Source organism: Occultella glacieicola, assembly GCF_004353825.1.
GTDB classification, from domain to species: domain Bacteria; phylum Actinomycetota; class Actinomycetes; order Actinomycetales; family Beutenbergiaceae; genus Occultella; species Occultella glacieicola.
The window spans coordinates 115344-171054 of the sequence record NZ_SMNA01000007.1 but is presented as its reverse complement, the minus strand read 5'-3'; the positions used below and the strand labels follow the sequence as shown (position 1 = coordinate 171054).

The window sequence follows — 55711 nt, the reverse complement described above, 5'->3', positions numbered from 1 at the left end:
TGTCCCCAGAGGGGAACCGGAACTCGACGGATGCCACGAGGTGGCGTTCCTGCGGGCCTGTGGGCAACTGGATGGTCACGGTGTGACCGGGGCGCACCCAGTACGCGGCCGGGACGCTGACATTGAACTGACGCCCTCGGCTGATGGTGCGGCGGACCTTCGCGGCGGCCGCGGCGTCGGCGGCGGATTGGCTGGTCGGCGTGGTGCGGTCGATGGTCAGGACGTGACGGCCGACACTGACGGCCCCATGGGCACCGGAGTTGATGACCGCGATGCCGCGCACCTCGTGATCGGTGCCGCCGGTGTCCTTCCACCGGTGCCGGACGAGAACCGCGTTGTGCCAGTCCTCGCGGGACAGGTCGGCCTCGGACTCGAACACGTTCCCACCGGGACCCGTGGTGAACTGGGCTGCCGAGCGGCCCGCCAGAGTGGGCCGGTATCGGATCACCCAGTGCCCGGCGACCGCACCCGGGCAGTAGGCCCACGTCTCGGTGGAGTCCTGAATGGTGGTGAACAGCGACCCGTAGGAGTCGCCGTACCCGATCGCGAGTTCGGTGAGCTGGTCGGCCGCGACCTCGGTTCCGATCTGCGTGTCGATGCTGCCCGCGTTGATCGGGTCAAGGCCGGCGTTGATCGTCCAGACGAGGGCCTCGGCGGCACCCGTCTTGGGCGGTTGGGCACCACCCAACCAGGCGTTCGAGAGTAGGCGTATCTCGTCCGACATCGCCGACAGGTCCATGGTGTTTTGCGGCCGGTTCACGGTCCGGGCGAACAGTCCGAGGTCGGCGATGAGGTGCACGTCCTCGGTGCCGCGCTGGTAGACGTACCCGAGGTAGATATGGATGCGGCAGTTGGTTCGGGGGTCGAGGGCGTCGAGGGTGGCCTGGTCGGTCGGGACCTGGCATTGCAGGGACGCCTGCACGTGCGGGGCCCACGCCTCGTCGTAGGTGAGGGTGCCGTTGTTCACGGCCAACGGGATGCCCTCGGTCGCGCCGGGAGGCCACGCCTCGATCCGCCACACGTGCGTGATCGGTTCGTTGATCGCGGTGGCGGCCTGCTCCATGAACGGGGCGGTCATGTGAGTGGTCCGACTAGGAGGGCGTTGTAGTCCGCGTAGGTGAACGCGACTTCGAAGTAGGACGTGTGCGCGGCGGCCAGCTCGGAGTAGTTCCACCCGAGGGAACCGGCGAGGTCGGCCGTGGGACGGTTGACCTCGACGTAGTCGACCGCGACCCGCCACCGGGTGCGGGCACCCTGAGGGGCGAACGGGTCGACGGTGACGGCCCGGGCGAAGTGGTACATGTCCAGGCCGGCGTGCTCGACCTGGCGGAGCATCACGGCGTGCCCGAGGCTGTAGACGTTCTGGACGGTGAGCGCGTCGGCGTGGGAGGCGCACCAAATCTCCAGGGTCCCGGCCCTGGTCTGGAGGCGACCGATCGTGACGAGCGGGTCCGGGCGGCCGATCACCTGGTGCACGGTGGTCTGGGTGGCCCGGTCCGAGGTGTACCCGGTGACGGACTCCACGGCGGCGGAGAACTGCGGATAGACGGGCACGAACAGCCACGGGTGATCCGACCCGAGGGACGTCGTCACCTGGGAACCACCGGCACCGGTCAGGGTATACGTGACCGGGCCGGTCAGGGCGGCCTCGTAGTCGCGCACGATGAGCTGCGACGGGGTCGGCAGCTGGTTCGGCAGTAGCCGGACCGGGTGCGTTCCGTTGGCGTCGGTGCGGGTGATCGCGTCCACGGTCGAGCTGGTGCCCGGGGTGATGTCCAGGAGGATGTTCCCGTTGGCCGGGTCCGGTGTTGCGGTGAACAGGGTAGGCCCGATCCAGTCCATGGTGGACTCGGAGTTGTGCGGGGTGCCGGACCAGTTGAAGGCGTACTCCAGGGTGTCGAGGGTGTCCCCGTCGAAGTACTCCCCGGACTCGGTACCGAGTTCGGCCTGGAGCCCATCGAAGTAAACAACGTCGGCGGCGGCCCAAGGCCCATCACTGTCGTTCGTGACCACGACGGCGTAGCCGTCGATCATGTAGACCTCGGAGGTCATCGTCCTGTCGTGGGTTATCCAGGTGTTCACCTGCATATCCCCGTCACTGCCGGCATAGACCCATCCCTCACTGTGTGTCTCAGTGGCGGGATGGTGGTGGTACCAGAACACATACCTCGGACCGTGCTGGTTGGTGCCGGGAACGTAGATGCGCGCCTTGACATTGACCGTGGTTCCGGGTGCAACCGGGTCAACCCAGGCAGCCATACCGAGCTGCTTCTTGTGCTCTAGTTGCCCAATACCGGTAGAGGTGACCTTGAACGAGGCGATGCCGGTCCACGCCCGGTCCGTGGAACGCGCAAGCGTGCTTGAGAACTCGCCCTTCTGCGACGCGTTCGCGGTGTCGATCTCGGCTGAGGGGTTCCGGATGAGGTTGGTCCTGGTCGCCATTACGCCACCCTCGTCCCGATGCGTAGGGGTGCCTGAATCGCGTTGACGCGGAGGCGGCGGAGCTGCTCGTCCAGTTGGCCCTGGAGGCCGGCCCCGTCCACGTTCACGGGCACGCGGAGGCTGGACGGGATGTTGTTGATCCGCTGCTCGGTCGCGGCGGCGGTGCCGTTGTCGGTCACGTTGAACGTGGTGTTGATGTTGCTCGGGGTGCCGAGGATGGTGTCGATGTAGGTCTGCGCCTGCGTCTCGGTCATGCCCATCTGTGTGGCTTGCTCTCGGAGCGCGGCACGGTGCTGGTCGACGGCGGTGGTCACGTCGTCCTCGGCGGCACCGGAGTCGATCAGGGCTTGGATGTAGTCGTAGGACGCCTGCGCCTGCGCGTCGAGCGCGGCCTGGTTCTCGCGGCCCCGCTCAGTGGCGAGGTTCAGCCCGGCACCATTCTCGGACAGGGCCTCGTTCGCGGCCTGGAGCGCTTCGTAGTACCCGGCGGTGGCGTCGTTCAACCCGAACAGCACGTCGCGGGAAGTCTCCCGCTCCTCGCGTAGCTCCTCCTCCGCCTCCCGGGCCTTGATCGCCTCGACCGTGGTTCCCTCGATCGCGGCCTGGTAGGTCTGCTGGAGTTCGGTGGCGTCCTCCAGGGACAGGTTCCCGTCGCGGATCGCGTCGCGCATGTGCACGAGCGCGTTCGTGGTCTCGTCGGACATGCCGCCTGTGTTCGCGAGGGTGTCGATGATCTGCTCAAGGATGCGTTGCCCCTCGGGCCCGTTGGGGTCGGTGAGTGCGGCATACATGTCGGTGGCCGACACCCCGAGCGCGTCCATCGCAGTCGCCATTTGCTCAACGTTCGTGATCGGGGCGTTCTGCCAGACCTCCCAGAACTCCTTGGTGTCGCCGATCGCGAACGCCCAGTCATCGAAGATCGCGCCGAGGTCGAGCCGGTTCAGGTCCCCGCCGACCTCCTGAATCTGCTTCGCGAGGTCGATGGTGTGGTCCTTCAGTTCCTCGGCCTTCTCGGCGGCACCCTGGAGGTAGGCGACGCCGAGGCCGATGCCGGCGGCGACGAGGGTGCCGCCGATCAGGCCGGCGGGGCCGAGGTCGGCGGCGACCCCGCCGAACACGTCCTGGACGAGCTGCGGGATGTCCTCGACGTCGCCACGGAACGATGACACGGACTCGGACAGGTTCTGCCGGGCTTCGTTCTTGAAGGTCTCGGTGGAGTCGGCGGCGTCGTCCATGCCGCGCTTGGTGTTCCGGGAGACGTCGTCACCGGCACCCTTGGACTCACGCTTGACCGTGTCGAACGTGTCCTTGAACGTGCGCTCCAGGCGGGTGGCCTCGTCGGCGGCTGCGTCGGTGCCGTCCTCCAGGCCGCGCTCGAGGTCGCGGCCGGCGTCCTTCGCGTCGTCGCCGACCTGCTCCAGGGAGTCGCTGACCTTGTCGCCGGCCCGGTCGGCGTCGCGGGCCATGGTGTCGAGCGAGTCGGAGACCTCGTCAAGGCTGCGTTCGATGTCGTCCGTGCCGGCGATGAAGCGGCGGACGTCGGCGACGAACTCAAGGTTGAGGCCCTTAGCCACGGTTCCCCTCCAGTGCGTCGGCGTAAATCTTCACGATGGTCTGCACCCACAGGGAGACCATGCGGGGTGCGAGTTCAGCGAACGCCGGGTAGAACACTCGGCCCGCCTTGACCAGGCGCGGCTTGCCCCGGTTCGTGCGGCGACGCACCTGGTGGGTGCCGCCGTTCTTGGACTTGCGGGTGTAGGTCGAGACCTTCTCCGGGTTCCCGACACCGAACTCCCACAGGAAGTAGTGCTCGTTCGGGACGAGCCGCTTGCCCTCGCCGATCCCCCGGCGGGACTGCGCGGCCTGCGCGACCGGAGGGTTACCGGCCTTGATCTTCGCCCCGGACGTGAGCACCCGGCTCCCGGGGTTCCGGAGGCCGGATGCGTTCGCCGAGACGAGGGCCTTCCACTCCGGGTTCATCGTCTCCCGGGTGGTCTTGTTGATCGCCGTCCTGAGCGCACGCGGGGCAGCCTTCAACGCGAGCACAGCAGCTTGCAGCTCGCGGTGGTCCTCCACGCTCAACATGACGTCAACCCTCAGTTGACGGTCAGGTCGGGTCGACGAACTCGGGCTTGCCGATGACCGCGCACGTCGCGGTCGCGGTCGTCACGTCCGCTCCGGCGGTGCCACCGATGGTCGCCGCGCTGATGACCAGGGTCGCCTCGATCGTGAGGTCGTTCCCGCCCTCGGTCTCGACGGGGGTGAACACGACGTCCTTCTGCTCGCCGTCGTGGTCGAGGAGGTAGCGGAGCAGACCACTGGGGGCGAGATCCTGCGCGAGGCCGAGCTGGCAGTCCCACTCGGCCACGGCCTGGTCGCGGATGGTGTTCCCGCTGATGCCGCGCCAGGTCGAGGACTGGGTGCGCGGGTTGAACTGGACCTGGGAGACAGCGGCGGTGAAGTCGTCCACGTCGATGGTGAGGGCGGCGTTCTTGAGGGAGTACGGGCTGGTGATGGGCACGACGGCCATGGTCATTCTCCGATCTTGGCGAGGGCTTGACAGTTGATGTTGTAGGCGTGGTGAGCGTCCTCACGGACGACACGGTCGGCCCCGGTCCAGTCCACGAGACTGATCCGCTGGAGTGCGTCCAGGACGTCCAGTAGTGCGACGTCGAGGGCGCGGTCTGCGGCGGCCATGTCCTCCTCCCCGACGATCACCTGGACGGTGATTTCGAACTGGAGGACGTTGTGCCCGAGGAGCGGGGCCTTCACGACTCGGGTCTGCCAGACCGCGACGGTCGGGTGGGGGACTGCGTCGACCGTGGGCAGGAACCCCCTCACTACGTAGGGCTTGCCGAGGCGCACCCGGAGGTCGTCGGCGACGTCGGTCGCGAGGCTCATCGGACCACGAACTTTCCGCGCTTGGGCCGCAGGAGGTTCTTCACGGTCCAGTCCATCGGGAACACGGTGACGGCCAGCCCGTCCTCCCCGAGCCGGTCCTGAGACCCGGCCCGGGCCGACCGGTACAGGGCCCGGGCTTGGAATGCTTGCGCGAGCCGCCAGTTCTCCGGGACGTCGGCACCCTCGGCGAGGGTGGGCGCGAACTCCTCGCACTGGATCCGGGCGGAGGTGAGCAGGCGGTCCAGCGCCTTGGCATCGACCTCGTCGGCGGGCACCAACGGGCACGACGGCCAGTACGCATCCGTGACTACCTCCACGGGTGTCAACCAGTCCACCACCTGTTCACCTCCTCCCGGTTCGCTCATCGGTCGGTCACGCGGCGGCGGCGACGAGGGCGAACGCGCTGTCGGAGCCGGTGTTCGCGGCGTAGTACCCGAACAGGCCCTCCACCACGCCACCCTTGGCGATGTCGACCGTGGAGGCCCGGACGGTCTTGGGGCCGTAGAAGGTGTGCGAGTCGGACGCTCCGACGAGCACGGACCCGGCCACGCTGGCGTGGCTGGACGGGATGAACTTGAACGTGTCGAACCGGCCCTCGGCGGGGTCGAGTCCGAGCATCGCGCTCAGGTACTCCAGGGCGTCGTCCTTGCGGGTCAGGGCGAACTCACGCCACAGGTCCACACCGATGACCGCGAAGTCCGGGACGGCCACGTCCTGGATCGCGAGGACCCCGTCCACGATGTAGGCCGCGGCGGTCGAGACCCCGGACGGGACGGTCCCGCCGTCGACCTCGACGTAGTTGCCCGAGGTGAACAGGTGCGTCTCGGCCGCCGTGTCGAGCTTGCGGGACAGGTCGTTCGCGGACTCACGAAAGAACCCGGCCCAGAACTCCGGGGTGTCGAAGTCCACGAACGCCCGGTCGAACTCGTTCGCCCCGGCGAGCCGGGACGCGGTGATCGTGACCGGCCCGGTCTTGACCTCGGTCGAGTTCGGCTCGGCCGGGTAGCCGGCGTAGGTCGCCACGGTCGGCGTGGCCGGCGGCTGCGGCGCCGTGCCCGACCGGGGCGCGAACTTCCACCCGGTGATCTTGAGGGCGTTCAGCGGCCCGGAGGTGAACAGCGGGATGAACCGCTGACGGTGCGTGCGGCGGGCCCACACCTCACCGGCCCACTGCGGCTGCTGCGCCGACGCGAGGTCGGCGGCGATGCCCTGGTCCAGGGCGGCGAGCATCTGCCGGTCGTCGGCCGCGAACGCCTTCGCGAGGGTCGCGAACAGCGACTCGGCCGAATCGATCTTCGGGCCGGACTTGCCGCGCATCGCGGCGGGGCCGCCGGCCGGGGCCGACGCGGCGAGGGTGGTGTCACCCATGGTGTTGTCTCCTTCATCGTCGCCCTCGGTGGGGTCGTCGGCCGAGGCCACGGGCGTGGTCTCGGAGGTGTACTTGGACGTGGTCTTGCGGACGTACTCCTTGCCGTCGATCGTGATCGTCTCGGTGGAGACGGTCTCGGAGTCGGTGTCGGCCATGTGGTCCGGCAGTTCCCCGGCGTCGGCGGCGACGAGCTGCGCGGAGGTGAACGCCGGGGTGACGCACAGGCCGGCCCCGGAGAGCAGGCCGGCGAGCATCTTCCCGTCGCGGATCACCGGCTGGTCTACCTCCACGCTGATGCCCTTGCGGACACCCTCGCGGGCCTCGGTCAGGGCGTCGTCACCGGCCCTCGTGGCGAGGAACCGGACGTCGGCCTCATAGCCGGCGTCGGTCGCCTCGACCCGGGCGAACTTCGCGACCGGCGTCGTGCGTTCGTGTTCGACGTTGATGCCGAGGTCGGTCACGTCCTCGGGGACCGTGAAGGACGACGCGGTCAGGGTGACCTTCCCGAGGTTCGTGCGGCCCGGCTCGCCGAACGGGGCCAGGAGGTAGGTCAGGGTGCGGTCGCCCGCGTCGGTTGCGAGGAGTGTCCCCGCGATCTTCATGGTGGTCATGGTCAGTCCTCTCGGGCCGGCGACTGGGTCGGCTGGGTCGGGGATGCGAGATATTCGAGGTCGAACGCGGTTCGGGTGCCGGAGGGGACGACGTCGTCCTGGGACAGGCGCGCCTCGATCGGGGTCGCCCAGTAGGCGAGGGACAAATCCACGAGTTCGTTCCGGGAGTCCTGCTTCGTGGAGTACGTGAGCGACGCGGTCGCGGTGGACCCGTCGAGCAGGGACGCCGGCAACGCGAGGTAGTTCGCCCAGTCCAGGCGGGCAGCGTTGCGACCGTTGACGTACAGGTCGGTGGGCGTCTCGCCGTGAACGTCCATGCCGAGGCCGTAGGGCAGGAGCGCAGTGCCGCCCTTACGGCGCGCAGTCTCCCAACTCTCGATCAGTTGGTCAGCCTCGTCGTCCGTGGGTTCGTGGTTCGCGTCCTCGATCTTGAGTGCGACGAGCGGGACCGGGGAGTCGACCCGCTGCGCCCACGAGCGGCCCATCGCGATCGAGGCGCGAATGTCGGCGGCGGCGATTTCGAGCAGGCCAAGCTGCGGACCCTCGAACAGGATCACTTCATCGGCGTCGACCTTCTGGCCTCGGACCTTGATCCGGAGGTCGTCGTCCAGTTCCCACTCATCGGGCAGGACCCGGATCGCATCCGTGATCTGCTCCTTGCTGCCACGCTGGACAGCCCACAGGGACGAGCCGTACATGATGCAGTCATCGATGGTCCAGAGCATCCGTGCCTGCGGGTTCTGTGCGGTCGAGGTCCGGTACATCCACGGGTCGGACTTGACCTTTTCGGAGCCTCGGAACTTCGCGAGCGGCTGCCGGGAGAGGGTGCCGACGATCAGTGCTCGGCCCTTGACGATCGCCGGGACGCGCATCGCGTCGAGGTAGGTCGCGAACAGCGGACCGTCCTCGCCCCACATGTCCGCGACCGCGACCTTGGTCAGGGTGTTCGCCCCGGCGTAGGGCGACGCGAGCCGGGTGGTCTTGGGCAGGGCAGTCCCGGACGCGACCCGACTAGCGAGGTCGAACACACTCCGGATGCCCATGGGCAGGAGCATAGCGCCGCTTCTGTGCATTGCCCACTATTTGCGCATTGCGGCTCAGCGTGTCGCGGTGGTACGGATCTTCATGGGTTGGCGGTCGGGGACCTGGTCGTACTGCCAGAGCGCCAGGGCGGCGGCGACGATCGGGGACACGTCGGACGCGGATGCCTTCCTCCCGAACAGGCGACCGCCCTCGTTCACGTTGCGCCAGTTCGCACCCTCGGCCGCGAGGTTGAGGTCGGTCTGGTCGTAGTGGGTCAGGTTCTCGCGGTCGAGCTCGTCGACGAACCGCTGCTGTGCGCCTTGCTGGTGGCGGATGTTGTAGCCGGTGACCTGGACGCGGGACCGGTGCATGGTGTCGGCCGGGTTCGTGTTCGCACCGATCACGTCGTAGGCGACCGCGCACCGGTGCTTGATCGCCGCGGCCTTGCCCGCGCCGGGGAGCCACGCGACGCCGGACCGGTAGCCGATCACCTCGATATGGGCGCGGCCGTCCTCGTCTCGCCACGCCGCGACCAGGGCGGCGGCGGATGAGTCCGGGGCGACGTCGAACGCCAGGCCGACGCGGTCGGGCCGGACCGGGAGGACCTCGGCGCGGGCGGTGTCCCACTTCGCTGGGTTGATCGCGGTCACGGTGTGGTCGGTCGGGAACCGGCAGAAGTACTCGGCCTCGAACTTGACCAGGGTCATCTTCGCGAACCGGGCGCGCATCTTCTTGATGGTGGTCAGGGTGCCGATGCCGGGGTGCACCCGGTAGAGCAGCTTCTCGTTCAGGACCGGTTCGGAGTCCTCACCATCGGGGTAGAGCACGGACGGTTCGTCGTCACGGAGCGAGTAGTCCACGATCCCGACGTCACGCTTCTTGCGGTCGCGGCCCTCCTGGAGGGTGTCCCACAGGAGGGCGGCCCGGCGCGGTGACGGGGTGCCGGTGATGATGACCTGACCCATCGGGCGGGTGTCCATGAGCGGCAGAGCACCCGCGACGAGGTCCTCGGACGTCGCCTCGTCCAGTTCGCCGGCCTCATCGAAGAGCATGCAGTCAGCAGCTTCGGACCGGAACGCGGCGGCGTCGGGTGGGACCACCCACATCCTCGACCCGTTCGCCCACTCGATCGCTTCGAACCCGTTGCCCCAGTAGAGCTTGCCCAGTCCGCGCTCCTTGAACCCGAACGCGTCGAGAGCACGCTGGACCTCGCGGAACTTGTTCCGGGCGCGAATCCCGTCCTGCGCCGTCGTGACCACCTTGTAGCCAGGGTGGGCGTAGCAGCGGCCGAGGAGAACATTCCAGATCGAGGTGGTCTTGGTCGAACGTCTAGGCATGAGGATCGCGACCGTTGGATACAACGGGGTCCCGTCCGGGGCGAGCGACTCCAGGACCCCGGCGACCTGCTCGCCCTGCGTCGTGATCGGCAACTTGAACAGGTCGGCACCCTTGACCGCTGTCGCTATGTTCGTGTCGCGCGGTATGCGTGAGATGAATGTTGGCTTGGCCCGACGTCGCCCACCTCGCGTGATGGGGTAGGGAGAGAACGGGAGGGGACGCCATGCGAGGACTTCCGTGCCGAACTCAAAAAGTGTCGCCGGTTTGGTGTCGGTCAGATGCTTCATATCCCTCTGATCCCTCGGTCTCGCTCGGGTCGCATCGCGGCCGACGCGGTCGGTTGTCGTCGTGCGTTCGTGATCGCCGCGCCGCGCTTGCCACCCTCGCTGGTGTTGCAGTGCTCGTGGGCCGGGTGAGTCTCGGTGCCGCCGAACTCACGCGGGATCGGGTAGTGGTCCACGTGCCACTTCTGCCCGGGCAGCACCGGCTTGCCACACCGACAGCACGGCGCGGGTAGCCGCTTCGCCAGGCGGGCACGCTCGTTCATCACCACCCGTCCAGACCATGCCCCGGTCACCACGCACCTCCATCGAGGAGGTCGGGATGCTCGGGCTTGGGCTCGGTCATCTGAGTGAGCTGCTGCTTGAACCAGTCGGGCATCGGGGTGCCGGCGCGGTTCCGCCTGCGCCATGCCTTGACCTTCGCATCGCTCGGGGCGTGGAGGTCGAGGACGATCCGGCGGCAGAGTGGGCACTTGGGCGCACCACCTGGAGTCTCGTGGTCGCACACCATCCGACCGAGGTGGTCCCTCGTGATGTCGTCCATGCTGCTCACCTCCACTGATCGATGGACCTCGCTGCGCGAGGGCTGTCCCCGGAGCGGCTCCCCTTCCCCAGTTCCCGGTAACCATCAGCCGATATACCCTCTCGGCCAACACGAATGGCCCGCTCTCGATTTGAGAGCGAGCTGTGCTGACGAGTGACCAGACGGTGAGTTTGCGCGCGGTGTCTGAGCACCCGGCCCGGGCCGTTCCCGGGTCAACCTGTATGCCGGACCTCTCTGGTGTGCTTCTGCGGCGGGAGAGGCAGGAACGCCGTACTGCGTGTTCGTGTGCTGCTACCACCCGGCCTTCGCCATGGCGGCGTCGAGCTGCTTGCCCTCGGCCTCGGTGATCGGCTCGAACGGCTCGTCCTCGACGGGATCGCGGTAGCCGTCCCACCTCCAGGCGTTCAGGTGCTTGGGGAGCCACCTGAGGTTCGCTGGGCGGTTGTTCTCGCGGTCGAAGTCCTTGTGGTCGGCATCGTGGACGTGCTGACTCGGCGGCTCGCCGTGGAACGCCTCACAGACGATCCTGTGGACGTAGTCGTAGCGAGCGCGACCCAACTTGACCTTGAGGTAGCCCTTGTCGTGCCTGAGCGGCTTCAGGACGTGCAGCGTGCGCGCGTTCCGCACCCGGCCGAGGCTCGATGCCTCGTAGCCGGGTGCGGTGGGCACTGTGCGCCATTCCTCCGGCGTCACGACGCTGACACCCTCACGACGCCGACACGCACGCCTAGGAACGTCTTGCCGGCGACCTCGGACGTCTCCCACTCGGGGTTGCCCACGAGGACCAGGTGCAGCTTGGCCGTCATGGTGACCAGGTCGGTGAGGGCCTCCACCTTGAGCGCGCTGAGTAGCGCGTCATCGTCCAGGACGGGCCATTGCGCGACGTAGGTCATCATCGGGGCGGCTCCTCGTTGCGGAGGAATCCGGCGGCACGCGGGAACGGGTTACGTGCGTTCACACGCTGCCCGGGGCCGTGCCCCACGGACGAGGTCAAGCCACCCACCGGGTGCGTGCCCACGGCTGGAGCTGCGGGCGGCGGGGCGGCGGGCTTGGGCACGGGGCCGATGGTGAGGTCAGCGACCCACCCGAACGCGCGGAGCGTCGCCTTCATGACGGCTCCCGATCGGGCGATCCGTAGACGAGCATGTCCACGATGGGCGTGGACACGACCCCGTACCGGATGCGGATGACGGACTCAGGGACGCCCGTGAGTAGGGCGAGGTCGAGGACCAGGCGGTCGACCATCGCGAGCGCGGTGGGGAGGTCGGTCGGGACGTAGGGGACGGGCTCGTCGACGTCGACGTCGAGTGCCTCGGTGTGGTGATGCCTCATCTTGCGTACCGCCGTTCACGGGCCTGCAGCTCCATGACGAGGGTCCGGCCCTCGTCCTCGGTGAGGCTCGACCGGGACTCGACCGGGCGACCGAGGACCTTCGTCATGCCCCGACGCTGGACGTCGGGGTCGGTGATGCCCTGCTTGTTCAGCAGGGCGAACACGTGCTTGCGGGTCTTGTCGGTGATCCCACCCGGCTCGATCCCCGGGGGAGGAGGATCGAGCCGGGCTCCGGGGTCAGATGAGTTCGTCACCCCAGCCGAAGAGGCCGAAGAAGAAGCCGAACATGGGATCACCTCCTTACGTGACTTGCAACCTCGGCCGACGCTCACGCTGCCCACCACCCGGCGAGCAGCACAGCGGCGAGCGGAACCGAGACGAGCGCGACCCGGGCGACGAGGTCGGCGGCGCGCTTCACGACGCACGCTCCTCGGCGAGCGCGGCGATGTCGGCGCGAGCGAACACGTATGCGCCGTTCTTCCCCGGCATCTTCGTTACCGGGGTGAGCGTGCCGTCCCACACTCGACGGACCAGGGTTGCCCGGTCGACGTCGAGGAGCCGGCATGCTTCCTTGCTGCCGATCAACTCTGCTGCAGTCGTGGTCATGTCGGCGAGTATGGGCATTGCACAATCACATTGTCAATACCCGCTAGACCTTGCGCGTGTCGCGAGTAGGTGCAATGCTCCATGCATGAGTGAGATGACAGCCGGCCGAGTGCCGGTCCCGGACCTGGCAGATCGGATGCTGCTGTCGCTGCGCCACGCCGACGTCGGGGTGCAGGAGATGGGCGACTACCTGGAGGTCAGCCGCAACGCGGTTGGTAACTGGATCAACGGTCGATCGAAGCCGAACGGCGCGACCATGCGCCTGTGGGCACTGCGGACCGGCGTCCCCTACGTGTGGCTCCGAGACGGGATAGACCCCCGTCAGGGCGATCCTGACGGGGGTCTATCGGTGAAGCGCGCCCGGAGGGACTCGAACCCCCAACCTTCTGATCCGTAGTCAGATGCTCTATCCATTAAGCTACGGGCGCTCACGGTCACGTGGACCGACGGTCACTCTACCCGTTGTTCGCTCCTGGTTTCCAATCGGGGCATCAGACTGTGGGCGGACTCACCCTGACGACCACCGGTGGACGCGCACCCGCCCAGGACACCTCCGGGGACCGATGCCGTGGCCCGGCAGGGCGGCGAGGCTGGGTGGCATGACCTCACGTACCCCTCTCACCGCACGCGCCCTGGTGAAGACCTACGGCTCCGCCGGCACCGGGACCACCGCGCTTGCCGGCGTCGACCTGAGCATCGCGCCGGGCGAGTCGGTGGCCATCATGGGCCCCTCCGGCTCCGGCAAGACGACCCTGCTGCACTGCCTCGCCGGGGTGCTGCCGGCGACGTCCGGGCAGGTCGTCTCAGCCGGGCAGGACCTCTCGTCGATGTCGGAGCGCGCCCGTACCGGGCTGCGCCGCACCGACTTCGGCTTCGTGTTCCAGTCCGGGCAGCTGCTGCCCGAACTGCCCGCGGACGAGAACGCTGCCCTGCCGCTGATGCTCGCCGGGACACCGCGCGCGCAGGCGACCGACACCGCCCGACGCTGGCTCGCCTACCTGGGCCTGGGTGGCATGGAGTCCCGCCGGCCCGGCGAGCTCTCCGGCGGGCAGGCCCAGCGGGTCGCGATCGCCCGCGCCCTGGTCGGCTCCCCCGGCGTCGTCTTCGCCGACGAGCCGACGGGCGCCCTCGACCAGCACACCGGCCACGAGGTGCTCGGCGTCCTGACCGAGGCAACCCGCGCGACCGGCGCCGCCCTCGTGATCGTGACCCACGACCCGGGCGTCGCCCGCTGGTGCTCGCGCACCGTCCACATGCGCGATGGTCTCGTGGTGGCCCAGGACCACGCACGCGGCACCGGGGTGCCGAGTGAGCGCACCGGAGTACCTCAACCCGCCGAGAGCCGGACCACCGACTCCGCCACCGCCGTCGGGCCTGGTTCCGCGCCGCAGCAGGCGGCACCCTTCGCTGCGGCCGCCAGCCCGGGCGGACCCGCTCCGGTCAGCCCGTACGGCAGGCCCGACGGCGTCACCGCGGTGTCCCGATGAGGGCGGCACTCGACCTGTGGTTGCTGCTGCGCGGCCGCAGCGCGGGCCGGTCCGACCCGCAGCGGTTGACGAGCGTGCTCGCCGTCCTGGCCTTCGCGGTGACCACCGCCGTCGTCCTGTTGGTGGTCGGCGGCTTCGCCGCGTTCGTCGACCGGGCGATGACCGACATCGCGCCCGGTTCCGACGGCGGCTTCTACGTCACCCTCGCTGGCACAGCCACGATCCTGCTGATGGTGCCGCTCGCGACGCTCGGCGGGGCCGCCGCCCGGCTCGCCGTGGCCCGCCGCGACGAGCGCCTCGCCGCGCTGCGCCTGGCCGGCGCCACCACCGGGCAGGTCTCGCTGATGACGATGCTGGATGCGGCCGCCCAGGCGCTGGCCGGCTCCCTGATCGGCGTGGCCGGGTCGTTCCTGCTGATCCTCACCGTGCTGCCGCTGCAGTTCCAGGGCCGGTCCTTCACGTTCGCCGAGCTGGTAGCCCCGTGGTGGGTGTACCCGGTGGCGGTGCTCGCCGTGACGCTGGTGGCGCTGCTTTCGGCCGGCGCGAGCCTGCGGAAGGTCGCGATCACTCCGCTCGGCGTGGCCGCGCGGACCACCCCGAACCCGCTGCACTGGTCCCGGCTGGTGCCGATCCTCGGCTTCGCGGTGGTGTTCGTGGTGCTGTGGAACACCGGCCTGGCCAGCATCCTGGTGATCGTCATGGTGGTCGCGGGCGGATTCGCGATGCTGAACCTGCTCGGTCCGTGGGTGATGTCGGTGGTCGGTCGCATCGTGGTGCGTCGCACCAAGGATGTGGCCACCCTGATCGCCGCCCGCCGCCTCGTGGACTCCCCGAAGACGGCGTGGCGCAGCGTGGGTGGGATCGCCCTGGCGACGTTCATCGCCGGCCTGGCCGCCGCCGTCGCCATGTTCGACCCGGCGATCGCGAGCGACGCCGCCGAGGCGAACCTCTACCGCGACATGGCTACGGGCGGCTTCCTGACGCTCGCGATCGCCGGTGTGGTCGCGGCGGTCTCCACCGGGGTCATGCAGGCGGGCCGGGTCATCGATCAGGGCGGTGAGTACCGGGCGTTGCATCTGGCCGGCACCGACCTGCGGGTCATGGACGCCGCCCGGCTGCGGGAGACGTCGATCCCGCTGGCCGCGGCCGTCGGGGTGGCCACCGCCGGTGCGCTGCTGTTCATGATCCCGGCACTGGGCTACGCGTTCCTGACCGCGACGCCGGTGCTGCTGCAGTTCGTACTCAGCGTGGCCGCCGCGTGCGCGCTGGTGCTGCTCGGCACCCTGGCCTCCCGCCGGGTGGTGCGCACGGTCCTGGCCTGAGCCGGTTCGGCCACGCGTCGAGGAAGTCGCCGCGAACCCGAATCCGCCCCAACCAGGGGGCGGTCTCGCCGGCGCCGCGACTTCCTCGACGCTCGGGCGCCGCGGGCTTCGGCCACGGGCGACGCCCGGTAGCGTGCACCTGATGGAACCGGACCCGCCCTCGACACCGAGCCGGGCCGCCGCCACCTGGGTGATCCTCACGGCCTCGCTGATCCTGCTCTGGACGCTGGTCTCGGTGTGGCTGCTGGCGATCCCGGCCCCGGCCCAGTCCGCCTGCCCAGCCGTGCACCCGGCGCCGGCCGGCTGCAGCCCCGCTCGGGTGCCGGTGGCCGCGCTCTGGTCGGTGGTCCTGGCCGCGGCCTACGCGACCGTGCTGATCCTCGCGCTGAAGGCGCGGCACCGGGGACTCGGTGCGCTGATCGGTGGTGTGGTGATGCTCGCGGCTCTGGGCTTCGCGGCGTACCGGGTCACGCTGGACGGGTAGCACTGCGGTTCCACCACGCTAGGCGCCGACCGTCCCCGGTTCCCCGGACGTCCGCGCCAGCCGCCGGGCCAGTGCGGCACACACGACCAGCTGCAGTTGGTGGAAGATGATCAGCGGCACCGCGATGGTCGCGGCGGTGGCCGCCGGGAAGAGCACCACGGCCATCGGCAGCCCGGTCGCGAGCGACTTCTTCGACCCGCACATGAGCAGGGCGATCCGGTCCTTGCGGTCCAGCCGGATCCCCCGGCCGCCCCACCAGGTCGCCGCCAGCATGACCACGAGCACCACGGCGCTGATCACGAGCAGCGCCACGATCATCACCCAGGACACCGAGGACCACACCCCGTCGGCCGTGGCGGAGGCGACCGCACCGAACACGATCAGGATGATCGTGCTCCGGTCCAGCAGGGTGGTCAGCCACTTGTGGGCGCGTAGCCAGGTCCCGACGAGCGGTTGCAGTAGCTGCCCGACCACGAACGGCAGCAGGAGCTGGAGGAGCACCGAGCGCAGGCCACCGAGCCCACCCGCCCCCGACGCGCCCATCAGCCAGAGCACGAGCAGCGGGGTGAGCACCATGCCGAGCAGGTTCGAGATCGTCGCGGCGCAGATGGCCCCGGCCACGTTGCCCCGGGCCACCGAGACGAACGCGACCGAGGACTGCACGGTCGACGGCAGCAGGGACAGGTACAGCACCCCGGCTGCGAGCGCCGCACCGATGATCGGGGCGGCCGCCCAGGACACGGCCAGCCCGAGCAACGGGAACAACAGGTAGGTGGAACCGAGGATGCTCCCCTGCAGGCGCACGTTCCGCAGCCCGCCGAGCACCTCGCGGGTGGACAGCCGAGCGCCGTACACGAGGAACAGAAGGAAGACGGCGACGTTCCCGACCCCTTCGACCGCCCCCCGCACCGCGTCGGGCAACGGCACCACGAGCCCGAGGACCAGGGCGACCAGGATCCCGACCACGAACGGGTCCACCCAGCGACGCAGGAGCCTCACGAGGGCGCACCCCCGACGCGTCGGCGGGAGCGGATGCGGTGGTGCGACACGAGAGGCAAGGGTAGCCCGCCGGGTGCGGCACCGACGCCGGGTCGAACGGTGCCGGACCCGCGCACGGACCCGCCGTCGGCGTCGCGTTCGACAACCCGGACGCCGAGCGGCTCTACCTCAGGCTCGGCTACGTGGCCTCCGGCGTCGAGGACGTGACCGCCTACGACTGGGTGGACGTCGACGGCGTCACGCACCATGCGGTGGAGCGGGACCGATTGCTGGTCAAGGAGCTGTAGCCCGAGGACCGGTGGTTCAGCACCGGGGCGCGGCGACCCTGTGCTGCAGGTGCGCCGCGAGCGCGGCCAGCCAGGCCCAGGAGATCACCACGGCCGCCGTGAAACCGAGCACGATCGCCGGTGCCGACGATCCCGTCGCGACCCCGGCGAACCCGGCGAGGAAGATGACGCCGACGGCGCGGGACGCCCACGCGGCGCCTCGACGGCCCTCGCGTGCCTGGACCCGGGCCACCACGAACGTAGCCGCGATCAGGCCGGCGAAGCCGACCATGCCGGCGACCATGTGGCCGAGCCCGTGCCAGCTGATCTCGGTGACGGGCACGGAACCGACCGGGTAGCCGGCCATCGGGTCGGCCACGAACACGCCGGCGGCGATCAGTCCCAGTCCATAGATCCCGAGCAGCCGCGGCGCCCAACGGGACGTCCAGGACCGGGCCACGCCGACCGCGAACGCGATCACCATCGCGCCGGTCAGGATCAGGTTGACCATCTGGATCCAGCCCTGCGGGCCGGCGGCCAGCAGGCTCCAGTCGTGCCTGGTCAGGTCGAACCCGTCGTGGACGACTGCCTGCGTGAGCGACACGACCACGTAGAACGGGCCGGCCAGAATGCCGTACCCGAGCAACGACCTGGTGACGCGTTGTTCGTGGGTGCCTTCCGCCGTCGGAGCGGTGTTGGTGGTGCTGGTGCCGTTCATGACGTCCTCCGGTTCGGGGCCACCGCGCCGGCGGCCTTCACCGTCACCACGAACGGCGGACGCCTGGATCGACATCCGGGCGGAGAACCGGTCAGGCGTCGGCGGGTTCGTCCCGCTCCGCCCACTCGAGCAACTCGTCCAGCCGATGCGCCTTCGCGTCGATGTCGGCGTGCAGGTCCCCGAGCTCGGCGAACCGGGCCGGCACCGTCGCGATGGTGAACGCTGTCGGATCGACGTCGTCGACCTCATCCCACCGGATCGGTGTCGAGACCGTGCCCTCGTCCTTGCCGCGCACCGAGTACGCGCTGGCGATCGTGTGGTCACGGGCGTTCTGGTTGTAGTCGACGAACACCGCGGACGGGTCCCGGTCCTTGCGCCACCAGGCGGTGGTGACGTCCTTCGGCGCACGCCGCTCGACCTCCCGCGCGAACGCGAGCGCGGCGGTCCGGACCTCGTCGAAGCCCCAGTCCGGTTCGATCCGCACATAGACGTGCAGCCCGGAACCGCCGGAGGTCTTCGGGTAGCCGGTGATCCCGAGGTCGTCGAGCACCTCATGGGCCACGTGCGCCACGTCTCGTACCCGCTCGAACGGGCACTCGGGCATCGGATCCAGGTCGATGCGCCACTCGTCCGGTTTCTCGGTGTCCGCTCGGCGGGAGTTCCAGGGGTGGAATTCGACGGTGGACATCTGCACCGCCCAGATCACACTGGCGAGTTCGGTGACGCACAGTTCATCCGCGGTCCGGTTGTAGCGCGGGAAGTGCAGCTCGACGGTCTCGACCCAGTCCGGGGCGCCGCGTGGCAGCCGCTTCTGGTGCACCTTCGTACCCGCCACGCCGTCCGGGAACCGGTGCAGCATGCATGGCCGCTCGCGCAGGGCACGCACGATGCCGTCGCCGACGGCGAGGTAGTAGTTGGCGAGGTCGAGTTTCGTCTCCCCGCGTGCGGCGAACATGACCCGTTCGGGGTGGCTGATCCGGACGGTGCGCTCGCCGACCTCGAGTTCGACGGCGGTGTCCCCGCCTTTGGCTGCCATGTCACCGAGGGTAGTGGTCGCCCCGTGCCTGCGCCGGGGTCCGCGTCAGCCGGCGTACTCGAGCGAGGTGTCCTCGCCCCGGGAGTGCTCGGTGACGTCGTCGAGCCGGTGGAACTGCTCGGCCATGAGATCGGTGAACAGGTCCACGCCCTTCATCCGGCTGGTCTCCTCGGGGCCATGGAAGCGCGGCACACCGGACGTGTCGAGCAGTTGGGACGCACCGCCGTCGGGCCCCAACGGGATCACGATCCGCTCCGGCGGCGGCACGTACACGGCCGACGGCGAACGCCCGGCGATCAGGTCGGCGATGTTCGTGGCGACCACCCGGCCGTGGGCGCGGGCCGCGTCGGCCCGCTTCGTCTCGCGCAGGTCGGCGACGTCCCCGACGGCGAACACGGTGTCATGGCCGGCGACGCTCAGGTGTTCGGTGACGCTCAGGGTGCCGTCGGGACGGCGGGCGTCCAGCAGGCCCCCGGTCACGTAGTCCGTCACCGCCCGGTTCCCGTAGCAGCGGAACCAGACCTGCGCGTTGATCTCCACACCGGCGTCGGTGCGCACGGTGAAATCGTGCAGGCGCCCGACGTCCATCGGTGGCAGGAACCCCAGCGGCGCGCCGAGGACGAGGTCGACACCCCGGTCGATCAGCTGGGTCCGGATCGAGTCGCGCACCTGCGGTATCACGTCGATCGTGGTCAGGATGTCGTCTGCCCGGTCGACCAGGGTCACGCCCAGATCGCCGAACGCACTCGTGAGTTCCCCGGCGAGCTCCACTCCGACCGGTCCGGCTCCGACCAGCAGGACCCGCTCCGCCTGCCCGATCGCCTCCCGCAGCCGCGCCATCCGCGAGCGCACCACCCAGGCGTCGGACTCCAGGAACTTGGCCGGGAACGGGTACGCGGTGCCGGTGGCGAGCACGAGGTAGTCGGCGTCGACGAACTCGGTCCGCGTGAAGCTGACCCGGTTGGCACCGACCGCCCGGGCGGAGTCGTGGATGACCCGGCCCCGGCTGAGCAGCCGGTCGTAGGGAAGGAACACCCGGTCCTCCCAGGCCGGGTCCACGACGGCACGGAGCGTCCCGACGGCATGCACGAACGCGTCCTTCGGTTCGATCAGCATGACGTCCGCGACCGCATCGAGCTGCTGTGCCACGGCGACCCCGCCGTACCCGCCACCGACCACGACCACTCGTGGGTGTGCCATCGTCTCCTCGTTCCACTCGCCAGTGCCGTGACTGCTCTCTCTGGTCTACTCCGAACCGCGGGCAAAGTCTCTAGATCGTGCGGTGGATCACCGTGTCGGCGGTCACACCCACCGACCGAAGGGCAGGCCGGGCCTATGCTGGCGGGCACTCCCGCCGATCGACTTCCGAAAGGGGTCCCCGGTGTCGACTCCGTCGAAGGCCGGCCCGCCCGTCCTGCTGGACCGGGCCGGGACGCGGTACCCGCTCACGGACCTGCGGTGGCGTGGTGCGGACGGGTCGCCGCTTGCGGTGTCACCACTGGCCGCGGCGACCGTCGAGCAGATCGTTACCGATGAGCGCTCGCTGTGGCGGTACCGGGCCGCGCTCCCGGTGTCGCCCGAGCACCGGGTCAGCCTCGGCGAGGGCTGCACCCCGATGGTCGCGCTCGACCGGCCCGGTCACCGGGTGCACGTGAAGCTGGAGTGGTTCAACCCGACGTCGAGCTTCAAGGACCGCGGCGTCGCCGTGATGATCTCGCACCTGCGGGCACACGGCGCGGACCGGGTCCTGGAGGACAGCTCGGGCAACGGTGGTTCGGCCGTCGCGGCGTACGCGGCTGCCGCCGGGATACGGGCGAAGATCATCGTGCCCGCCGCGACGTCGAGGGCGAAGATCCTGCAGGCCCGGGCCTTCGGCGCGCAGATCGAACTGGTGTCCGGCACCCGTGACGAGGTCGCCGAGGAGGCGGTGCGGCAGTCGGCCACGATCGCGTACGCGAGCCACAACTGGCACCCGATGTTCCTGCAGGGCACGAAGACCATCGGCTACGAGATCTGGGAGGCGCTCGGCTTCACCGCTCCGGACAACGTGGTCCTGGTCGCCGGCGCCGGCAGCATCGTCCTCGGCTGCGACCTCGCCTTCACGGAGCTCCTGGCGGCCGGGCAGATCGCCCGCCGACCCCGACTGCTTGTCGGCCAGCCGGAACACTGGGCCACGATCGCCGACACGGTCAACGGGATCGAGGCCGGATCCCGAGGGCCCCGCGTCCCCACGATCGCCGAGGGCGCGTCGATCGCCCGCCCGATCCGGTTGCCCGAGGCCGTCGCCGCGATCCGCCGCTCCGGTGGGGCCGCCGTCGCCGTGCCCGACGGTGAGATCCGCCGGGCCGTCCGCGACCTGGCCGGGCGCGGCCTCTATGCCGAGCCGACCAGCGCGGTCGCGGTCGCCGCGCTCGACCGGTTCCTCGCCGACGGCACCATCGGCCCCGGCCAGACCACCGTCGTCGTGCTCACCGGCGGCGGGCTGAAGTCGGCGGAGCAGATGGCGGCGATCTTCGCTGACGAGCCGCCAACCTGAGCGCCGCCCTGAGGCTCACGCCGCGACCGCGGCGAGTCGCGCAGGGCGCTTCCGCGGAAGCACTCGACCCTAATCCCCCTCGCCGAGGGTGCTGAAGTGGCAGCCAGAGCAGCACTCTCACGCCGGGTGCGGCAAGCCGACGCTTCCGCGGAAGCACTCGGCGACATGCCTCCTTCACCGAGAGTGTCGAGGTGGCAGCCAGAACCGCACTCTCACGGGCAAGCGTGTGGGGCCGGGCGCGTGTGGTGGCGACACGACCACCCGGTGCCGTGGATGATGTGAACCGATGTCGGTCGTGGAGTGGTTCGTCCAGGTGTTCGCCGCCGTCGGTGACATCCTGTCCTTCCGCGCGCCGGCGCCGCTGCTCGACTCCCCGGGCCGCGCGCTGTCCGTGGCCGTCGGGGTCGCGGTGCTGGCCGGGCTGTCCACGATGATCGGGCACGCGGTCGTCTTCGTGATCAACCGGGTCCGGCGGCTGCGGATGGTCGCCGCGATGGCGCTCGGCGCCGTCTACACCGCGCTCCTGCGCGGGGTCACCGGCGCCGGGATCGCCCTGGTCGCCTGGCTGGTCACCCGCGGCACCGTCGACGCCGAGATGGTCGCGGCCGCCTACCTGTTCGCCGCCGCGCCGCACGTGCTGGCCTTCGGAGTCTTCATCCCGTACCTGGGCCTGCTGTTCGGGAGGGTCCTGGAGGTCTGGTCCGCCGTCGTCCTGGCATTCCTGCTCGCGCCCGTGCTCGCCGTCGGGCTGCTGCCGGCGCTGGTGATCTCCGGCGTCGCGTGGCTCGCAGCGCACCTGCTCTCGGTGGCCCTGGCCGGCCCGCTGGCCCGCGGTACCGCCCGGGCCTGGACGCTGGTGACCGGCCACGAGACGTTCCTGACCTCCTCCGACGTCCTCTCCGGTGCGCCGTTCGTGCCACTCGAGCACCGGGAGCACCACGCATGATCGAGATGGTGCTCCTGGGCCTGGTGGCGCTCGCCCTGATCTTCGCGCTGCTGGCGCCGCTGGAGTCGCTGCGGTGGTGGTCACGTCGCAAGGACTCGGCGGTGCTCGACTCGCTCGCGCGACCGGAGACCGACGACGGCGTCCCCGCCCTCGCGCGGGAGGCTCGCCTCTTCGTGGTGTACCTGTCCGGGATCGGTGCCGTGGACGGCACCACCGACTCCCGGCGCGAGCAGGCGGTCCTGGCGACGCTCGCTCAGGAGCTGCCGGACGCCGTCGTGACGGCGGATGTCTTTCCCTATGCGGTTGACAACCGTGGCCTGACGCAGCGCGCGACGAACTGGTTCTGGAAGCGGCTGCAGCGGCTCCAACGGGTTCCGGTGGCGAAGACCGCGTCCAAGCTCATCAACCTGCGCAACGCACTGCGCGTGCTGGTCTCGGCCGACCCGCGCTACGGCCCGTCGTTCAATCTCGCGATCGCGCAGGAGATCGCCGAGTCACTGTCACGGCACGGCTACGACTGGGACGCCCGCGCCCCGGTGACCGTCATCGGATACAGCGGTGGTGGCCAGATCGCGCTCGGCGCGAGCTGGTATCTGGCCGCGCTCGACGTGCCGGTCTCGGTGTTCTCGATCGGTGGGGTACTCGCCTCGGACCCGGCCCTGGACCGCGTGCAGCACCTCTGGCACGTGTACGGGTCCAAGGACCGGATCCAGCTGTTGGGACCGACGGTGTTTCCGGGACGGTGGCCGACGGCCCGGGTCTCCTCGTGGGCCAGGGCACTGCGGGAGGGCCGGATCACGATGTCCTGCATCGGGCCGATGCGGCACATGGGCCGGCGGGACTACTTCGACCGGCACGTGACGGACGACGACGGCGTTGCCTACCGGCAGCGCACCGTCGACGCACTGCTGGCGGCGCTGCGCACCGAGATGGAACGTCCCGCGCGCTCGCCCGGGTAGCGGACCGTATCCGTCCGGTATCCGCGAGAGGGTTGACCTCCGACCTTCGACGAAAAGGAGACCTTGATGAGCCGCACGATCCAGATCACGTTCGACGCCCACGACCCCCGGGCGCTCTCGACCTTCTGGCGGGACGTCCTCGGCTACGTCCATCCGGGTCCGCCCGGGGTGGACCTGGAGCCCGGCGCCGACCCCCTCGCCGCCTGGGAGGAGTTCCTCGAGAGGTCCGGGGTTCCCGAGGACCAGCGCAACTCCGCATCCGCGCTGGAGGACCCGGACGGCGTCGGTCCCCGGCTGTTCTTCCAACAGGTGCCCGAGGACAAGGTCGCCAAGAACCGCGTGCACCTGGATGTCCGGACCGCGTCCGACCTGCGTGGTGACGAGCGCATGGCCGCCCTCGAGGTCGAGTGCGAACGACTCGTCGCCCTCGGCGCCACCCGCGTGAAGCGTTTCGAACCGGAGGCCCCGACGAGCATCGGGTTCATCGTGATGACCGATCCCGAGGGCAACGAGTTCTGCCTGGACTGACGACCTGGTGACCGGGTCGGTCGGTCGGCTCAGCGCACCAGCGCCGGGCGCTTCGCGTCGAAAACCCAGCCGGGCAGCAGGTGCTGCATCCCGACGGCGTCGTCACGTCCGCCGAGTCCGTGGGCGAGGTAGAGCTCGTGGGCGGCCTCGAGCCGGTCGAGGTCCAGCTCGACGCCCAGGCCGGGCCGGTCCGGCAGGGCGATCGTCCCGCCGGTGATCCGCAGCGGTTCCCTGGTCAGTCGCTGACCGTCCTGCCAGATCCAGTGGGTGTCGATGGCCGTGATGTCGCCGGGTGCCGCGGCGGCGACCTGCGTGAACATGGCCAACGAGATGTCGAGGTGGTTGTTCGAGTGCGACCCCCAGGTCAACCCCCAGGCCTCACACAGTTGCGCCACCCTGACCGAGCCGTTCATCGTCCAGAAGTGCGGGTCGGCGAGCGGGATGTCCACGCAGCCGGAGCGGACCGCGTGCCCGAGCTCGCGCCAGTCGGTGGCGATCATGTTGGTCGCCGTCGGCAGTCCGGTGGCGCGGCGGAACTCCGCCATCACCTCCCGGCCGGAGTAGCCGGCCTCGGCGCCGCACGGGTCCTCCGCGTAGGCCAGGACGTCCCGCAGCCGCTTCCCGAGTCCGATCGCCTCGGGCAACGACCAGGCCCCGTTCGGGTCGATGGTGATCCGCGCCCGCGGGAACCGCTCGGCCAACGCCGTCACGGCGTCCGCCTCCTCGGAGCCGGGCAACACCCCACCCTTGAGCTTGAAGTCGGTGAAGCCGTACCGGGCCTGGGCCGCCTCGGCGAGAGAGACGACCGCCCCGGGGGTCAGTGCCTCGGTGTTGCGCAACCGCAGCCACGGGTCGTCGGCGTCGCGCTCGGACCGGTAGGGCAGGTCGGTGCGGCCGGAGTCCCCGACGTAGAAGAGGTATCCGAGCACCGGCACGGTGGTGCGCTGCACGCCGTCGCCGAGCAGCGCGGCGACCGGAACCTCCAGGAACTGTCCGAGCAGGTCCAGCAGCGCGGACTCGACGGCGGTGACCACGTGGACCGTCACGCGCAGGTCGAAGGTCTGCAGCCCACGCCGGTCGGCGGAGTCCGCGAACCTGCGTCGGATCTCGCCGAGCACCGACTGATACTGCGCCAGTGGCCGGCCGAGCACCAGGTCGGTCGCCGCCTCCAGGGTCCGGGTGATCCCCGCACCACCGGGCACCTCCCCCACCCCGGTGCGGCCCGCGGAGTCGGTCAGCACCACCACGTTGCGGGTGAAGTACGGAGCGTGTGCGCCGGAGAGGTTCAGCAGCATGCTGTCCTGGCCGGCCACGGGTACCACCCGCATGCCGGTGACCACCGGGGAACCGCTCGTCGGCTGCGTGGAGGTCATGAGCCGACCAGGTCCCGGTCGGCGTGCTCGACCTGCGCGATGCCCTCGATCAAGGTGGTCAGCGCCTGTTGCTCGGCGCCGGTCAGGTCGGTCAGCGGCGGCCGGACGGGCCCGGCGGGGCGGCCGATCGCCGTCAGGCCGGCCTTGACGATCGAGACGGGATATCCCGCGCTGCGATCACGGATCTCCAGGTATGGCAGGACGAACGAGCGTAGCCGCAGGTAGACGTCCTCACGGTCGCGGGCGAGCACGGACCGGTGGAAGTCCAGCGCGAACCGTGGCACGAAGTTGAAGATCGCGGAGGAGTAGGTGGTCAGCCCCATCTCGAGGTAGGGCAGGGCATAGACCTCGGCGGTGGGCAGCCCACCGATGAACAGGAGCCGGCCGTCGAGGCCCGCGTACAGACGGGTCATGAGTTCGACGTCGCCGACACCGTCCTTGAACCCGATGAGGTTCGGACAGGTCTCGGTGAGCCGGGCGATCGACTCGGCGGTGAACCGAGCGTTCGCGCGGTGGTAGACGATCACCCCGAGGGAGGTCGCCGCGCACACCGCCCGCACGTGAGCAACCAGGCCGTCCTGGCTCACCTCGGTGAGGTACGGGGGGAACAACAGGATGCCGTGGGCGCCGGCCTGTTCAGCCTCGCGAGCCATCTGGACCGCCTGCGCGGTGCCGTACGCGGCCGGGCCGAGGATCGGCAGGCCGTCCGGGGCCTCCGCCACGGCCGCGCGGACCACCCGGGGCACCTCGGCGGGCGTGAGGGCGAAGATCTCGCCGGTGCCGCCGGCGGCGAAGAGTCCGGCCGGGCCGAAACCTGCCTGCCAGGCGACGTGTTCCCGGTAGCCGTCCTCGTCGAGACTCAGGTCCGCCCGGGCATGGGTGACCGGGAAGGAGAGCAGGCCCGAGCCGAGGATCGTCCGGAGCTCGTCGGGCGTGTAGCTGGTCATCGTGGTGCTCCTGCCGCGCGGAAGGGTCTGATTGGAGGTTAACCACCCGGACCTATACCCGTCCAAGTCCGAAGCGGACTGGCATCATGCCCATCACGCATAGTTGATCCGGAGGTGCGATGTACACGCTCGACCAGCTCAGAGGTTTCGTCGCGGTTGCCGAGGAACGGAACTTCAGCCGGGCCGCGGACCGGTTGGGGATGACGCAGCCTCCGCTGAGCCGACTGGTGCGCAAGCTCGAGGGCGAGTTGCGAGTTGAACTCTTCGCCCGCACCCACCGGGGCGCGCAGCTGACGACGGCAGGCCGCGTCTTCCTCGATGAGGCTCGCCGGATCCTCGGGCTCGCCGAGGCGGCGCCGCTTCGGGCCCGTGGCGTCGCCGCCGGGACCGCCGGCACGGTCCGGATCGGGTTCACGGCGATGACGGCCCTGACGGTCCTCGGCGGGTGGGCCAGGGCGGTCGGCGAGCACCTGCCGGGCGTCGATCTCATCCTCACCGAGATGGTCACCGCCGACCAGGTCGAGGCCGTGCTCGCCGGGCAGATCGACGTCGGCCTGGCTCGTGGCGTGAACCCCTCCGAGATCCTCGCGGCGCGACTGGTGCACAGCGAACCGCTGGTCCTAGCCGTGCCGGCCGGACATCCGCTCACGCGGCTCGGACGGCCCCCGGTCCTCGCGGACGTCGCCGAGCACCACATCGTCACCTACGCCCCGGTCGAGGCCAGATACCTCTACGAGGTCGTGGTCGCCGCCTTCAGCGATGCCGGCCTCACCCCGCACTACGTCCAGCACGTCAGCCAGGTGCACAGCGTGCTCGCCCTCGTCGACGCGGGTGTCGGCGTCGGTCTCGTGCCCACCTCGGCCACGGCGCTGAGACTGCCGTCCCTGACCTATCTGGAGCCGTCGGGCCTCGCGGAGCGGAAGGTACAGGCCCAGTGCGTCTGGCGCCGGGACAACACCAACCCGGCGTTGAAGCAGGTCCTGCTGCTCGGCGAGGGCCACTGGAGAGTCGCACGGGCGAGGCGCTGAACTGCAGGCCGCCCGTCCCACGGGTCAGCGCGTCCCCTCCAGCGACAAGCGTCGTCGGGCAGTTCGACGGCGGTGCGCCTCCCGGCGCAGGGCACGCACCATTCCGTCAGCGGTACGACAGCAGCGCCTCGGCGTTCGAGCGTTGGGTGACGATCGTCGTGATGACTCCGGAACGAGCAGCAATTCGTGTCGCGTCCGCGCGGGCAGGATCGAACACGACGCCGATCCGTTCCCGCGCGCGGATGAGCATCTCGACGTCGGGCGCGACGACCCGGCGCCGGGCCGCACCCGTAACGGTGCGACCCCGGACGTCGATCGGAATCCCGGCGACCTCGGCTACGGCGCCCGCCTCCGACGCTTCGTCCCGAGCTTCAGGGCTGAGGTGGTCAAAGCTGATCGATAGTCCGGAAGCCCATGCGCCGATGCCGGTCACCACAACGTCCAGCCTCGAGAACTCGGCGAACGCTGCACGCACCTCCGGCAGCGACATGTAGCTGCGCCAGGCTCCCTCGTCACCTGCGATCATCGGCGCGTAGAACACCTTGGCACTTCCGGCCGCCCGGCGAGTGAGAATCCGGATCACGCCCATGACGTTGGCCGCATCATCGCGGGGGATCTCCCCGGTGAGTTGAACGAAGGTACACCGCGGCAGCGCCACCGGAGGTGCTTCGTGGATGGCCAGCATGGTCCGGGTCGACGCTATCCCCACCCGGTCACCATCCCGAACGACTTCGCCAAGGACCGCGATCGCGGCGTCGCCCAGGTCCGCGAGCAGGGTGTCGCCGCCAGCGTCGGGATCGTCGATCACGACCGCGCGACGCAGATTGAGCGCCTCCTCGAGCTCACGCGCGACCTCGGCATTGGAATCGCCGGGCACGTTGATCCTGATCTCGACAACCCCTGCGTCACGGGCCGCGTCGAGCAATCGCGCCACTTTGAACCGGCTCAGGAATAGTTCGTCCGCAATCTCGCTCTTCGTTCGGCCTGCGAGATAGAAGCGACGTGCGACGTGCGCCATGAGTGCCAGCTCGCGTGGGTTTTCCATGGCCCAAGCATCGCTCATTCGAGCAAACTTCGCTCAGATGATTGACGCGCGTCGCGGATACGTCTTGGCTGGCAACCAGGGCGGAGCACTTCCTGCTCCATCCCTCGGACAAGGAGGTTCGTCATGCGAATCAGATCCAGAAGAGTGGCCAACCGTGCCGTCCTGGTGCTCGCGGCGACGCTCGTGGTCACGGCGTGCGGCGCCGGCGGCGGGACCGGCGGCACCGGTGCCGACGATGCTGCCGATCTCGATGTCTCCGTGGAGGACTTCCTCACCGCTCGGGGTGAGGAACTCGGCGTCGACCGCATCAGCGTGCTCGCACAGAGTTCACCGCAGGCCGACGCCATTCAACAGATCAGCGGACAGTTCACCGAGCTCACGGGCATCACCGTGGACTGGACGATCCTCGACGAGCAGTCCACGGAGAACCGCGCCGCTGTGGCGCTAGGTTCGGGCGACGGCGGCTTCGACGTGCTGCAGACCCCGTCTGGCTTCATCCCGACCTATGTGGATCGTGGTTGGCTGCAGCCGATCGGTCCGCTCGTCGACGACGCCAGCAGCATCGTGCCGGGCTGGAATCTCGAGGCCTTCGGGGAAGGCACGACGTCGCTGCTCAGCCGGGACGACGAGGTCTATGGCGTCCCGATGTTCATCGGGACACAGATGTTCTACTACCGCACCGACGTGTTCGAGGAGCACGGCATCGAGCAGGTGCCGACAACGTACGAGGAACTGGTCGAGGTCGTGCATGAGGTCCACGGCGACGACGTCGCCGGGATCGCCCTGCGCACGGCGCCGAGCCCATCGCAACTCCTGTTCGTCTGGTCGGCCTGGTTGTACGCCAATGGCGGCTCCTACTACGCCGAGTACGACGACGGCACCTATTCCGGCTCCGCGCTCGACTCCCCCGAGGCAGTCGAGTCGCTGACGACCTACACCGACCTCGTGCAGAACTATGCGCCGTCCGGTGCAACCAACTGGAGCGTGGACGACGTCACACGGGCCTTCGCGACCGGTCGAGTGGCGATCGTCCAGGAGGGTGCGGTCTTCGGAGGTACGTTCAACAACCCGGATTCCTCCCAGGTGTCCGGCGATATCGACGCGTTCACACTGCCTGCTGGCCCAGCCGGGTCGTTCGTGCCCTACAACGCGCACGGCTGGACGATCGCCGCGAACAGCGACGCCACCGACGCGGCGTGGTTGTTCACGCAGTGGGCCACACTGGCCCAAACGTTGACGGCAGCCACACAGACTGACGCCAATTTCGGCGCCCCGCCGCTGGCCGACGTCTACTCCTCCCCCGAGTACGAGGCGAAGTACGGCTTCAACGATTTCGTCCCCGCGGTGATCGGCACGATCGACATCGCCAACGGCGGCGGCGTCTCCCCCTTCGAGGACGATCCGAACTACCTGCCTGCCACCACCGACTGGGCGACGGTCGGGCAGCAGATCGCCGAGGAGTTGAGCAAGGCCGTGACCGGTCAGGTCTCCGTCGAGGAAGCCCTGCGTGCCGCGTCCACCTATCTCGAGTGACCCTCGCCGACCGGGCGGCTGGCTGGCGGGTCGGGAGCAGCACCGCCGTGACCGATGACTAGGAGAGGAGGCCCGCCTGTGACCTCGATACCCCGTGCCGAAGGCCGACTTCGCGGCTGGCATCTGGGATTCACCTTCCCACTCATCGCGGTACTGCTGGCGACAACGGTGCTCCCGCTCGCGTATGCGCTGGCACTCGCACTAGGTGGCTCGGACGCCAGCCTGGTGCCGCAGGCACCGTTCGGCACCGGCAACGTCGAGGCGGTTCTGGACCGCGGCGACCTCTGGCCGGCCCTGTGGCTGGCGGTCGTCTTCCTCGTCGGGGCGCTCGCGTTTGAACTCGGCCTCGGTGTGTTCACAGCACTCGTGCTCGATCGCTTCGTACCGAATCGCAACACACTGCGTGTCGTGTTGCTATGGCCCGCAGTACTGCCGCCGATCGCCGTCGCGCTGGTCTTCAAGTACATCCTGCAAGGAGACATCGGGATGCTGTCGTACTACCTCGGTCTCGTCGGCATCCATCAGGAGTGGCTGACCCAGCCCAGTTCGGCGATGGCTGTGATCATCGGCATCGACGTCTGGCAATACACCCCATTCGTCATCCTGCTCACCCTGGCGGCGCTCAAGAGCGTCCCCGAGGAGGTGCTCGAGGCTGCCCAACTCGACGGCGCGGGGTGGATTCGCAGTGCCTGGAGCCTCGTGATCCCCATCATCCGGCCCGCCGTGATCGCGATCGCGCTGCTGCGTTTCATCGACGCGATCCAGGTGTTCCCAACGATCTACGTCCTCACGCGCGGCGGCCCCGGTTCCAGCACGCAGTTGCTCACGTACTACAACTTCCAGGTGTTCTTCGGCCAGCTGCAGTTCGGGCAGGGTGCTGCGATCGCGATCTTCGTGGTCCTCTTCACGCTGGCGTGCGTCACGGTCTTCACCCGTATCCAGCGCCGAGCCGAGAAGGCATGGGCATGAGACGGGCAAGCCGGCCCCACCTCGCTTCTCGGGTCGCGGCATATCTGTACATCACGCTCGTGCTGGCGGCCTTCACGCTGCCGACGCTGTACGCGCTGCTGACGTCGCTGCAGCCCGCGAGCGTCAGTCTCAACCCAGTGCCGCAGTGGATCTTCACACCGACCCTCGACAACTTCGTCTCGCTGTTCGAGGACTCCTCGTTCCTGGGTCCGGTGCTCAACAGCGTCCAGTCCAGTGTCGCGTCAGCCGCACTTGCACTCGCGATCTGCGCCCCGGCGGCCTACGCGCTCAGCCGAGCGAACGTGTCGTCCTCAGGGGTGATCGGGATGTGGCTACTGGCCGCGCGGGCATTGCCGGCGATCGGTCTGGCGATCCCCGCGTACGCGATCTTCACACGCATCGGCCTTTCGGACACGATCGTCGCTCTGCTGCTTGTCTATCTACCGTTCAACGTCGCCCTCGCGACGATCATGTTGAAGGTCTTCATCGACGGCATTCCCCGCGAACTCGACGAGGCAGCGGCCATCGACGGGGCCAGTCCGCTGCGCACCATGCTGCAGGTCGTGCTGCCGGTCGCTCGGCCGGGCCTGGCTTCGGTCACGATCATGACGTTCCTGTTCGCGTGGAACAACTTTCTCTTTCCGCTGGTGCTCACCGGTTCGCGGTCGGCGACGATCCCGCTGGTGCTTCAGAAGTTCCTCGGCAGTTACACGCTGCAGTGGAACCAGGTGATGGCCGGAGTGGTGCTGCTGTCGTTGCCGCTGATCGTGCTGGGTGCCGTCTTCGGCAGGTCCATGGTCGGCGGCCTGGCAGCAGGGAGCGTGAAGTGACCATCGAAAAACAGCCCACCTCAGGAGAACCGCGACGATGAAGACAAGACCCAACATCCTGGTGATCTGCACGGACCAGCATCGGTACGACGCGATCGGCGTCTACCCCGGAAGCGCGGCCATCACGCCGAATCTCGATGCCCTCGCGCGCCGTGGCACGGTATTCGACCATTGCTACGCGCCGAACAGTGTCTGCTCACCCACCCGGGCTTCGATGCTCACGGGTGAGTACCCAAGCTCCCACGGGCTCTGGGCCAATGGCGTCGCGCTCCCGGAAGGCCGCAGCCTGGTCACCCGCGAGCTGGCCGACTCCGGGTATCGGTGCGGACTGGTCGGCAAGTTCCACTTGGGTGCGGCGTTCCAAGGTCGCACCGAGGAGCGCCTTGACGACGGGTTCGAGTACTACGAGTGGGCCCACGACCCGTTCCATGGCTCACCGGAGAACTCGTACCACCGGTGGCTGCGGGAGCGGCACCCGGGCCTGTGGGCGGCGGCAGCCGCCGACGTGGTCACGCCCGACCTCACCAACTTCGCGCACGCGAACACCCAGTTCGACGAGATGCCTCACGAGGCCAGTTACTCGACCTGGGTCACCGAGAAGGTGTCGGACTTCCTCGGGGAGGCCGACAGCCGCCCGTTCTTCCTGCTCGCGAACTACTTCGCTCCACATCATCCGTTCGCGGCACCACCTGAGTACCTCGAGAAGTACCCGCCCGGTTCGGTGCGGCCCCCAGTTGGAAGCGTGCGGGAGCTGGCCGGCAAGCCCGCTCGGCAACTGGAGGCTTCCGCGTCGAGCTACCGGGGCCACGGCCCCTCCTACCAAGACTTCACCCCGGACGATCTCGACGAGATCCGACGGACGTACTACGCGATGATCACCCAGGTCGACGACGGCGTCGGGCAGATCCTCGAGGCGCTGCGTCAGCGCGACCAGGACCAGGACACCCTGGTCGTGTTCGTCAGCGACCACGGCGAGATGCTGGGCGACCATGCCCTGCTACTCAAGGGCCCGATGCTCTACGACGAGGCCGTGCGGGTGCCGCTGATCGTCTCGTGGCCGGAGAACGTTCCCGCCGATCACAGGGTCACCGACTTCGTTGGCGTCCACGACGTCGCCCGGACCATCCGTGTGGCGGCCGGCCTGGCTCCCTACGTTCGCGATCAGGGGATCGATCTCACCGAGGTCGCCCGAGGTGACCGCCGCGGCCGTCGTTATGCCTGGTCGGAGTACCGCGACTCCGGCTACGCCTACGACCCGCCGGCGATGACCACGATGTTCCGTCGAGCCGACACGAAGGTCGTCATCTGGCACGGCAACCCAGCTACCGGTGAAGCTCAGACCGGAGAGCTCTACGACCTCGCCAGCGATCCGGACGAGCTTGTCAATCTATGGGACGACCCCGATCGTGCGGAGCTCCGCACCGAGATGTGCGCGGCAGTCCTCGACCTTCAGATGTGGCACGAGGACCGTTCCGCCTGCCGAGTCGCGACGTGGTGAGACCTGACTGACGCGAGCAGCGAGATGCGCTCTCCGAACACGCCCGACGGTCTCGATGGCCGGTCGTGGTCTCGCGGCTCCTGGTTCGGTGGAGGCATGACAGCGGCGACCAGGTGCGGGCATACCCCGATGACCCACCGGTGGCACTGCGACCCTGGGGTTCGTGTTCCGCTACAGTGCGCGAGCAGCCGTCGGGTGCACCGATGGCGACCGCGACCGATGTCCGGAGGCGAACCTGAGCATGGACAACGGCCGTCCCAACATCGTCCTGATCAACTGCGACGACCTCGGGTACGGCGACCTGGGCTGCTACGGCTCCGAGCGGAACCGGACCCCCGCGATCGACAGGTTGGCTGTTGAGGGCCTGCGGCTCACCGACTTCTACGTCGCCTCTCCGGTGTGCTCGCCGTCGAGGGCCGCGCTGATGACGGGAAGCCTGCCGGCGCGGGTCGGGTTCACGTCGTTCGACGGTAGGGCCGTGCTGTTTCCCGGGATGCGACACGGCCTCGCGCCGGGTGAGCAGACGCTCGCGACCATGCTGCGGGACGCGGGCTACGCCACCGCGATGGTGGGCAAGTGGCACTGCGGCGACCAGCCCGAGCATCTGCCAAGGCGGCACGGATTCGACTCCTACCTCGGCCTGCCCTACAGCAACGACATGGGCCGTCAACAGATCGACGGCGTCGCAACCGGCAACCCGCCGCTGCCACTGATCCTCGATGACGATGTGATCGAGCAGCAGCCGCTGATGGAGGCCCTGACCGAGCGCTACACCGCTGAGGCTGTGCGGCTGATCCGACAGCATCGCGGCAGACCGTTCTTCCTCTACCTCGCCCACCTGCACCCGCATCTGCCGCACCTCACGGCTGAGCGCTTCGCGCGGGACTCCCGCAACGGACCGTACGGGGCCGCGGTCGAGTACGTCGACTGGTCGACCGACGTGATCCTTCGTGAACTCGACGACCTCGCCCTGACTGAGAACACGATCGTCATCTTCACCTCGGACAACGGCTCCCGGGTGAACGACGAAGGTGGCAGCAACGCGCCCCTCCGTGGCACCAAACGCACGAACTTCGAAGGTGGCGTCCGGGTCCCCTGCCTGGTCCGCTGGCCCGGTCGAGTGCCGGCCGGCGCTGCCAGCGGAGCGGTCACCAGCGCCATGGACCTGCTACCCACCCTCGCGTCGCTCGCCGGTGGTGACCTCGCCTCCGACCGGGTCCGCGACGGCCATGACATCTCGCCGGTCTGGTTCGACCCGGAGCACGCCGACTCGCCGCACGACGTGCTGCCGTACTACTGGATGCACACGCTGGAGGCCGTCCGAGCCGGTCGGTGGAAGCTCCACCTGTATCGTCACGAGCCGGCCGACGGCGAGGTGCGCGAGCTCTACGACCTCATCGCCGACCCGGGCGAGACCACCGACGTCGCGAGCGACCATCCTGAGGTCGTCGCCGATCTGACGGCGCGAGCGGTGCAGATCCGGCAGCGCTGCGGGGACGAACGGACCGGTGATCCCGGGCGAGACCTGCGCCCGGTCGGGACGGTGCCGGACCCGCGACCGCTCACGTCCTACGATCCGCATCACCCGTACCTGGTGGCGATGTACGACGGGGCGGCCGGCTGATCCCGGTACCCGCCGCGCCGCACTCGGGTGGGCCGGATCCGAAGATGCGCGCGAGGTCACCGCGGGCGATAGTGGACGGACCCGACGTGGAGTAATGGAGGCTGGGACACGGTGAGAGTTGTCGTGGTGGGCGCCAGTGGCAACGTGGGCACCGCCGTGCTGCGCGCCCTCGCGGCCACGGATGAGGTCACGACGGTCGTCGGCATCGCCCGGCGGCCACCGGAGGACCGTTCCCCGCCGTACGACTCGGTCACGTGGCTCAGCGTGGACCTCGCTGCTCGCCGGGGCGTCGAGGACGCGCTGACGGAGGCATTCGCCGGAGCGGACGCCGTGATCCACCTCGTGTGGGCGATCCAGCCGAACACCGATCGTGACTATATGCGCCGCGTCAATGTGAGCGGCACCGAACGGGTGGCGCGGGCCGTTGTGCGTTCGGGCGTGCCGCATCTGGTGGTCGCCTCATCCTGGGCCGTGTACTCCCCGGTTGACGACGACGTGCCCCGCGACGAGAACGCGGCCCGCGCCGGCATCCCCTCCTCCCACTACAGCGTCGACAAGGCGGCGCAGGAACGGGTGCTCGATGAGTTCGAGGCGACGCCCGGCCTCACCATCACCCGGATGCGCACCGCGCTGGTCTTTCAGGGGGAGGCGGGCGCACAGATCGTGCGCTACTTCCTCGGGCCGTGGGTGCCGACGTCCCTGCTGCGTACCGGGGCGGTCCCGGTGCTTCCCCTGCCGAAGGGGTTGCGCCTCCAGATCGTGCACGGTGATGATGTGGGCCGTGCCTACGCCGCCGTGGTGGCGCATCGGGCCGGCGGCGCGTTCAACGTCGCCGCGGCGGACACGTTGTGGCCCCGTGACCTGGCCGGGATCTTGGCCCGGGGCCACCACGTCGAGCTCCCGCCCGAGGTCGTCCGGCCGTTCCTGCACTATGCCTGGCGTGCGAGGTTGGTCGCGTCGGACGCCGGCTGGCTCGACATGGCGATGGGCGTGCCGGTGATGGACACCGCCCGGATCCGCGACCTCGGCTGGACGGAGCAGAACAGCGCCGAGGACGCACTCCGGGAGGTAGTGGCCGGGATACGGGAACACCGTGGTACCACGAGCCCCTCCCTGCGCCCCGACGACACCCGCTTCGGTGGGCCGATCGAGTCCCTCACACCGGCGCCGACCGACCGTGACACGGACCGCGGGTATCGGATGCTCCCACCGGGTGCGCTCGCCGCGCGCGTCTCCGAGCATGTCGACGCCGACCTCCTCGGCCTCTACCTTTCGGATCATCTGACCGGAGCGACTGCGGGCACCGAGCGCATCCGGCGGATGGCGCACGCCTTCGCCGACACGCCCTTGGGTCGCGATCTGGCCACGATCAGGGATCAGATCACCCGGGAGCGCGAACTCCTCCGCGAACTCATCGCCCTCCTGGGTCTGCGACGACGGCCGCACCGGCAGGCCGGAGCGTGGGTCGCCGAGCACGTCGGGCGTCTCAAGCTCAATGAACGCCTCGTGGGCAGCTCACCGATGACGCCGCTTCTGGAGGTCGAACTGATGCGCAGCGCCGTGAGTGGCAAGGAGGGGGTCTGGCAGACGCTCGAGAGTCTCGCCGCCGAGCTTCGACTGCCACCCACGGTATTCGCGGATCTGGCCGAGGACGCTCGGCGCCAGAGGGCCACCCTGGACCGGCTGCACAGGGACCTGCTCCCGGACGTCTTCGCCGCCGGCCCCGGCGGTGACCGCGGTTCGCTGGCCCACAGCTCACCTGAGCGTGGTCCCGGGGCGACCTGAGGTCGAGGCGCTTCCTGCGGATGCGCTGACGTCGTTCGCGCGTCATGCTGTGCCCGCGAGCCTTGATCGCTCAAGGTCGCGGGACCGCCAGCGGCGGACTCGACAGACGGCGCGCCCGGACCCCGCTCGCCACAGGTGCAGAGCCAAGACCGGGAGAACGACCGTGACAGATCAGAATCGACCCTTCGAACCGAGCGTGGAGGCGTCGGGTGGCCTACCACCGAGCTACCCGCCCGCTGCGCAGCCAGTCCGGGAACCCGGCTCACCAGCCGACGATCGGGTGAATGCGAAGGACGAGGCCGCCCACGTGGCCTCCGAGGTCTCCGACCGCGCGCGGGTTGTGAAGGATGTGGCGACCGACCAGGTGCAGGACGTGGCCAGGGCGGTGAAGGAACAGGCCAGGGACACCGCGTCCGAGGCTCGCTACCAGGCCCGCAGCCTGTTCGAGCAGGCTCGCCGGGAAGTCATTGACCAGGCCGGCGGCCAGCAGCAACGGCTCTCCGAGGGGCTGCGCTCGTTCTCCTCCGACCTCTCGTCGATGGCGGACAGCGACCAAGGGCAGGGGCTGGCCGGCGCCATGACGCGACAGGTGGCCGACTACCTCGAGCGAGCCGGTGACTGGCTGCAACAGCGCGACCCTGCGCAAGCCCTGGATGAGGTCTCCCGGTACGCGCGCCGGCACCCGGGCACGTTCATGGCGATCGCCGCCGGCCTCGGTCTCCTCGCCGGTCGGGTGGCTCGCGGTGCCAAGGAGGCCGGGGGCGACGCAGAGCCGAACGACACCACTGACGCCACCCGCCGACCCGTGGCGGCACCCATGCGTCGGCAGGCACCGAACATCGAGGGTGTCGGCGCGGCGCCCTCAGTCACGCAGACGCCGTCGACGCGTGCGGGCTCACCGGGCGCCCCGGACTGGGCGCCCGTGGGTGGATCGACCGTTGACCCGCTCAGTACTCGCCCGGGTGGCCAGGCGTGACCGCCTCGCACTCACCGGACCCTCGCGACGAACGGTCCGTCGGTGAGCTCTTCGGCGAGGTGAGCAAGGACCTGTCGACGCTCATCCGTCAGGAGGTCGCCCTCGCCAAGGCCGAGGTACAGGAGTCGGCGAAGCGGGCCGGGAAGGGTGCGGGCATGCTGGGCGGCGCCGCCTGGGCGTCGAACTTCCTGCTCCTGTTCCTGTCCCTGGCGTTGTGGTGGGCGATCGGGGCCATGATCGGCGACGGCGATGACGTCCCTGCCCTCGGCTGGTCCGCCCTGATCGTCGCCGGCATCTGGGCCGTGGTCGCTGCCGTCCTGGCGCTACTGGGCAGGAAGTCACTCGAGTCCGTGGAGGGGATCCCGCAGACCGCAGACACCGTGAAGAGGATCCCCGACGCCCTGAAAGGACAGCAATCATGAGTACCGACCCCGACCGTATCCGCTCCGACATCGAACGGACCCGCGCCGATCTGAGCAGTGACGTCGATGCCCTCACCGACCGGGTCCACCCGGGTCGTATCGCCGAACGCCAGACCGAGAAGGTGAGGAACGCGGTCGGCAGCGTCAGGGAGAAGGTCTTCGGCGCGGCCGACGAGGCACGCTCGTTCGGCTCGGATTCCGCCGAGAACGCCGCCGACGCCGTCTCCGGTGCCGCCCACTCCGCCGCCGACCGGATCAGCGATGCACCCCACCTGGTCAAGGAGAAGGCGACGGGAAACCCCTGGGCCGCCGGATTCATCGCGTTCGGTGCCGGCCTGCTGGTCGCATCGCTCATCCCGTCCAGTCGTAAGGAACAAGAGCTGGTCAGCCAGGCCAAGGAGTCCGACCTTGTGCATCGAGCAGCGGACGAGGCGAAGTCGATCGCGCAGGAGGTGGGCGCGGACCTGAAGCAGCCTGCTCAGGATGCCGCTCAAGCGGTCAAGGAGACCGCCACCGAGGGTGTCCAGGACGTCAAGGAGACCGCCGTCTCCGGCGCCGAGGAGGTCCGCGACTCCAGCCGACAGGCCGCCCAGGACATCCGCGGAGAGGCCGAGGAGTCCCGCGACCGCCTGCAGGATCCCTGATCGTCGCTCCCCGTGGGCCGGTTCACCGGTCCACGGGGAACCGTCCACGCCGTGAGGTTTCCGATGCCCAAGACCACCCGCCCGTCGGCCGACCATCCGGTCAAGCCCGACAATCCCACCGACTTGCGCAAACCGTCCTGGTTCTACATCCTGCGCCGCACGGTCGCCGAGTTCCTCGACGACCAGTGCACCGACCTCGCCGCCGCACTCACCTACTACGCGGTTCTCTCGATCTTCCCCGCGATCATCGCGCTCGTGTCGATCCTCAGCCTGGTCGGACAGGCGTCCACCACCGAACGTCTCCTCGGGATCGCCTCCGACGCGGTACCGGAGGACGCGATGGCGACCCTCGGCCCCATCATCGAGAGCCTCACCACCGCGCCGGCGCCGGGTCTTGGCCTGATCGTCGGCCTCCTCACCGCGGTGTGGACGGCGTCGAACTACGTGAACGCGTTCTCGCGCGCGATGAACCGTATGTACGAGGTGCCCGAGGGCCGGCCGATCTGGAAACTGCGTCCAGCGATGTACGCGCTCACGGTGGTGATGCTGCTGCTCGTGGCCGCGGCCGGCCTGATCCTGGTGGTCAGCGGACCGGTCGCGCGGGCCATCGGTGACACCATCGGGCTCGGTGACACGGCCGTGACCGTCTGGGACATCGCCAAGTGGCCGGTCCTGCTGCTCATCGTGATCCTCGCGATCGCGTTGCTCTACTACGTGACACCGAACGTCAAGCAGCCCAGGTTCCGGTGGATCAGCATGGGGGCCGTGATCGCGATCGTGCTCGCCGGGATCGCCTCGTTCGGCCTCGGCCTGTACGTGTCGAACTTCAGCAGCTATGACGCCACCTACGGGGCACTGGCCGGTGTGATCATCTTCCTGCTGTGGCTCTGGGTGATGAATCTGGCACTCCTGTTCGGCGCGGAGTTCGACGCCGAGATGGAACGTGGACGCGAACTCCAGGCCGGCATCGAGGCCGAGGAGACCGTCCAACTTCCCCCGCGCGATACCCGCGCCAGCGACAAGCGGGCCGCCAAGGAGAAGGACGCCGTCGCGCGCGGCCGTGCCCTCCGCAGATCACGTGGTCGCGAGGCAGACACCGACGAACAGACCTAGCCGGCCCGCGCGCCTAGCCGCGCAGGAACGCCAGGGCGGCGCGCTGGTCGAGCACGGGCTGACGCATCTCCTCGGAGAGGAAGGTCAACGCCGCATCGGCGAGTTCCTCGTTCTCCGAGGCGATCGATCCGGCGGCGATCGCGACCTCGAGATCCTCAGCGAACGCCGCCATCGCCGTCTGCACCACGCAACTGTGCGTGGACACCCCGCCGATCAGCAGCCGCCCCACCCCCAGGCCGGCCAGCACGTCGCGCAACTCGGTGCGATGGAACGCGTTGTCGCGGGTCTTGATCACGTCGAGGGCGTCGCCGACGTCGAGTCCGTCGACGTACGCCGCCTGGTGGCTGCCCGGGTACGCGAAGCCCTCGCCGTCCTCGCGCATGTTCAGTGTCCAGGTGGATCCGTCCCGGGCGTGCACGGTTCGGACGAGGATCACCGGCCGGTCCGCGCTGCGCGCGGCTTCGATGAGTTGGTTCGCGTGGTCGATAAGGCTCGGGAGTGCCTCGGCCAACTGTGGATCCTCGAAGTACGCGTTCTGCAGATCGATGAGCAGCAGCGCCACGACGCCGCCGCCGACGGGAGCCTGTTGGTCGCTCAAGGACGCCACCAGGTGTCGGCTGGGGTGACGGGAGTGGTCCGTTTGTGTCGGGTCCGCAGCCAGGCTGCCTCGATCCGCTCGGCGACGTCCGCCGCCACGTCCCTCCCCTCCACATAGGCATCGATGTCGGCGTACGCGACACCGAGCTCGGCCTCGTCGGGCTGGCCGGGAATGCCATCGAGAAGATCGGCGGTGGGTTGCTTGGCCCAGAGCCGCTCGGGGCCACCCAGTTGCTGCAGGAGCCTGCGGTTCTGCCCCTTGTCCAGACCGAACAGGGGGAGCACGTCGGCGGCACCGTCGCCGAACTTGGTGAAGAAGCCGGTCACCGACTCCGAGCCGTGATCAGTGCCGATCACGAGGAGCCCGCGCTCCGCCGCGAGAGCGTACTGCGCGACCATCCTCAGGCGAGCCTTGGAGTTGCCCTTGGTGAAATCCGAGACCGGCAGACCCGTCGCGGTGAGGAACTCGGCCTCGAATGCGTCCACGGCCGGCGCCACGTTGTAGGTGACGATCTCGTCCGGGGCGATGAAGTCCAGCGCGGCTTGGGCGTCGTCCTCGTCGAACTGCACCCGGTAGGGAAGGCGGATCGCCAGAAAGGCCGCGTCCGCGCCGTCCGCACGCCGACGTTCGGCAGCGAGCTGGGCGAGCCGACCGGCGAGCGTGGAGTCCAGGCCCCCGGAGATCCCGAGTGCGTAGCCGCGAGCGCCGGTGGCCGCCAGATAGTCGCAGAGAAATCCCACGCGCGCCTCAGCCTCCGCTTCGACATCGATCTGGGGCCGGACACCCATCTCGGCGACGATGATCTGTTGCAGTTCCCTCATATCGTCAACGTAGGTGCGCCGACGGCGGACCGCACCTGCGGAGGCGGGCGCAGCTCGTCGTGTCGAGCCGGAGCCGATGTCGCCGCTGAGATGCGCGCGCCGGCGTTCGGGCGTAGAAACCAAAGGTGGTCATCAGCCTGTCTCCCGCACTACGACGGGCGTTCGCGATGGTTGCGGTGCTGGCCGTCGTGACCGTACAGGCCGGCTGCGCAACCGAGGAGGGCGGCACCACCGGCGACCTCTCCCGGGCCGCTGAGGCGGCGGCGTCGGCGGCTTCGACCGGCAGGCTGGCGCTGGACGCCTACCTCGACGGTGCGGTCACCGCGGCCGTGGCCGACACCGTCCTGTCCGAGATGATCGACGCGAGCCAGGACGCCGAGGTGGCCGCGGCGACCCGGGTGGTCGAGGATCCGGAGGACGCTCAGCCGCGGCGACAGGCACTGGTCCTGATCCGGGCAGGCACCGACGCCCTCGTGGATGCTCGCGCCTGGGTCGGGCTGACGACCGGTTCGGATCCGGTCGCACTCGTGTCCGCGCTCAGTGACAGCGCAGCGGATCTCTCGGCGTTCGCGGACGAGTGGGAGCCGCAGGGATGAAGCGGCTTCTCGGCGTCGCCCTGGGGATCCTGACCGCCATCGGCGGATTCCTCGACATCGGCGACCTGGTCACCAACGCGGTCGTCGGGTCCCGGTTCGGACTCAGCCTGGCGTGGGTGGTCGCGGTCGGCGTCGTCGGCATCTGCGTGTTCGCCAGCATGTCCGGCCGGGTGGCTGCCGTGAGCGGCCGTGCGACCTTCGAGATCATCCGGGAGCGCCTCGGTCCGCGAGCCGCTGCAGCGAACCTCGGTGCGTCGTTCCTGATCAATCTGCTCACCCTGACCGCCGAGGTCGGTGGCATCGCGCTCGCGCTGCAGCTGGCAAGCAGTGTCGAGCCCCGCCTGTGGATCCCGGTGGCGGCGTTCGCGGTCTGGCTGGTGATCTGGCGGGTCCGGTTCAAGATCATGGAGAACGTGACCGGCCTGTTGGGCTTGTGCCTGATCGCGTTCGCGGTGGCGGTCTTCCTGCTCGGTCCGGACTGGTCGGAACTCGCCGCCCAGGTGATGGGCCAAGGGCTGCCCGAGGAGTCCACCACCGTGTACTGGTACTACGCCATCGCACTCTTCGGCGCCGCCATGACCCCGTACGAGGTGTTCTTCTTCTCCTCGGGCGCGGTGGAGGAGGGATGGACCGTCAAGGACCTCTCCCAGTCCCGGATCAACGTGCTCGTCGGCTTCCCACTGGGTGGACTGTTGTCGGTTGCCATCGCCGCCTGCGCGGCGATCGTGCTCCTGCCCCAGGCGATCCAGGTGGAGACCCTCAGCCAGGTGGTCCTGCCGGTGGCGATCGGCGGGGGCAAGCTCCTGCTCGCATTCGTGATCGTCGGCATCGTGGCGGCGACCTTCGGCGCCGCCCTGGAGACGGCCCTCTCGAGCGGTTACACGATCGCCCAGTTCTTCGGCTGGTCGTGGGGGAAGTTCCGTAAGCCGCGCGCGGCGGCAAGGTTCCACCTGACCATGATCATCTGCCTGGTCGTGGCGGTCGGCGTGCTGATGACGGGAGTGGACCCCGTCCTGGTGACGGAGTACTCGGTGGTGTTCTCCGCCGTCGCGCTCCCGCTGACGTATCTGCCGATCCTCATCGTGGCCAACGATCCGCAATACATGGGAGAACATGTGAACTCGCGGGTGATGAACGCCGTCGGAAGCCTCTATCTCGGCATCATCCTGATCGCCGCACTGGCGGCGATCCCGTTGATGGTCATCACCGGGGCCGGGGCATGAACGCGCTGGAGCCGGACGAGCCCGCCGCCGGCAAGGTGCTCGATGCCCGTCTGCATCTGCTCGACCGCCAGGTCCTCGATCCCGACGACGTTCCGGTGGCCACCCTCGCCGACCTCGATCTGGAGGTCGCCGAGGACGGAACCGTGACGATCGGGGCGATGCTCTTCGGTGGGGTGTTCCTCGCCCGGCTCGCCGGTGGCCGGCCCCCGCGCAGCCTCATGCACAAGGTGCCGTGGCGGGACGTGGTCGAGGTCGACCAGACCATCCACCTCTCCGTCGGCGCGGACGGCCTGGACGCGACCTGGGTCGAGCGCTGGGTCCGTGATCACGTCATCGGGCGCATCCCGGGGGCCGGTCATGCTCCTGAGTGACCTTCTCGACCTGTCGGTTCGCGATCACGACGGCACCCATGTCGGCTACGTCATCGACGCCCGGTTCGTGCTCGACGGCGCACCCGGACCCACGCTCGCGGGCGCCCGACTGCACGGGCTGCTCGTCAGCCCGCGCACCCACACCTCGATGTTGGGGTACGAGCGCACGGGCGTGCGCGCCCCCGCGCCGATCGGCGCGTTCCTCGGGTGGCTGCACCGGGGCACGTTCCTGGTCCGGTGGCCGGACGTGGCCAGGGTCGACGACCAGCACCTCGTCCTGCGGGACGGCTACGTGCGGGTCGATCCCGGTCTGCCGAGCGGCTGAGCGCCCACGACGGTCCGCGATGCGGCGGAGTTCGTCAGGACGACGGTACCTGGGCGGCGAAGGTGTCCAGACCGCGGCGCAGCGCCAGGAGCACGCTGTTGAGCACGAGGTCGTCCGGCCCCCCGGACCGCTCGGAGGCGGTGCTCACCAGGGTCGCGAGCTGATCGTCGACCGCGGCCAGCTCCTCACGCAGCGCTGAGACGTCCCCGAGGCTCAGCGCCCCCGCAAGCAGCCGGATGGAGTGCACGATCGGGGCGCGCAGGTCGGCCGGTAGCCGCGTGGGTCGACCCTCCGGGCCGGGGGCGAGGTGATCGCGCAGGATGAGATCGCTCAGGTCCGCCACGACGAAGGTCAACCTCTCGAGCGCGTCCGCCTCCACCACGAGGGCGTCGATGTCGTCCGAATGGCGCCGAGCCCGCCGGTTCGCGCGGCGGGCTTCCTGGGCCTGTGCGATCGCCTCCCGCATCGTGAGCCGGGCCCGATCCATGCCACGGTGCTGGTGCTCCCAGTCCGCCATCGAGGGGAAGGTGGTGGTCTCCAGGGCCTCCGCGAGATCCCGGAGCTGGCCGGCGACGGCCTCCCGGGTGGCCCGGATCGACCGCGACGCCGGGCCGACGGGCAGCGGCGGGAAGAGGGCGTTGACGCCGACACCCACACACGCACCCAGCAGGGTCAGACCCGCGTACGAACCTGCGAACGCCGTCTCGCCGTGCCCGATGATCAGGGTGAAGATCCCTGCCGTCGGCACCCAGCCACCCATGGACCCGAGGGGTCGCAGCCCGGCCAGGGCCACGCCGGCAGCGACCACGAGGACGATCGTGAGCAGAGTCGTGGTGCCGAACACCATGTCGACGAGGCCGGCCGTCAGGCCACCGAGCGCGATGGCGGCGACGGCCTGCACCGACTCCCGGACCGAACTGGACACCGTGAACGTCGTGGCGATCACGGCGCCGAACGGCGCGTAGTACGGGTACTGCGCCGCCGCCGCCAGCGGTAGGAGGCTCACGATCGTCCAGGCCAGGCCCGCGGCCAGTGCCGCCCGTAGGGTCAGCGCGATACGGGGCTGCAGGATCCAGGTCCGATGAATCCATCGTTTGAGCCGGGCCATGGGGCCAAGGGTGACACCGGTCGACCGTCCGAGCACGCGCTGGTTCACCGCTCGGGTCCCAGGGGGGGTGGCGGTTCGCAACGACGTCCGGAATCGGCGTTCAGTCCGTGCCTGCCGGCTCCGCACCCTGCAGGTCCGTGGTGGCGGGTCCCTCGAGCAGCGCCCCGTCGGACGCGAACCGGGACCCGTGCAGCGGACAGTCCCAGCTTCGTTCGAAGTCGTTCCAGTGCACCACCCCGCCCAGGTGGGTGCAGGCGGCGGAGACCGTGCAGGTCATGCCGTCAACGGTCGAGACCGCGACCGGACTCAACCCCTTCCGGCCCACGCGGCCGACGCCCTCCCCCGGCGCCTCGTCGGGAACCCGCTCGAGCGCCGTCAGCCGGTCTCCGACAAGGTCGGCGACGACCTTGAGGTTCTGTTTCGCGCCGGTGCCGAATCCGGCGAACTCATGAGCACTCCAACTGGCGAACGCATCTGCCCAGTCGGGAGCGCCGCCGTCGACCAGCCCGGTCATGATCGTGGCGGCGGCCGCGCCGGTGGTCAGGCCCCACTTCGCGAAGCCGGTCGCCACCAGGACCCGATCGTTCGACGGCGTCAGCGGCCCGACGTAGGGCAGTGCGTCGATGGGGTGGTAGTCCTGGGCGGACCACCGGTGCGTCACCTGGGCGCCGGGGTAGTGCTGCTGCGCCCACGCGGTCAGCTCCTCGATCGCGTCGAGCTCGGATCCGCCGCCGCCGACCGGGTGCGAGTTGCCGCCGATCAGGAGGGTTCGGTCATCTCCCCGCGGGGTGGTGCGGATGGACCTCGCCGGCGTCCCCACGGACAGATACATGTCCGACTCCGGCAGCCCGGCCAGGCGGAGCGCGATGGCGTAGGAGCGCTGCGGCGCGAGCCGTGCGAAGAAGCCGCCCCGGTCGGCGATCGGGGTCCCCGTGGCCAGGACCACGCGGTCCGCCCGCACGGAACCGCGGCTCGTGCTCACCAGGTGTTCCGGACCGTCGTCGACCTCGGTGACGCGCGCGCCGGTGTACACGGTGATGCCACGTGCGACCGCGTCGGCGGCGAGCGCGGTGAGCAACTCGAGCGGATCCAGCTGTGCCTGATCGGCGAGCACCACACCACCCGAGTACGGGAACGGTGCGTCGCCGTCCTGCGGCCGCCAGGTCACCGGGAGTCCCACCCGCTCGCAGACCCGCTGTTCCTCCTCCACCGTCGCGATGTCGTCGGGACCGGCGGCATAGGTCACCGCGCTCGGGCGTTGCACAGCGACGCCCGCTCGTGCGCAGAACTCCAGCAACCAGGCCTGACCAGCGCGCCCGCCGGCCACGTAGTGGGCGAGAAGCTCATCGGACTGCTTGGCCGCGATCTCGGACTGTCGGCGTCCCTGCAGCACGGACACCTTCGCCGTCGATGAGCCCGTGGTGCCCGCGCCCACGTGACGGGCCTCGAGCACCACGACGCGGCAGCCCCGATCGGCCAGCATCACGGCGGTGGACAGCCCGGTGATGCCGGCGCCCACCACCGCCACGTCGTACTCGCCACCGACCGGAGCGTCCGGCTCGGGGGACTGCGGGTTGCGCGACGCCCAGTAGCTCTCCACGGCTCAGACCTGCGGGTCCAGGACGACCTTGATACAGCCGTCCTCCTTCTTCTGGAACGTCCGGTAGGCGCCCGGTGCCTCCTCGAGCGAGTGCCGGTGGGTCCGCAGGTCGAGCACCCCCAGCGGATCGGTGTCGTCCGCGACGAGTGGCAGCAGGTCCTCGATCCACCGGTGTACGTTCGCCTGCCCCATCCGGACCGTGAGTTGCTTGTCGAACATCTCCATCATCGGCAGCGGGTCGGCGGCGCCTCCGTAGACGCCCGACAGCGAGAGGGTTCCACCGCGTCGCACCGAGCTGATGGCGGTGCGAAGCGCGGCCAGTCGATCGATCCCGGCCCGCTCCATCAGGGGTCGGGCGATGGCACTGGGGAGCACGCCGGCCACCTTGTGCACGCCGGCGGCGGCCGGTGAGCCGTGGGCCTCCATCCCGACGGCGTCGATCACCACATCCGGTCCACGACCGTTGGTGAGGGCCCGGATGTTCTCGGGGAGGTCGTCGATCACCCTCAGGTCCAGGGTGTGCACGCCATGCCGGGCTGCCATCGCCAGTCGCTCGGGCACGAGGTCGGCTGCGAACACCTCGCTCGCGCCGCGGTGAAGCGCGATCCGGGCGCTCATCTGCCCGATGGGCCCGAGTCCGAGCACCAGGACCGTGCCGTTCTCGGGTACACCCGCGTACTCCACGGCCTGCCAGGCGGTCGGCAGCACGTCCGAGAGGTAGAGGTAACGCTCGTCGGGTCCGCCATCGTCGGGCACCCGAACTGGTCCGAACTGGGCCTGCGGGACCCGCAGGTACTCGGCCTGCCCGCCGGGGATCTGCCCGTACAGCTTCGTGTATCCGAACAGGGCGGCGCCCTTGTTCTGCCCGCGCACCTGGGTGGTCTCGCACTGGGTGTGCAGGCCCCGCTCACACATCCAGCAGGTGCCGCACGCGATCGGGAACGGCACGACCACGCGGTCTCCTGGCTTGATCCGGGTGACCTCCGAGCCGACCTCCTCCACGATCCCCATGGCTTCGTGGCCGAGGATGTCGCCGGGGTCCAGGAAGGCACCGAGGACGCTGTACAGGTGCAGGTCCGAGCCGCAGATCGCGGTGGACGTCACCTTGATGACGGCATCGGTGGGCTCCTGGATCGCGGGATCCGGCATGTCCTGCACCTGCACGTCCTCGGTGCCCTGCCAGGTCAGCGCCCGCATCAGAAGATCGCCTTGCCGCCGGTCACACCGAGGACGGTGCCGCTGACATAACTGGCCTCGTCCGAGGCGAGGAAGACGAACGCCGCGGCCACCTCGACGGGCTGTCCCGGTCGGCCGAGCGGGGTGTCGGCCCCGAAGGACGCCACCTTCTCGGCGTCGAACGTGCTGGGGATGAGAGGGGTCCAGATCGGCCCGGGGGCGACGGCGTTCACCCGGATCCCCTTCGGGCCGAGGTCCGCGGCGAGATTGACCATCAGGTTGTTCAGCGCTGCCTTCGTGGCTGCATAGTCGAGCAACGGCTCCGAGGGGTTGTACGCCTGGATCGAGGTCGTGATGATCACGCTCGAGCCCGGCCCGAGGTGGGGCACGAGCGCTTTGGTCAGCCAGAACGTCGCGAACACGTTGGTCTCGAACACCTGCTCCAACTGACCGCTCGGGAAGTCGGCGATCCCACCGGTGTGCGCCATCTGGAAGCCCGCGTTGCTCACCAGCACGTCGATCCCGCCCAACCCGGCCACGGCATCGGCCGCCAACCGGGTGTTCGCCTCCTCGGTGCGCTGGTCGGTCGCCAGGAGCACACAGCGCCTACCGACGCTCTGGACGACCTCCTTCGTGGACTCGGCGTCCGCCTGTTCCTGCGGGAGATAGGCGATCGCGACGTCGGCGCCCTCCTTCGCGAACGCGATCGCCGTGGCCCGCCCGATCCCGGAGTCGCCACCGGTGATCAGGGCTCTCTTGCCGACCAGGCGCTCACGGCCGGTGTAGTTGTCCTCGCCGTGGTCGGGCGGCGGGTCCATCGCCGAGGTCGTGCCAGGCCACTTCTGTTCCTGGGCCGGCACCTTCTGGGGCTTGCTGTCGGGGGTCATTGGTTCATCGTGTGCCGGTTCCGCTGCGTCCGCATCCCGTGGCGCCCGCTCGCAACATCCGGAACGCCGAGGGCCCGCCCGGGACCGGCATACGACCCGGCCGCAGCGATCGCGGCCGACGCGACGGGCACGGAGTCCACACTGGCGCACGTTGACGGCACCAGCCGACCCGGGCCGGCTGGTGCCCTCCGCTGCCGGTTGCGGCAGGGCCAAGCCGAGGGCACGTCTCGCTGAGCAGGCTGCCCTCGGCCCGGCCACCACGATCCGCCACTGCCTCGCGCGTGCGACTGGAGAGCCGGTCGCACGCGGACCGGCGATGGCCGTTCCGGACTACTCCTCGGACTCCTCGGCCTTCTCCTGGAGGGCGCGCTCGGTCTGCGCCTTGCTCATGGAGCTCGCTCCGCTCAGGCCGACGTTCGCGGCCTGCTGGTCGAGTTCGCTCTTGCGGATGTCGCTCGGCATTTCGCCGAGGTGCTTCTCGCGGCTCGACAGGAAGGCCTCGCCCAGCTCGGCCCGGCGCGCGTCCGTGAGATTCGACCGCATGGCGGGCAGCACCTTGGCCTCCTCCTCCTCGACGTGGTGTGTGATCGAATCGACGACCTCGCGCAGGACCGTCTCGAACTCGGGCGAGGAGTGATCGGTCTCCGCCAGCTTCGCGAGGAGTTGGTCGGCCTCGATGTGCTCCTCCTGGCTGTGCTCGACGTCGTGTCCAGCGCCTGCCTCGGATGCCGCGACGGGGTAGACCTCCGCCTCCTCCGCTCGGCTGTGCGCGGTCAGCAGCGAGATCAGAACGGGCAGATTGTTGGCCCTGGTCGCCGGGTTGCTACGCAACTCCTCGAACAGCCGCTCGACCTCGCGGTGGTCGTTGAGGATCAGGTCGACGACATCGTCGGTTGGTGTGGTCATGATGCCCTTCCGTTCTTCATGTTCGTCTCCTCGTTCACCTCGGACCTGGTCCGGCGTGATCAACCCGAATGTGCCGAGATCGAGCGGATGACCTTGCTCGGCCCCGGTTGGAGGCCACTGTCGCACCGGCGGGCGGTCGCCGCATTTCCAAGGCTTCCGGGTCTTCCGGGCCGCACCTGTCGACGAGCGGATCGGCTCACGCGATCGGGACGGGCAGCTCCCGCATGGCCCTGTCTCCCTCGTGCCACAACGGTGAGGCGAGGTAGGCATCCAGGGCGAGCGCTGCCGATGCGTGTGGCCAGTAGTCCGGGCGGCGATGGTCGTAGAAGCGGACCTTGGCGTCACGGCCGACCAGTTCCCGGTAGCGCCGCCGGATCATGTCGATGCAGGCATCGATCTCCTCCGGTGTCCCCACCTTGCCTCGCACGGTCGTCTCGCCCGGGGCGACCAGGCTCATGATGAGCGGTATCACGCGGCCGAGGTCCTCGGCCCGGGCGCGGCGAAGCCGGCGCAGGCCCTCGGTGTCATCGTCCGGGTAGAGGTCGCGTTGCAACGAGCCCGGGGGGAGCAGACCGGTCGCGACGGCGCGTCGTAGGAGTGCGTCGTCGGTGCAGGTGGCCTTGACGCAGCCGACCTGCCCGCAGTCGCATGGATACGTCGAACCCGGGACGACCACGTGGGAGACGAGGCCACCGGCACCCGGGCCGTCCCAGACGAGGTCGCCACCCCGCATCTGGGCCACTCCGACGGACCGTCCGACCAGCACCGTCAGGACGTCGTTGCCTCCCCCACCCCACCAGTAGTGCTCCAGCGCCTGGGCGCGGACGTTCGGCTCGACGCGTACCGGATGGGAGAGGTGCTCCCGCAGACCTGTGTGCAGCGCATCGGGGTCGACATCGGCCACCAGCGGCGGCGGTTGGCCGTGGTGGAGCTCGGCCCAGGGCGTCGTCATCCCGATCCCGGTGACGGCCGCAGTGCCGACCTCCGTCACGATGGCGTCCACCAGCTCGGCGGCCTCCTCGATGCGTTCGCGTTCGGTCCGGCCGCTGGCGGGCGCCGATCGCCAGGTGACCAGGTCGCCGCGCAGGGTGTAGGCACCGCAGGAGGTGCTCTCAGGGTGGAGATGCCCACCCAGCACCAGTCGCCGAACGGACGGCACGTCGAGCGGGGTGACCGGCCTGCCGGCCCCTCGTGGGGCCGGTGGCGCCGACTCCGTGAGCGCGCCGAGTGCCAGCAGTTCCGTGACCGTCTTCGTGATCGTGGTGAAGCTGACGCCGGTGACGGACGAGAGCTCCTTGCGACCGAGGGGGCCGTCGCGGACGATCGTGCGCATGATGGCGGACGCCGTCGAGTTGCGCTGACGCACCATGAGTTCGGTGCGCTCGGTGGGAGAGGCCACCGCCCCAGAGTAGGCCAGACGCCGTCGTATCCGGGCGTGGGTCGGGCTCAGGGTCTACCTCCGGTCGCTATCGCGAGCCGACCGCCCGAGCCGTTGCGTCGAGCGCGAGGCGGGTCGCGGCGAGCCCGTCGAGCGCGGTCGGGAGCGCATGCTCCTCACCGTGGAGCGCGGCGGCGAACTCCGTGTACATGCCCTCGAACGACTTCTCGTGCGCCCAGGCGAGGTCGTGCCTACCGTCGCCGTCGATGAGCACGAAGTCACGCTCCTCGCGCCGGTAGCGGATCACACCGTCGGTCCCGATGACCTCATACGTGAAGGTTGGGAGCCTGGCCGGCGACCTGTGACCGTAGCCGAAACTGATGTCGACCAGCACCCGGGCACCACCGCCGGACAGGTGCGTCGTCACGTGCTCGGGCGCGTCCACGCCGTCGATCTCGTCGAACCAGACGCCGGTCGCGTGATCGACCTGCAGGTCGCTACCGAGCCACCAGCGCGCGAGGTCGATCTGGTGCACGCCGCAGTCCACGAGCGGGCCGCCCTCGAGCATCCGGCCGACCCGCCGCTGGTTCACGCCGGTCCGGGCCACTCGATCCTCGAACGCCCCGTGCAGGTCCCACAGGAAGACCATCCGCAGCGCACGCACCTCGCCCACCGCCCCGGTCGCGACGAGCTCGTGGATCCGTCGCGCCACCGGCGAGAACCTGTAGGTGAAGGCGAGCCACAGCGGGGTTCCTGCGGCCTCCATCCGCTCCATCATCTCGATGGAGGTCGCCTCGTCCAGGGCGATCGGCTTCTCACACAGGACCGGGATGCCGCGCCGCGCCGCCCATCCGACGTGTTCGGCGTGCACTCCGGCGGGCGACGTGACGACGAGCGCGTCGAGGTCGGGCATCGTGTCCAACGAGGTGCAGCGCGCGACCCCTGCCGGGACCGGCGCCGCCGCGAGCCGATCGGTCGACACGTCGCACATGCCGACCAGTTCGAGCCCCTCCGTCCGCAGCAGCGCGGGCAGATGGCCGTATCCGGCGACCTCTCCACACCCCACGAGCCCGATCCGGCTGTGCCGCTGCGCCGTCATCCTCGGGCCGCCGTCATCGGTCGGCCACCAGTGCGGGCACGTCGCTGCCCGGTATCGGCACCGGGCCGTGGCGCAGGGCATCGTCCGTCGCGATCATGAACGATGCCAGACGCTCGCGGAGTTCGCCGGCCGTCTCGGCCGCGCGGGCGTCGTTGACGAGGTTGGTCTTCTCCCCGGGGTCGGTCACGAGGTCGTACAGCTCCTCCGGTGGCCGCGGAGCCAGGTGCGCGTCACCCATTCCCCGGCGGGTGGTGGAGGCCTCCAGGTCCGGCGGCAGGGCCAGGAGCGGGCGCGGCTCGTAGTTGTGGATGTACTTGTGCGAGTCGGTGCGGATGGCCCGGATCGGGTCGTAATCGGCGTGGTAGGTCTTCTCGAGGTACACCTCACGACGGGTCGGCGCGACGCCGTCGCGCAGGGTCGCCGCGAAGCTCACGCCCTGCACGTCGTCCGGCACCGCGATCCCCAGCAGTTCGAGCAGGGTCGGCACCAGGTCGACGTGGCTGACCAGTCCCGGTTCCCGTCTCGGCCCGGCGGGGCCGAGCCGCGGTGGCATCCGCACCACGAGCGCCACGTGCACGCCCGGGTCATAGAGGGTGCTCTTCGCACCGGGGAACGGTGCGCCGTGATCGGTGGTGAACACGACGATCGTGTCGTCGTCGAGCCCGTTGCGCCGAAGTGCCTCCAGGATGACTCCGAGCCCCCGGTCCGCGACGGTGATCGCACCGCCGAACGCGGCGATGTCCGCACGCGTGTGCTCGTTGTCGGGCAGGTACGAGGGGACGTCGACGGCGTCCGGCGGGTCGGGCGGATACCGCTCGGCCGGCCAGTCGCGGTGCACCTCGAGCATGCCGCAGACCATCAGGAAGGGGTCACCCTCGTCCCCGCGTGCGTCGAGCCACCGGGCGGCGGCCTCGGAGACGTCGCCGGCATGGTTGCTCGCGCACGTCGGGTGCTCGTCGAAGCCCAGGCGCTCTCGGTCACGCGCCTCGTGCTGGAGGCCGACGAGCACCGTGCGGTACCCGGCGTCGCCGAGGTGCATCGGCAACGGGCGCTCCGCCTCTCCGTACTCCCAGCCCCGGTGCGTCAGCCCCTGGAGGCCGTTGCTGTGCGGGTAGCGGCCGGTCCACAGTGCTCCACGCGCGGGGCTGCACAGCGGGCTGGTGCTGAAGCACCGTTCGAACACGGTCGACTGCTCCGCGAGTGCGTCGGTGTGCGGCGTGTCCACGTCGAACCCGTAGGCCCGCAGGTGTGTTCCGAGGTCGTGCCAGTGCACGACGACGACGTTCGGTCGGCGCATCCCTACGGTCACCGGACCCGCGTGGTGCGAGCTGGCATGGGCTGACGGCGGTGCGCCGTCGTCTCGTGTCGTGTCACGTTCTCTTCTCTCGTGGGGCTACGCCGGAGACGGCGGGGGTCGGGTACGTCGGCATCGTTCGGTTGGCGTGTGGCCCGCTCGGGTGAACGGGGCTCGATCGGTGCGGTCAGCCTTCGCTCTCCGCGTAGGCCTCGGACAGTTCGTCGCGGATCTGGTCGCCGCCGTCGCGCTTCCAGCGCTCCACGGCTTCGGTCCACGCCGAGACCGGCTCACGGCCCTGCAGGATGTCGGTCTCCACGCTGCCGAGCGCGCTGCCGATCTGGGACCCCTTGCGGGACTGGGTCTCGCTGAACAGGGTCGATGCCGGGTTCGGGATCGCGGTCGGGACCACGGCGGACTGGGCGTCGAACTGTGCCTGCGCCACGTCGGGCTTCCCCGGCACGTAGTTCACCCACGGACCCTCGCCGATGTACTTGAGGCCGAGCTGCGTCTCGCTCTGCCCCTTGTCGGTGAGCACCGGGTCGCCATCGACGAGGTTGTGGTGCACGCCCTCGAGGCCGTAGTTCTTGAAGATGTGCTCCGCGCTCCCGAACGGTGCGGCCAGGTAGTTGAGGACGTCGAGCAGGGCGGCGGCCCGATCCGTCGAGTCGATGCTGATGCCGGTCAGGTTGTGCGTCGGCGGCCCGAGCCAGACGTCCGCGACCCCACCACCCTCGATCGCCGGGGGCACCACGACGCCGAGCCGCATGTCGCCCGCGGTCGGCAGGTTGGCCAGGTTCGGCCAGGCCGCGAACGTGCCCTCGAAGAACATCGTCGTGCCACCGACGACCCAGGCCTGGCGCTGTTGGTTGTCGGAGGTCGTGGTGTCCGGGTGCACGAGTCCGTCGGCGACGAGACGGCGGCCCTGCTCCAGCGCTTCCAGTTGCCGCTCGTCCTCGTTCACGCTCACGAGCCCGCCGTCGGCACCGACCTCCCAGGCGTTCGCGATCCCATGCGCCTGACGGATGAGTTGCATCGGGACGTTGGAGAGCGCCCAGGTGTTCCCGCCCGTCAGCTCACGGAAGATCGCCAGCAGGTCGTCCCAACTCTGGACGTCGCCGTCGATGCCCTGGGCTGCGAGCACGTCGTCACGGCGGTAGAGCGCCGGGCTGCTCTGGGCGCCGCGTGCGATCGGGACACCGTAGATGCGGCCGCCGTAGACGGCGGCCCGCCAGCTCTCGGTCGGGATGTTGGCGAGGAAGGGGTAGTCCTGCACGGCGTCGCCGCTGAGCAGGTCGGTGAGGTCGGCCGCTCGTTCACGCAGCAATGCCGGGAGCCCCGGGACTCCGCCGGGGAAGTACGTGAAGAGATCCGGGAGCTGGTCGCCGGCGACGGTCGTCTGGAATCGTTCGGTGAAGTCACCGCTCGGCACCAGCGCCACCGACAGGGTGAAGCCGAGCCGGTCGTTGAGCTCCTGCCAGAACACGTTCTGGCTCATCGGCGGTGGTACCGGCGCGTTGGTCAGGGCGAAGACCCCGACGTCCGCTCCGTCTCCGGGCGGCCCTGCCGTCGCGGCGACGGGGTTCATCGGGTACTGCAGCACGGTGTCGCTGACGCCGTTCTCGCCCTTGAGGTCGGGCACGAACCCCTCGTACGGGATGTAGGCAGGAAGTTCGACGGCGTCGTTCTCGGCCTGCGAGCCGGTGTCGCCGCGGCCCTCGTTGCTGCAGCCAGCGAGGCCGAGCGCGGCCAGGGCGCCCACGCCGAGCGAACCCTGCAGTAGACGGCGTCGGGCGATCAGGGGGTGAGACATGGGTGTGCTCCTCATCGAGTCGTGGCCGCGGAGCGGCCGGTGGGGTGTTCGGGTGCCGGTCAGCCCTTGACGGCGCCGGTGAGCATGCCTTTGGCGAAGTGCCGCTGCAGGAACGGGTAGACGATCAGCACCGGCACGATCGAGATGACGAGGATCGCCATCTGGAGCGACGTCTGCGGCGGCAGCGCCGCTTCCGTGCCGAGGTCCTGCGCGCCGATCTGGTTGCCGTCCACCACATAGGTACGCAGCACCAGTTGCAGCGGCCACTTCGCGGCGTCGGAGATGTACAGCAGGGCGTTGAAGAACGCGTTCCAGTAGCCGACGCCGTAGAAGAGTCCCACGACTGCCAGCACGGGTTTGGCCAACGGCAGACCCATGTAGCGGAAGGTCTGCCACTCCCCCGCGCCATCGATGCGAGCGCTGTCCATGACCTCCTGTGGCAGTCCCACGAAGAAGGCCCGGACCACGATGACGTTGAAGGCCGAGACCGCCGTCGGGATGATCAGTGCCCACAGACTGTCGAGCAGGCCGAGCCGTTGGACGACCAGATAGCTGGGGATCATGCCGGGGCTGAACAGCAGGCTCACCAGGACCAGCATCAGCAACTGCCGGTTGGCGATGCTGCCGCGTCGGCTGAGCGCCCACCCGAGCATGGCCGTCAGGGTGAGGCTGATCAGCGTGCCCACCCCGGTCACGAACACGCTGACGAGCAGGGCTCGGGTGACCGCGCCGCCGGCGAAGACCGAGCGGTAGGCCGTGAGGTCGATGCCCTCGGGGAAGAGCACGAACCCACCGGCCCGGATGACCTGTTCGGGGGTCGCCAGCGATGTCGAGAGGATGCCGAGGAAGGGCAGCACCACGAGCAGGCAGGCGACCCCGAGCACGATCGCCTTGATGATGCTCTCGACGGGGCCGGGACGGGGGACGCCGTCGATCAGGGGGGCTCGGCGCCGCCGCCGAGGGGTGTGGTCCGGTCGGATCTCGGCCGAGCCGGTCTGAGT

At 69.5% G+C, this 55711-nt stretch carries 57 protein-coding genes and 1 tRNA gene (2 of these 58 only partly in view); 22 read left to right on the top strand and 36 right to left on the bottom strand.

The genetic code is table 11. The features are described from left to right. The 17 genes from EXU48_RS15710 to EXU48_RS15630 form a co-directional block, all read right to left on the bottom strand. Positions 1–1078, bottom strand: the 5' portion of a protein-coding gene (locus EXU48_RS15710; RefSeq protein ID WP_133108624.1) for a hypothetical protein. Its footprint begins 53 nt before the window's first position; 1078 of the gene's 1131 nt are visible here — the first part of the coding sequence; it begins with the start codon at positions 1076–1078; the stop codon falls past the left edge of the window. Then, positions 1075–2082 carry a hypothetical protein gene (locus EXU48_RS15705; protein ID WP_133108623.1) on the bottom strand — a complete coding sequence of 336 codons (1008 nt, stop codon included), beginning with the start codon at positions 2080–2082 and terminating at the stop codon, positions 1075–1077. Before EXU48_RS15705 ends, EXU48_RS15710 begins: the two co-directional genes overlap by 4 nt. Positions 2083–2441: 359 nt before the next feature. Then, complete coding sequence (locus EXU48_RS24540; RefSeq protein WP_165962846.1) at positions 2442–4016, bottom strand: hypothetical protein; 1575 nt, start codon at positions 4014–4016, stop codon at positions 2442–2444. Next, the gene (locus tag EXU48_RS15695) at positions 4009–4527 is read right to left on the bottom strand and encodes a hypothetical protein (RefSeq protein WP_133108622.1); all 519 of its coding nucleotides are present in this window, start codon (positions 4525–4527) and stop codon (positions 4009–4011) included. Before EXU48_RS15695 ends, EXU48_RS24540 begins: the two co-directional genes overlap by 8 nt. 22 nt (positions 4528–4549) lie before the next feature. After that, positions 4550–4963 (bottom strand): hypothetical protein, encoded by a 414-nt coding sequence (locus EXU48_RS15690; RefSeq protein ID WP_133108621.1) that lies wholly within the window; start codon positions 4961–4963, stop codon positions 4550–4552. An 11-nt stretch (positions 4964–4974) separates the two neighbouring features. Next, positions 4975–5343, bottom strand: a complete 369-nt coding sequence (locus EXU48_RS15685) for a hypothetical protein (protein ID WP_133108620.1) — start codon at positions 5341–5343, stop codon at positions 4975–4977. Continuing rightward, positions 5340–5678, bottom strand: a complete 339-nt coding sequence (locus tag EXU48_RS15680; protein WP_133108619.1) for a hypothetical protein — start codon at positions 5676–5678, stop codon at positions 5340–5342. Before EXU48_RS15680 ends, EXU48_RS15685 begins: the two co-directional genes overlap by 4 nt. 37 nt (positions 5679–5715) lie before the next feature. Continuing rightward, on the bottom strand, positions 5716–7323 hold the full coding sequence (locus EXU48_RS15675) for a hypothetical protein (RefSeq protein ID WP_133108618.1): 1608 nt from the start codon (positions 7321–7323) through the stop codon (positions 5716–5718). Positions 7324–7325: 2 nt separating this feature from the next. Continuing rightward, positions 7326–8366 carry a phage portal protein gene (locus EXU48_RS15670; RefSeq protein WP_165962845.1) on the bottom strand — a complete coding sequence of 347 codons (1041 nt, stop codon included), beginning with the start codon at positions 8364–8366 and terminating at the stop codon, positions 7326–7328. A gap of 54 nt (positions 8367–8420) precedes the next feature. Then, positions 8421–9776, bottom strand: coding sequence for a hypothetical protein (locus EXU48_RS15665; protein ID WP_133108616.1), 1356 nt, complete (start codon positions 9774–9776; stop codon positions 8421–8423). A gap of 481 nt (positions 9777–10257) precedes the next feature. Next, on the bottom strand, positions 10258–10509 hold the full coding sequence (locus EXU48_RS15660) for a hypothetical protein (RefSeq protein ID WP_133108615.1): 252 nt from the start codon (positions 10507–10509) through the stop codon (positions 10258–10260). Between the two features lie 291 nt (positions 10510–10800). Continuing rightward, positions 10801–11202 (bottom strand): NUMOD4 motif-containing HNH endonuclease, encoded by a 402-nt coding sequence (locus EXU48_RS15655; protein ID WP_268958182.1) that lies wholly within the window; start codon positions 11200–11202, stop codon positions 10801–10803. Continuing rightward, on the bottom strand, positions 11199–11405 hold the full coding sequence (locus EXU48_RS15650) for a hypothetical protein (RefSeq protein WP_133108613.1): 207 nt from the start codon (positions 11403–11405) through the stop codon (positions 11199–11201). Before EXU48_RS15650 ends, EXU48_RS15655 begins: the two co-directional genes overlap by 4 nt. A gap of 211 nt (positions 11406–11616) precedes the next feature. Then, positions 11617–11841, bottom strand: a complete 225-nt coding sequence (locus tag EXU48_RS15645; protein ID WP_133108612.1) for a hypothetical protein — start codon at positions 11839–11841, stop codon at positions 11617–11619. Further along, a complete protein-coding gene (locus EXU48_RS15640) occupies positions 11838–12095 on the bottom strand; it encodes a hypothetical protein (RefSeq protein WP_133108611.1) in 258 nt (85 codons plus the stop codon). The genes EXU48_RS15645 and EXU48_RS15640 overlap by 4 nt, the downstream gene beginning before the upstream one ends. Positions 12096–12255: 160 nt before the next feature. Further along, positions 12256–12447 carry a helix-turn-helix domain-containing protein gene (locus tag EXU48_RS15635; protein ID WP_165962843.1) on the bottom strand — a complete coding sequence of 64 codons (192 nt, stop codon included), beginning with the start codon at positions 12445–12447 and terminating at the stop codon, positions 12256–12258. Between the two features lie 355 nt (positions 12448–12802). Then, positions 12803–12875: transfer RNA gene (locus EXU48_RS15630), tRNA-Arg, on the bottom strand. 171 nt (positions 12876–13046) lie between these two features. Here EXU48_RS15630 and EXU48_RS15625 point away from each other — a divergent pair. The 3 genes from EXU48_RS15625 (at position 13047) to EXU48_RS15615 (ending at position 15740) form a co-directional block, all read left to right on the top strand. Continuing rightward, complete coding sequence (locus EXU48_RS15625; RefSeq protein WP_165962842.1) at positions 13047–13934, top strand: ABC transporter ATP-binding protein; 888 nt, start codon at positions 13047–13049, stop codon at positions 13932–13934. Beyond that, a complete protein-coding gene (locus EXU48_RS15620) occupies positions 13931–15256 on the top strand; it encodes an FtsX-like permease family protein (protein ID WP_133108608.1) in 1326 nt (441 codons plus the stop codon). The genes EXU48_RS15625 and EXU48_RS15620 overlap by 4 nt, the downstream gene beginning before the upstream one ends. Before the next feature lie 142 nt (positions 15257–15398). Next, a complete protein-coding gene (locus EXU48_RS15615; protein ID WP_133108607.1) occupies positions 15399–15740 on the top strand; it encodes a hypothetical protein in 342 nt (113 codons plus the stop codon). Positions 15741–15758: 18 nt separating this feature from the next. On the opposite strand, the gene EXU48_RS15610 is transcribed toward EXU48_RS15615, so the two are convergent. From EXU48_RS15610 to EXU48_RS15595, 4 genes are all read right to left on the bottom strand, one after another. Beyond that, positions 15759–16739 carry a bile acid:sodium symporter family protein gene (locus EXU48_RS15610; protein WP_133108606.1) on the bottom strand — a complete coding sequence of 327 codons (981 nt, stop codon included), beginning with the start codon at positions 16737–16739 and terminating at the stop codon, positions 15759–15761. A 303-nt stretch (positions 16740–17042) separates the two neighbouring features. Beyond that, on the bottom strand, positions 17043–17723 hold the full coding sequence (locus EXU48_RS15605) for a DUF998 domain-containing protein (protein ID WP_133108605.1): 681 nt from the start codon (positions 17721–17723) through the stop codon (positions 17043–17045). A gap of 91 nt (positions 17724–17814) precedes the next feature. Continuing rightward, positions 17815–18759 (bottom strand): non-homologous end-joining DNA ligase, encoded by a 945-nt coding sequence (gene ligD, locus EXU48_RS15600; protein ID WP_133108604.1) that lies wholly within the window; start codon positions 18757–18759, stop codon positions 17815–17817. Positions 18760–18804: 45 nt separating this feature from the next. Next, a complete protein-coding gene (locus tag EXU48_RS15595; RefSeq protein WP_133108603.1) occupies positions 18805–19959 on the bottom strand; it encodes an FAD-dependent oxidoreductase in 1155 nt (384 codons plus the stop codon). A gap of 181 nt (positions 19960–20140) precedes the next feature. Here EXU48_RS15595 and EXU48_RS15590 point away from each other — a divergent pair, with 181 nt between their 5' ends. The 4 genes from EXU48_RS15590 (at position 20141) to EXU48_RS15575 (ending at position 23728) form a co-directional block, all read left to right on the top strand. Next, a complete protein-coding gene (locus EXU48_RS15590) occupies positions 20141–21295 on the top strand; it encodes a pyridoxal-phosphate dependent enzyme (RefSeq protein WP_133108602.1) in 1155 nt (384 codons plus the stop codon). Positions 21296–21581: 286 nt separating this feature from the next. Further along, entirely contained in the window at positions 21582–22241 is a 660-nt protein-coding gene (locus tag EXU48_RS15585; RefSeq protein ID WP_133108601.1) for a hypothetical protein, read from the top strand. Continuing rightward, the gene (locus EXU48_RS15580; RefSeq protein WP_133108600.1) at positions 22238–23200 is read left to right on the top strand and encodes a hypothetical protein; all 963 of its coding nucleotides are present in this window, start codon (positions 22238–22240) and stop codon (positions 23198–23200) included. Before EXU48_RS15585 ends, EXU48_RS15580 begins: the two co-directional genes overlap by 4 nt. 66 nt (positions 23201–23266) lie before the next feature. Then, positions 23267–23728, top strand: coding sequence for a VOC family protein (locus EXU48_RS15575; RefSeq protein WP_133108599.1), 462 nt, complete (start codon positions 23267–23269; stop codon positions 23726–23728). A 29-nt stretch (positions 23729–23757) separates the two neighbouring features. Here EXU48_RS15575 and EXU48_RS15570 read toward each other — a convergent pair whose 3' ends face one another. Then, on the bottom strand, positions 23758–25101 hold the full coding sequence (locus EXU48_RS15570) for an enolase C-terminal domain-like protein (protein WP_133108598.1): 1344 nt from the start codon (positions 25099–25101) through the stop codon (positions 23758–23760). Beyond that, positions 25098–26048: a 5-dehydro-4-deoxyglucarate dehydratase gene (gene kdgD / locus EXU48_RS15565; protein WP_133108597.1), complete on the bottom strand. Its 951-nt coding sequence runs from the start codon at positions 26046–26048 to the stop codon at positions 25098–25100. The genes EXU48_RS15570 and kdgD overlap by 4 nt, the downstream gene beginning before the upstream one ends. Before the next feature lie 119 nt (positions 26049–26167). On the opposite strand from kdgD, the gene EXU48_RS15560 reads away from it, so the two are divergent. Next, the gene (locus EXU48_RS15560; protein WP_133108596.1) at positions 26168–27076 is read left to right on the top strand and encodes a LysR substrate-binding domain-containing protein; all 909 of its coding nucleotides are present in this window, start codon (positions 26168–26170) and stop codon (positions 27074–27076) included. 106 nt (positions 27077–27182) lie between these two features. Here EXU48_RS15560 and EXU48_RS15555 read toward each other — a convergent pair whose 3' ends face one another. Continuing rightward, a complete protein-coding gene (locus EXU48_RS15555; protein WP_133108595.1) occupies positions 27183–28139 on the bottom strand; it encodes a sugar-binding transcriptional regulator in 957 nt (318 codons plus the stop codon). A gap of 105 nt (positions 28140–28244) precedes the next feature. Here EXU48_RS15555 and EXU48_RS15550 point away from each other — a divergent pair, with 105 nt between their 5' ends. From EXU48_RS15550 to EXU48_RS15505, 10 genes are all read left to right on the top strand, one after another. Then, entirely contained in the window at positions 28245–29654 is a 1410-nt protein-coding gene (locus EXU48_RS15550) for an ABC transporter substrate-binding protein (protein ID WP_133108594.1), read from the top strand. 78 nt (positions 29655–29732) lie between these two features. Further along, positions 29733–30623 carry a carbohydrate ABC transporter permease gene (locus EXU48_RS15545; RefSeq protein ID WP_165962841.1) on the top strand — a complete coding sequence of 297 codons (891 nt, stop codon included), beginning with the start codon at positions 29733–29735 and terminating at the stop codon, positions 30621–30623. Positions 30624–30682: 59 nt separating this feature from the next. Continuing rightward, positions 30683–31453: a carbohydrate ABC transporter permease gene (locus EXU48_RS15540; protein WP_165962840.1), complete on the top strand. Its 771-nt coding sequence runs from the start codon at positions 30683–30685 to the stop codon at positions 31451–31453. A 37-nt stretch (positions 31454–31490) separates the two neighbouring features. Continuing rightward, a complete protein-coding gene (locus tag EXU48_RS15535) occupies positions 31491–32951 on the top strand; it encodes a sulfatase-like hydrolase/transferase (RefSeq protein WP_133108591.1) in 1461 nt (486 codons plus the stop codon). 241 nt (positions 32952–33192) lie between these two features. Continuing rightward, a complete protein-coding gene (locus EXU48_RS15530; RefSeq protein ID WP_133108590.1) occupies positions 33193–34575 on the top strand; it encodes a sulfatase family protein in 1383 nt (460 codons plus the stop codon). A gap of 126 nt (positions 34576–34701) precedes the next feature. Next, positions 34702–36360, top strand: coding sequence for an NAD-dependent epimerase/dehydratase family protein (locus tag EXU48_RS15525; RefSeq protein WP_235857059.1), 1659 nt, complete (start codon positions 34702–34704; stop codon positions 36358–36360). Between the two features lie 280 nt (positions 36361–36640). Then, complete coding sequence (locus tag EXU48_RS15520; RefSeq protein WP_133108588.1) at positions 36641–37336, top strand: hypothetical protein; 696 nt, start codon at positions 36641–36643, stop codon at positions 37334–37336. Next, positions 37333–37758, top strand: a complete 426-nt coding sequence (locus tag EXU48_RS15515) for a phage holin family protein (protein WP_133108587.1) — start codon at positions 37333–37335, stop codon at positions 37756–37758. Before EXU48_RS15520 ends, EXU48_RS15515 begins: the two co-directional genes overlap by 4 nt. Further along, on the top strand, positions 37755–38402 hold the full coding sequence (locus EXU48_RS15510; protein WP_133108586.1) for a DUF3618 domain-containing protein: 648 nt from the start codon (positions 37755–37757) through the stop codon (positions 38400–38402). The genes EXU48_RS15515 and EXU48_RS15510 overlap by 4 nt, the downstream gene beginning before the upstream one ends. A 63-nt stretch (positions 38403–38465) precedes the next feature. Further along, the gene (locus EXU48_RS15505; protein ID WP_133108585.1) at positions 38466–39515 is read left to right on the top strand and encodes a YihY/virulence factor BrkB family protein; all 1050 of its coding nucleotides are present in this window, start codon (positions 38466–38468) and stop codon (positions 39513–39515) included. Between the two features lie 13 nt (positions 39516–39528). On the opposite strand, the gene EXU48_RS15500 is transcribed toward EXU48_RS15505, so the two are convergent. Further along, positions 39529–40113, bottom strand: coding sequence for a cysteine hydrolase family protein (locus EXU48_RS15500; protein WP_133108584.1), 585 nt, complete (start codon positions 40111–40113; stop codon positions 39529–39531). Continuing rightward, a complete protein-coding gene (gene nadE, locus EXU48_RS15495) occupies positions 40110–40934 on the bottom strand; it encodes an ammonia-dependent NAD(+) synthetase (RefSeq protein WP_133108583.1) in 825 nt (274 codons plus the stop codon). The genes EXU48_RS15500 and nadE overlap by 4 nt, the downstream gene beginning before the upstream one ends. A gap of 125 nt (positions 40935–41059) precedes the next feature. Between nadE and EXU48_RS15490 the strand changes: the two genes are divergently transcribed. From EXU48_RS15490 to EXU48_RS15475, 4 genes are read left to right on the top strand one after another with little or no spacing between them, the layout of a single operon-like run. Beyond that, positions 41060–41530, top strand: coding sequence for a hypothetical protein (locus EXU48_RS15490; RefSeq protein WP_133108582.1), 471 nt, complete (start codon positions 41060–41062; stop codon positions 41528–41530). Continuing rightward, positions 41527–42753, top strand: coding sequence for an NRAMP family divalent metal transporter (locus EXU48_RS15485; RefSeq protein ID WP_133108581.1), 1227 nt, complete (start codon positions 41527–41529; stop codon positions 42751–42753). Before EXU48_RS15490 ends, EXU48_RS15485 begins: the two co-directional genes overlap by 4 nt. Next, a complete protein-coding gene (locus EXU48_RS15480; RefSeq protein WP_133108580.1) occupies positions 42750–43124 on the top strand; it encodes a hypothetical protein in 375 nt (124 codons plus the stop codon). Before EXU48_RS15485 ends, EXU48_RS15480 begins: the two co-directional genes overlap by 4 nt. Next, positions 43111–43449: a PRC-barrel domain containing protein gene (locus tag EXU48_RS15475; RefSeq protein ID WP_133108579.1), complete on the top strand. Its 339-nt coding sequence runs from the start codon at positions 43111–43113 to the stop codon at positions 43447–43449. The genes EXU48_RS15480 and EXU48_RS15475 overlap by 14 nt, the downstream gene beginning before the upstream one ends. A gap of 34 nt (positions 43450–43483) precedes the next feature. Here EXU48_RS15475 and EXU48_RS15470 read toward each other — a convergent pair whose 3' ends face one another. From EXU48_RS15470 to EXU48_RS15425, 10 genes are all read right to left on the bottom strand, one after another. Then, positions 43484–44557 carry an aromatic acid exporter family protein gene (locus EXU48_RS15470; RefSeq protein ID WP_133108578.1) on the bottom strand — a complete coding sequence of 358 codons (1074 nt, stop codon included), beginning with the start codon at positions 44555–44557 and terminating at the stop codon, positions 43484–43486. A 100-nt stretch (positions 44558–44657) separates the two neighbouring features. Next, entirely contained in the window at positions 44658–46157 is a 1500-nt protein-coding gene (locus EXU48_RS25355) for an FAD-dependent oxidoreductase (RefSeq protein WP_133108577.1), read from the bottom strand. A gap of 3 nt (positions 46158–46160) precedes the next feature. After that, complete coding sequence (locus tag EXU48_RS15460; protein ID WP_133108576.1) at positions 46161–47354, bottom strand: zinc-dependent alcohol dehydrogenase; 1194 nt, start codon at positions 47352–47354, stop codon at positions 46161–46163. After that, positions 47354–48220, bottom strand: coding sequence for an SDR family oxidoreductase (locus EXU48_RS15455; RefSeq protein ID WP_133108575.1), 867 nt, complete (start codon positions 48218–48220; stop codon positions 47354–47356). The genes EXU48_RS15460 and EXU48_RS15455 overlap by 1 nt, the downstream gene beginning before the upstream one ends. A gap of 330 nt (positions 48221–48550) precedes the next feature. Continuing rightward, positions 48551–49126 (bottom strand): hemerythrin domain-containing protein, encoded by a 576-nt coding sequence (locus EXU48_RS15450; protein ID WP_133108574.1) that lies wholly within the window; start codon positions 49124–49126, stop codon positions 48551–48553. Between the two features lie 196 nt (positions 49127–49322). Further along, complete coding sequence (locus tag EXU48_RS15445) at positions 49323–50525, bottom strand: ROK family protein (RefSeq protein ID WP_133108573.1); 1203 nt, start codon at positions 50523–50525, stop codon at positions 49323–49325. A 67-nt stretch (positions 50526–50592) separates the two neighbouring features. Next, a complete protein-coding gene (locus EXU48_RS15440) occupies positions 50593–51603 on the bottom strand; it encodes a Gfo/Idh/MocA family protein (RefSeq protein WP_165962839.1) in 1011 nt (336 codons plus the stop codon). Positions 51604–51616: 13 nt separating this feature from the next. Next, positions 51617–52900: a sulfatase family protein gene (locus tag EXU48_RS15435; RefSeq protein WP_133108571.1), complete on the bottom strand. Its 1284-nt coding sequence runs from the start codon at positions 52898–52900 to the stop codon at positions 51617–51619. 184 nt (positions 52901–53084) lie between these two features. After that, entirely contained in the window at positions 53085–54710 is a 1626-nt protein-coding gene (locus tag EXU48_RS15430) for an extracellular solute-binding protein (RefSeq protein WP_133108570.1), read from the bottom strand. 59 nt (positions 54711–54769) lie between these two features. Continuing rightward, a protein-coding gene (locus EXU48_RS15425) for a carbohydrate ABC transporter permease (RefSeq protein ID WP_133108569.1) crosses the window boundary here: on the bottom strand, positions 54770–55711 show its 3' portion. 9 nt of this gene lie beyond the right edge of the window; only the last 942 of its 951 coding nucleotides appear in the window; the start codon falls outside the window, past its right edge — the gene reads right to left on this strand; its stop codon occupies positions 54770–54772.

Excerpts from the sequence above, each read along its gene's own strand:
- EXU48_RS15475 (WP_133108579.1), top strand. The coding sequence starts at position 43,111 with ATGCTCCTGAGTGACCTTCTCGACCTGTCGGTTCGCGATCACGACGGC.
- EXU48_RS15605 (WP_133108605.1), bottom strand. The coding sequence starts at position 17,723 with ATGAACGGCACCAGCACCACCAACACCGCTCCGACGGCGGAAGGCACC.
- EXU48_RS15505 (WP_133108585.1), top strand. The coding sequence starts at position 38,466 with ATGCCCAAGACCACCCGCCCGTCGGCCGACCATCCGGTCAAGCCCGAC.
- EXU48_RS15670 (WP_165962845.1), bottom strand. The coding sequence starts at position 8,366 with ATGGGCATCCGGAGTGTGTTCGACCTCGCTAGTCGGGTCGCGTCCGGG.
- EXU48_RS15480 (WP_133108580.1), top strand. The coding sequence starts at position 42,750 with ATGAACGCGCTGGAGCCGGACGAGCCCGCCGCCGGCAAGGTGCTCGAT.
- EXU48_RS15645 (WP_133108612.1), bottom strand. The coding sequence starts at position 11,841 with ATGAGGCATCACCACACCGAGGCACTCGACGTCGACGTCGACGAGCCC.
- EXU48_RS15450 (WP_133108574.1), bottom strand. The coding sequence starts at position 49,126 with ATGACCACACCAACCGACGATGTCGTCGACCTGATCCTCAACGACCAC.
- EXU48_RS15615 (WP_133108607.1), top strand. The coding sequence starts at position 15,399 with ATGGAACCGGACCCGCCCTCGACACCGAGCCGGGCCGCCGCCACCTGG.
- EXU48_RS15535 (WP_133108591.1), top strand. The coding sequence starts at position 31,491 with ATGAAGACAAGACCCAACATCCTGGTGATCTGCACGGACCAGCATCGG.
- EXU48_RS15575 (WP_133108599.1), top strand. The coding sequence starts at position 23,267 with ATGAGCCGCACGATCCAGATCACGTTCGACGCCCACGACCCCCGGGCG.
- ligD (WP_133108604.1), bottom strand. The coding sequence starts at position 18,759 with ATGGCAGCCAAAGGCGGGGACACCGCCGTCGAACTCGAGGTCGGCGAG.
- EXU48_RS15660 (WP_133108615.1), bottom strand. The coding sequence starts at position 10,509 with ATGGACGACATCACGAGGGACCACCTCGGTCGGATGGTGTGCGACCAC.
- EXU48_RS15485 (WP_133108581.1), top strand. The coding sequence starts at position 41,527 with ATGAAGCGGCTTCTCGGCGTCGCCCTGGGGATCCTGACCGCCATCGGC.
- EXU48_RS15550 (WP_133108594.1), top strand. The coding sequence starts at position 28,245 with ATGCGAATCAGATCCAGAAGAGTGGCCAACCGTGCCGTCCTGGTGCTC.
- EXU48_RS15650 (WP_133108613.1), bottom strand. The coding sequence starts at position 11,405 with ATGATGACCTACGTCGCGCAATGGCCCGTCCTGGACGATGACGCGCTA.
- EXU48_RS15685 (WP_133108620.1), bottom strand. The coding sequence starts at position 5,343 with ATGAGCCTCGCGACCGACGTCGCCGACGACCTCCGGGTGCGCCTCGGC.
- EXU48_RS15585 (WP_133108601.1), top strand. The coding sequence starts at position 21,582 with ATGTCGGTCGTGGAGTGGTTCGTCCAGGTGTTCGCCGCCGTCGGTGAC.
- EXU48_RS15440 (WP_165962839.1), bottom strand. The coding sequence starts at position 51,603 with ATGACGGCGCAGCGGCACAGCCGGATCGGGCTCGTGGGGTGTGGAGAG.
- EXU48_RS15580 (WP_133108600.1), top strand. The coding sequence starts at position 22,238 with ATGATCGAGATGGTGCTCCTGGGCCTGGTGGCGCTCGCCCTGATCTTC.
- EXU48_RS15510 (WP_133108586.1), top strand. The coding sequence starts at position 37,755 with ATGAGTACCGACCCCGACCGTATCCGCTCCGACATCGAACGGACCCGC.
- EXU48_RS15620 (WP_133108608.1), top strand. The coding sequence starts at position 13,931 with ATGAGGGCGGCACTCGACCTGTGGTTGCTGCTGCGCGGCCGCAGCGCG.
- EXU48_RS15430 (WP_133108570.1), bottom strand. The coding sequence starts at position 54,710 with ATGTCTCACCCCCTGATCGCCCGACGCCGTCTACTGCAGGGTTCGCTC.
- EXU48_RS15625 (WP_165962842.1), top strand. The coding sequence starts at position 13,047 with ATGACCTCACGTACCCCTCTCACCGCACGCGCCCTGGTGAAGACCTAC.
- EXU48_RS15460 (WP_133108576.1), bottom strand. The coding sequence starts at position 47,354 with ATGCGGGCGCTGACCTGGCAGGGCACCGAGGACGTGCAGGTGCAGGAC.
- nadE (WP_133108583.1), bottom strand. The coding sequence starts at position 40,934 with ATGAGGGAACTGCAACAGATCATCGTCGCCGAGATGGGTGTCCGGCCC.
- EXU48_RS15530 (WP_133108590.1), top strand. The coding sequence starts at position 33,193 with ATGGACAACGGCCGTCCCAACATCGTCCTGATCAACTGCGACGACCTC.
- EXU48_RS15695 (WP_133108622.1), bottom strand. The coding sequence starts at position 4,527 with ATGTTGAGCGTGGAGGACCACCGCGAGCTGCAAGCTGCTGTGCTCGCG.
- EXU48_RS15435 (WP_133108571.1), bottom strand. The coding sequence starts at position 52,900 with ATGCGCCGACCGAACGTCGTCGTCGTGCACTGGCACGACCTCGGAACA.
- EXU48_RS15635 (WP_165962843.1), bottom strand. The coding sequence starts at position 12,447 with ATGACCACGACTGCAGCAGAGTTGATCGGCAGCAAGGAAGCATGCCGG.
- EXU48_RS15470 (WP_133108578.1), bottom strand. The coding sequence starts at position 44,557 with ATGGCCCGGCTCAAACGATGGATTCATCGGACCTGGATCCTGCAGCCC.
- EXU48_RS15455 (WP_133108575.1), bottom strand. The coding sequence starts at position 48,220 with ATGACCCCCGACAGCAAGCCCCAGAAGGTGCCGGCCCAGGAACAGAAG.
- EXU48_RS15555 (WP_133108595.1), bottom strand. The coding sequence starts at position 28,139 with ATGAGCGATGCTTGGGCCATGGAAAACCCACGCGAGCTGGCACTCATG.
- EXU48_RS15570 (WP_133108598.1), bottom strand. The coding sequence starts at position 25,101 with ATGACCTCCACGCAGCCGACGAGCGGTTCCCCGGTGGTCACCGGCATG.
- EXU48_RS15595 (WP_133108603.1), bottom strand. The coding sequence starts at position 19,959 with ATGGCACACCCACGAGTGGTCGTGGTCGGTGGCGGGTACGGCGGGGTC.
- EXU48_RS15675 (WP_133108618.1), bottom strand. The coding sequence starts at position 7,323 with ATGACCACCATGAAGATCGCGGGGACACTCCTCGCAACCGACGCGGGC.
- EXU48_RS15560 (WP_133108596.1), top strand. The coding sequence starts at position 26,168 with ATGTACACGCTCGACCAGCTCAGAGGTTTCGTCGCGGTTGCCGAGGAA.
- kdgD (WP_133108597.1), bottom strand. The coding sequence starts at position 26,048 with ATGACCAGCTACACGCCCGACGAGCTCCGGACGATCCTCGGCTCGGGC.